48 protein-coding genes (1 of these 48 running past the window's edge) are annotated in these 57,671 nt (G+C 32.2%); 39 read left to right on the forward strand and 9 right to left on the reverse strand.

All coding sequences use genetic code 11. The features are described 5' to 3' along the window. The 4 genes from ACVC3Y_RS13050 to ACVC3Y_RS13065 form a co-directional block, all read right to left on the reverse strand. On the reverse strand, positions 1 to 6,591 hold a 6,591-nt coding region (locus ACVC3Y_RS13050), incomplete at its 3' end, for an Ig-like domain-containing protein (RefSeq protein ID WP_452227137.1). A 334-nt stretch (positions 6,592 to 6,925) separates the two neighbouring features. Further along, positions 6,926 to 9,016, reverse strand: coding sequence for a M13 family metallopeptidase (locus tag ACVC3Y_RS13055; RefSeq protein ID WP_452227138.1), 2,091 nt, complete (start codon positions 9,014 to 9,016; stop codon positions 6,926 to 6,928). Between the two features lie 91 nt (positions 9,017 to 9,107). Further along, positions 9,108 to 9,638, reverse strand: a complete 531-nt coding sequence (locus ACVC3Y_RS13060; protein ID WP_452227139.1) for a nuclear transport factor 2 family protein — start codon at positions 9,636 to 9,638, stop codon at positions 9,108 to 9,110. A gap of 1 nt (position 9,639) precedes the next feature. Further along, a complete protein-coding gene (locus tag ACVC3Y_RS13065; protein ID WP_303421798.1) occupies positions 9,640 to 10,155 on the reverse strand; it encodes a hypothetical protein in 516 nt (171 codons plus the stop codon). Between the two features lie 140 nt (positions 10,156 to 10,295). On the opposite strand from ACVC3Y_RS13065, the gene ACVC3Y_RS13070 reads away from it, so the two are divergent. The 4 genes from ACVC3Y_RS13070 (at position 10,296) to ACVC3Y_RS13085 (ending at position 15,483) form a co-directional block, all read left to right on the forward strand. Continuing rightward, positions 10,296 to 11,246, forward strand: coding sequence for an NAD-dependent epimerase/dehydratase family protein (locus tag ACVC3Y_RS13070; RefSeq protein ID WP_303421796.1), 951 nt, complete (start codon positions 10,296 to 10,298; stop codon positions 11,244 to 11,246). 53 nt (positions 11,247 to 11,299) lie between these two features. Then, positions 11,300 to 11,905 (forward strand): hypothetical protein, encoded by a 606-nt coding sequence (locus ACVC3Y_RS13075; protein WP_303421794.1) that lies wholly within the window; start codon positions 11,300 to 11,302, stop codon positions 11,903 to 11,905. Between the two features lie 166 nt (positions 11,906 to 12,071). Then, entirely contained in the window at positions 12,072 to 13,766 is a 1,695-nt protein-coding gene (locus ACVC3Y_RS13080) for a hypothetical protein (protein ID WP_303421792.1), read from the forward strand. A gap of 97 nt (positions 13,767 to 13,863) precedes the next feature. After that, complete coding sequence (locus tag ACVC3Y_RS13085) at positions 13,864 to 15,483, forward strand: hypothetical protein (RefSeq protein WP_452227140.1); 1,620 nt, start codon at positions 13,864 to 13,866, stop codon at positions 15,481 to 15,483. A gap of 35 nt (positions 15,484 to 15,518) precedes the next feature. On the opposite strand, the gene ACVC3Y_RS13090 is transcribed toward ACVC3Y_RS13085, so the two are convergent. Then, a complete protein-coding gene (locus ACVC3Y_RS13090; RefSeq protein ID WP_452227141.1) occupies positions 15,519 to 16,769 on the reverse strand; it encodes an NAD(P)/FAD-dependent oxidoreductase in 1,251 nt (416 codons plus the stop codon). Positions 16,770 to 16,880: 111 nt separating this feature from the next. Between ACVC3Y_RS13090 and ACVC3Y_RS13095 the strand changes: the two genes are divergently transcribed. The 32 genes from ACVC3Y_RS13095 (at position 16,881) to ACVC3Y_RS13250 (ending at position 48,015) form a co-directional block, all read left to right on the forward strand. Continuing rightward, on the forward strand, positions 16,881 to 18,410 hold the full coding sequence (locus ACVC3Y_RS13095; RefSeq protein ID WP_303421788.1) for an HAL/PAL/TAL family ammonia-lyase: 1,530 nt from the start codon (positions 16,881 to 16,883) through the stop codon (positions 18,408 to 18,410). Positions 18,411 to 18,471: 61 nt separating this feature from the next. Further along, positions 18,472 to 19,602 (forward strand): WG repeat-containing protein, encoded by a 1,131-nt coding sequence (locus ACVC3Y_RS13100; protein ID WP_303421787.1) that lies wholly within the window; start codon positions 18,472 to 18,474, stop codon positions 19,600 to 19,602. Between the two features lie 68 nt (positions 19,603 to 19,670). Next, positions 19,671 to 20,402, forward strand: a complete 732-nt coding sequence (gene fabG / locus ACVC3Y_RS13105) for a 3-oxoacyl-ACP reductase FabG (protein WP_303421785.1) — start codon at positions 19,671 to 19,673, stop codon at positions 20,400 to 20,402. 18 nt (positions 20,403 to 20,420) lie between these two features. Beyond that, complete coding sequence (locus ACVC3Y_RS13110) at positions 20,421 to 21,638, forward strand: beta-ketoacyl-[acyl-carrier-protein] synthase family protein (protein ID WP_452227142.1); 1,218 nt, start codon at positions 20,421 to 20,423, stop codon at positions 21,636 to 21,638. A gap of 6 nt (positions 21,639 to 21,644) precedes the next feature. Further along, positions 21,645 to 21,887: a phosphopantetheine-binding protein gene (locus tag ACVC3Y_RS13115; RefSeq protein ID WP_303421781.1), complete on the forward strand. Its 243-nt coding sequence runs from the start codon at positions 21,645 to 21,647 to the stop codon at positions 21,885 to 21,887. A gap of 21 nt (positions 21,888 to 21,908) precedes the next feature. Next, the gene (locus ACVC3Y_RS13120; protein WP_452227143.1) at positions 21,909 to 22,799 is read left to right on the forward strand and encodes an LpxL/LpxP family acyltransferase; all 891 of its coding nucleotides are present in this window, start codon (positions 21,909 to 21,911) and stop codon (positions 22,797 to 22,799) included. A 113-nt stretch (positions 22,800 to 22,912) separates the two neighbouring features. Next, entirely contained in the window at positions 22,913 to 23,836 is a 924-nt protein-coding gene (locus ACVC3Y_RS13125; RefSeq protein ID WP_303421777.1) for a flavodoxin, read from the forward strand. A gap of 8 nt (positions 23,837 to 23,844) precedes the next feature. Then, positions 23,845 to 24,978 (forward strand): beta-ketoacyl-ACP synthase III, encoded by a 1,134-nt coding sequence (locus tag ACVC3Y_RS13130; protein ID WP_303421775.1) that lies wholly within the window; start codon positions 23,845 to 23,847, stop codon positions 24,976 to 24,978. Continuing rightward, positions 24,979 to 25,401, forward strand: a complete 423-nt coding sequence (locus ACVC3Y_RS13135) for a hypothetical protein (RefSeq protein ID WP_452227144.1) — start codon at positions 24,979 to 24,981, stop codon at positions 25,399 to 25,401. It begins immediately after the preceding gene. Then, on the forward strand, positions 25,401 to 25,865 hold the full coding sequence (locus tag ACVC3Y_RS13140) for an ABC transporter permease (protein ID WP_303421771.1): 465 nt from the start codon (positions 25,401 to 25,403) through the stop codon (positions 25,863 to 25,865). The genes ACVC3Y_RS13135 and ACVC3Y_RS13140 overlap by 1 nt, the downstream gene beginning before the upstream one ends. Before the next feature lie 5 nt (positions 25,866 to 25,870). Further along, entirely contained in the window at positions 25,871 to 26,278 is a 408-nt protein-coding gene (locus tag ACVC3Y_RS13145; RefSeq protein ID WP_303421769.1) for a hypothetical protein, read from the forward strand. Further along, on the forward strand, positions 26,268 to 27,263 hold the full coding sequence (locus tag ACVC3Y_RS13150) for a BtrH N-terminal domain-containing protein (protein ID WP_303421767.1): 996 nt from the start codon (positions 26,268 to 26,270) through the stop codon (positions 27,261 to 27,263). Before ACVC3Y_RS13145 ends, ACVC3Y_RS13150 begins: the two co-directional genes overlap by 11 nt. 1 nt (position 27,264) lies before the next feature. Continuing rightward, on the forward strand, positions 27,265 to 28,008 hold the full coding sequence (locus ACVC3Y_RS13155; RefSeq protein ID WP_303421765.1) for an ABC transporter ATP-binding protein: 744 nt from the start codon (positions 27,265 to 27,267) through the stop codon (positions 28,006 to 28,008). Further along, the gene (locus ACVC3Y_RS13160) at positions 28,001 to 29,266 is read left to right on the forward strand and encodes an ABC transporter permease (protein WP_452227145.1); all 1,266 of its coding nucleotides are present in this window, start codon (positions 28,001 to 28,003) and stop codon (positions 29,264 to 29,266) included. Before ACVC3Y_RS13155 ends, ACVC3Y_RS13160 begins: the two co-directional genes overlap by 8 nt. Continuing rightward, on the forward strand, positions 29,244 to 29,696 hold the full coding sequence (locus ACVC3Y_RS13165; protein WP_452227146.1) for an acyl-CoA thioesterase: 453 nt from the start codon (positions 29,244 to 29,246) through the stop codon (positions 29,694 to 29,696). Before ACVC3Y_RS13160 ends, ACVC3Y_RS13165 begins: the two co-directional genes overlap by 23 nt. After that, positions 29,689 to 30,834 (forward strand): beta-ketoacyl-[acyl-carrier-protein] synthase family protein, encoded by a 1,146-nt coding sequence (locus ACVC3Y_RS13170; RefSeq protein WP_452227147.1) that lies wholly within the window; start codon positions 29,689 to 29,691, stop codon positions 30,832 to 30,834. Before ACVC3Y_RS13165 ends, ACVC3Y_RS13170 begins: the two co-directional genes overlap by 8 nt. A 2-nt stretch (positions 30,835 to 30,836) precedes the next feature. Further along, positions 30,837 to 31,898 (forward strand): methyltransferase, encoded by a 1,062-nt coding sequence (locus ACVC3Y_RS13175; protein ID WP_303421758.1) that lies wholly within the window; start codon positions 30,837 to 30,839, stop codon positions 31,896 to 31,898. A gap of 3 nt (positions 31,899 to 31,901) precedes the next feature. Further along, positions 31,902 to 32,522 carry a 3-oxoacyl-ACP synthase gene (locus ACVC3Y_RS13180; RefSeq protein ID WP_303421756.1) on the forward strand — a complete coding sequence of 207 codons (621 nt, stop codon included), beginning with the start codon at positions 31,902 to 31,904 and terminating at the stop codon, positions 32,520 to 32,522. A 1-nt stretch (position 32,523) separates the two neighbouring features. Continuing rightward, the gene (locus ACVC3Y_RS13185; protein ID WP_303421754.1) at positions 32,524 to 32,781 is read left to right on the forward strand and encodes a phosphopantetheine-binding protein; all 258 of its coding nucleotides are present in this window, start codon (positions 32,524 to 32,526) and stop codon (positions 32,779 to 32,781) included. Positions 32,782 to 32,864: 83 nt separating this feature from the next. Further along, on the forward strand, positions 32,865 to 34,067 hold the full coding sequence (locus ACVC3Y_RS13190) for a beta-ketoacyl-[acyl-carrier-protein] synthase family protein (RefSeq protein WP_452227148.1): 1,203 nt from the start codon (positions 32,865 to 32,867) through the stop codon (positions 34,065 to 34,067). Between the two features lie 2 nt (positions 34,068 to 34,069). Then, the gene (locus ACVC3Y_RS13195) at positions 34,070 to 35,131 is read left to right on the forward strand and encodes a beta-ketoacyl synthase N-terminal-like domain-containing protein (protein WP_452227149.1); all 1,062 of its coding nucleotides are present in this window, start codon (positions 34,070 to 34,072) and stop codon (positions 35,129 to 35,131) included. Further along, a complete protein-coding gene (locus ACVC3Y_RS13200) occupies positions 35,125 to 35,901 on the forward strand; it encodes a polysaccharide deacetylase family protein (RefSeq protein ID WP_303421748.1) in 777 nt (258 codons plus the stop codon). The genes ACVC3Y_RS13195 and ACVC3Y_RS13200 overlap by 7 nt, the downstream gene beginning before the upstream one ends. Then, positions 35,894 to 36,511, forward strand: coding sequence for a LolA family protein (locus tag ACVC3Y_RS13205; protein ID WP_303421746.1), 618 nt, complete (start codon positions 35,894 to 35,896; stop codon positions 36,509 to 36,511). Before ACVC3Y_RS13200 ends, ACVC3Y_RS13205 begins: the two co-directional genes overlap by 8 nt. A 52-nt stretch (positions 36,512 to 36,563) precedes the next feature. Continuing rightward, the gene (locus tag ACVC3Y_RS13210) at positions 36,564 to 37,094 is read left to right on the forward strand and encodes a hypothetical protein (RefSeq protein ID WP_452227150.1); all 531 of its coding nucleotides are present in this window, start codon (positions 36,564 to 36,566) and stop codon (positions 37,092 to 37,094) included. A gap of 6 nt (positions 37,095 to 37,100) precedes the next feature. After that, the gene (locus tag ACVC3Y_RS13215) at positions 37,101 to 37,715 is read left to right on the forward strand and encodes a porin family protein (protein ID WP_303421742.1); all 615 of its coding nucleotides are present in this window, start codon (positions 37,101 to 37,103) and stop codon (positions 37,713 to 37,715) included. A gap of 7 nt (positions 37,716 to 37,722) precedes the next feature. Further along, positions 37,723 to 38,088, forward strand: coding sequence for a 3-hydroxyacyl-ACP dehydratase (locus ACVC3Y_RS13220; RefSeq protein ID WP_452227151.1), 366 nt, complete (start codon positions 37,723 to 37,725; stop codon positions 38,086 to 38,088). Positions 38,089 to 38,132: 44 nt separating this feature from the next. Beyond that, positions 38,133 to 38,630: a hypothetical protein gene (locus ACVC3Y_RS13225; RefSeq protein ID WP_303421738.1), complete on the forward strand. Its 498-nt coding sequence runs from the start codon at positions 38,133 to 38,135 to the stop codon at positions 38,628 to 38,630. A gap of 20 nt (positions 38,631 to 38,650) precedes the next feature. After that, positions 38,651 to 39,847 carry a DUF2062 domain-containing protein gene (locus tag ACVC3Y_RS13230; RefSeq protein WP_303421736.1) on the forward strand — a complete coding sequence of 399 codons (1,197 nt, stop codon included), beginning with the start codon at positions 38,651 to 38,653 and terminating at the stop codon, positions 39,845 to 39,847. After that, positions 39,840 to 43,517 carry an MMPL family transporter gene (locus ACVC3Y_RS13235; protein ID WP_452227152.1) on the forward strand — a complete coding sequence of 1,226 codons (3,678 nt, stop codon included), beginning with the start codon at positions 39,840 to 39,842 and terminating at the stop codon, positions 43,515 to 43,517. Before ACVC3Y_RS13230 ends, ACVC3Y_RS13235 begins: the two co-directional genes overlap by 8 nt. 4 nt (positions 43,518 to 43,521) lie before the next feature. Next, positions 43,522 to 45,060 (forward strand): phytoene desaturase family protein, encoded by a 1,539-nt coding sequence (locus ACVC3Y_RS13240; RefSeq protein WP_303421732.1) that lies wholly within the window; start codon positions 43,522 to 43,524, stop codon positions 45,058 to 45,060. After that, on the forward strand, positions 45,050 to 46,729 hold the full coding sequence (locus tag ACVC3Y_RS13245; protein ID WP_452227153.1) for a C45 family autoproteolytic acyltransferase/hydolase: 1,680 nt from the start codon (positions 45,050 to 45,052) through the stop codon (positions 46,727 to 46,729). The genes ACVC3Y_RS13240 and ACVC3Y_RS13245 overlap by 11 nt, the downstream gene beginning before the upstream one ends. Continuing rightward, a complete protein-coding gene (locus ACVC3Y_RS13250) occupies positions 46,726 to 48,015 on the forward strand; it encodes a phenylacetate--CoA ligase family protein (RefSeq protein WP_452227154.1) in 1,290 nt (429 codons plus the stop codon). The genes ACVC3Y_RS13245 and ACVC3Y_RS13250 overlap by 4 nt, the downstream gene beginning before the upstream one ends. Before the next feature lie 4 nt (positions 48,016 to 48,019). Here ACVC3Y_RS13250 and ACVC3Y_RS13255 read toward each other — a convergent pair whose 3' ends face one another. From ACVC3Y_RS13255 to ACVC3Y_RS13265, 3 genes are read right to left on the reverse strand one after another with little or no spacing between them, the layout of a single operon-like run. Then, positions 48,020 to 49,021 (reverse strand): type I phosphomannose isomerase catalytic subunit, encoded by a 1,002-nt coding sequence (locus ACVC3Y_RS13255; protein WP_452227155.1) that lies wholly within the window; start codon positions 49,019 to 49,021, stop codon positions 48,020 to 48,022. A gap of 11 nt (positions 49,022 to 49,032) precedes the next feature. Continuing rightward, positions 49,033 to 49,527, reverse strand: coding sequence for a glycosyltransferase family protein (locus ACVC3Y_RS13260; protein WP_303421724.1), 495 nt, complete (start codon positions 49,525 to 49,527; stop codon positions 49,033 to 49,035). Positions 49,528 to 49,553: 26 nt separating this feature from the next. Continuing rightward, a complete protein-coding gene (locus tag ACVC3Y_RS13265) occupies positions 49,554 to 50,738 on the reverse strand; it encodes a response regulator (protein WP_303421722.1) in 1,185 nt (394 codons plus the stop codon). Positions 50,739 to 50,916: 178 nt separating this feature from the next. On the opposite strand from ACVC3Y_RS13265, the gene ACVC3Y_RS13270 reads away from it, so the two are divergent. From ACVC3Y_RS13270 to ACVC3Y_RS13280, 3 genes are read left to right on the forward strand one after another with little or no spacing between them, the layout of a single operon-like run. Further along, positions 50,917 to 54,006, forward strand: coding sequence for a hypothetical protein (locus ACVC3Y_RS13270; RefSeq protein WP_452227156.1), 3,090 nt, complete (start codon positions 50,917 to 50,919; stop codon positions 54,004 to 54,006). Further along, the gene (locus ACVC3Y_RS13275; RefSeq protein ID WP_452227157.1) at positions 54,006 to 55,223 is read left to right on the forward strand and encodes a hypothetical protein; all 1,218 of its coding nucleotides are present in this window, start codon (positions 54,006 to 54,008) and stop codon (positions 55,221 to 55,223) included. The genes ACVC3Y_RS13270 and ACVC3Y_RS13275 overlap by 1 nt, the downstream gene beginning before the upstream one ends. Then, positions 55,217 to 56,731: a glycoside hydrolase family 2 TIM barrel-domain containing protein gene (locus ACVC3Y_RS13280; RefSeq protein ID WP_452227158.1), complete on the forward strand. Its 1,515-nt coding sequence runs from the start codon at positions 55,217 to 55,219 to the stop codon at positions 56,729 to 56,731. The genes ACVC3Y_RS13275 and ACVC3Y_RS13280 overlap by 7 nt, the downstream gene beginning before the upstream one ends. A gap of 149 nt (positions 56,732 to 56,880) precedes the next feature. Here ACVC3Y_RS13280 and ACVC3Y_RS13285 read toward each other — a convergent pair whose 3' ends face one another. Then, positions 56,881 to 57,671: the 3' portion of a glycosyltransferase gene (locus ACVC3Y_RS13285; protein WP_303421714.1), read on the reverse strand. 430 nt of this gene lie beyond the right edge of the window; the window shows 791 of its 1,221 coding nt (coding positions 431-1,221); its start codon lies off the right edge, out of view; its stop codon occupies positions 56,881 to 56,883.

Raw genomic sequence — 57,671 nt, forward strand, 5'->3', positions numbered from 1 at the left:
ATCAGGTCCTGCGGTACCATCCATATCTGGATCTACCTCTGTTCCGTTGATTACTCCATCTCCATCACAATCGGATGTATACCAATCACTAGTTGTATCTAATAAATCTACATTTACTACATCGCCACCTACACATGGATCTAATGGATCTGGATCGGTTGCGTTTGGTTCGCCGTCTCCGTCACAATCTGCATCTGCCCATACTGGGTTACTTGCATCTCCTACACTGCCTGCTGTGAATACACATGGATCTAGTGGTTCTGGATCGGTTCCGTTGGAATCCCCATCGCCATCACAATCTGCGGTTAACCAATCTCCAGTTTGTGTTACTGTTATATCTGCTACGTTGTAATCACATGGATCGGTTGGATCTGTTCCATCAGGTCCTGCAGTACCATCCATATCTGGATCTACTTCTGTTCCGTTGATTACTCCATCTCCATCACAATCGGATGTATACCAATCTGTATTATTATCTGTAAAATCTACATTAGCAATATTTCCACCTACACATGGGTCATATGGTGCTGGATCAACAGCATTTGTTTCGCCATCGCCATCACAATCCGCTGCTTGCCATATTGCATTAGACGTATCTGCTACACTTCCTGCTGTAAACACACATGGATCTTGTGGATCTGGATCGGTTCCGTTGGAATCCCCATCACCATCACAATCCGCTGCTTGCCAGATGGCATTAGACGTATCTGCTACACTTCCTGCGGTAAATACACATGGATCTTGTGGATCTGGATCCGTTCCGTTGGAATCCCCATCGCCATCACAATCTGCTGCTTGCCATATTGCATTAGATGTATCTGCTACACTTCCTGCGGTAAATACACATGGGTCTTGTGGGTCTGGATCGGTTCCGTTGGAATCCCCATCGCCATCACAATCCGCTGCTGCCCAAATATCATAAGCTGCTTGTTCTGAACTTCCTGGAGTTCCTGGATTTGTTGGGATTGTTGGATTTGTTACACTACATGGATCGAATGGTTCTGTACCATTCATTATTTCTTCTCCATTGGTCTCGCCATCGCCATCACAATCGGCTGCTGCCCAAACCGAATAGTTTGGATCACTTGGTGATGGAATTGTTTGAGTACCACTAACACTACATGGATCGGTTGGATCGGATCCATTATTATCTTCTGTTCCATTTGTTTCGCCATCGCCATCACAATCCGCTGCTTGCCAGATGGCATTAGACGTATCTGCTACACTTCCTGCTGTAAATACACATGGATCTTGTGGATCTGGATCGGTTCCGTTGGAATCCCCATCACCATCACAATCCGCTGCTGCCCAAATATCATAAGCTGTTTGTTCAGGTGTACCTGGTGCTACAGGATCTGTAGGAGATGTTGTTCCTGATGAAAACACACATGGATCGATTGGGTCTGGATCACTTCCATTTGGATCACCATCTCCATCACAATCTGCTAATATCCAAGCTCCTGTTTGTGTTTCTGTAACTAATAAAGGTTCATATTCACATGGGTCATCTGGATCGGTTCCATTTCCATCATCTATACCATTTCCATCCGGATCAATTTCATTTGCATTAGTTACACCATCACCATCACAATCTGTATCTTGGAATTCTGTAGTTGTTATTGTATAATCTTGGTTAACCGGAAGATATTCACAAGAATTATAAGGATTTGTTAAATCAATAACTTCTTGACCATTTGTTACTCCATCACCATCACAATCGGCTAATGCCCATATATCATACGCTGCTTGTTCTGAAGAACCAGGAGTTCCTGGATTTGTAGGAGCAGGAGTTCCAACTGTAAATTCACATGGATCGGTTGGGTCTGGATCGGTTCCGTTTGGATCGCCATCACCATCACAATCTGCTGCTTGCCATATGGCATTTGATGTGTCTGCTACACTTCCTGCAGTAAATACGCATGGATCTGCTGGATCAGGATCTGTACTATCACAATCACCATCACCATCGGTATCAATACAACCATCAACAGTGATGCTTTCTATTAAATCATCTCCAGCCGTAGTTGGATCTACTTGATCTGGTGTTGTAGCTGCTGTTGTTGTATTTGTTATTGTATTACCATCTTCACCAAGGTTAACTGTTCCTTCAATGATAAGTGTTACAAACTGTCCACTACTTATAAAAGGAATAGTCCAATTTGGCGATAGATAAGTTGAAGGTTGATCACCACCTGTATTTCCATTATTAGCTGTAGCTGTCAATTCAACAGGAATAACATCAGACAATGAAACATTAGTTGCATCATCAGGGCCATTGTTAACTACTGAAATTGTATAAGTAACAGTATCTCCTTCTGCTGGTGTATTAGTTGCACTAGTAAGTACTTTCGTTGTTATTAAATCGGCTATTCCGGATGCTGTCCCTCCATTAGCAGCATCATCGTCAGTATCATTTACAGGATTATTATCTAATTCATCTGCACTCACAGAAGCATTGTTTGTAAATGCACCTGAACCATTAATTACTGCTGTTACTGTTATAGTTACATCATTTGCAGGGCTTCCAGGTGCAATACTTGAAATTGTACAAGGGAAACTTGTACAACCACCACCAAAAACACTTGAAATGGTTAAATTATTAGGAGCATCAGTAACAACAATATTATTTGCTATATCTGGACCAGCATTACTAACAACCAATGTATAAGTAACTGTATCACCACTTGTGTAAGGACCTACTGTATCTAAAGTCTTTGTAATACCTACATCTGCTACTCCAGAAGCTACACCACCATTTGCTGGATCTTCATCCATATTATTTGTTAAATCTGGATCCGTTTCATCTGCTAAAACAGAAATATCATTAGTGAATGCACCAACATCGTCGATGGTTCCCGTTACCAAAAGAGTTATATTTCCTCCTGATGGAATTGTACCAAGGTTACAATCAAAATCAACACAAACTGGACCACCACCCGACACACTTGTAAGAGTTAAGTTTGTTGGTGTATCAGTAACCATAACATTATTAGCAGGATCTGGACCGTCATTACTTACTACTATAGTATAAGAAATTGTATCACCTGAATTATAAGGAGCAGGAGTATCTAGAGTTTTAGTTACACTTATATCTGCAATTCCCGTGGCTATACCATCATTATTTCCGTCGCTACCATCATCTGTATCGTTAGTTACATCGACATCTACTTCATCTGCTGAAACAGAAGCTACATTTGTAAATGCTCCTGGTCCATCAATTGTACCAGTTACAACAATAGTAACATCACTTGCTGGAGAATTAGCCAAAACAGTACCCACATTACAAGGGAACGTTGTACAACCTCCTCCTAAAACATTTGTTATTGTCACATTTGTAGGAGTGTCTGTTACTATAACGTTATTAGCTGTATCAGTTCCATCATTACTTACAACAATATTCCATGAAACCGTATCCCCTGTTTCAAAAGGCCCACTTTCATTTAAAGTTTTTGTGATACCCATATCTGCTTCTGCAACACTACAAGAATCCGGAGCAGTTCCAGCGTTTTGCGTATCTGTACAACCGCTTGGGTTATCAAAAGTTCCAGTTAAGATTACATCTGCACCATCTGCAGAAAAAGTTAATCCGGAAAAAGTATGTTGTGTTGAACTAAATAATCCAGATACAGGAACAAATGTATTAATTCCAGCTCCTGTTAAATCAAGATTACCAGCTCCTGGTGGATTTGTAAACTCTACAACAACATCAGCTGTAAAAGTATCATCTGAACTATCACCTGTTGTACCATTTGAATCGCAAGCCCCAATATTGGTTAAAGAAATGACTGCTACTGTACAGGTATTTATAGTAATAAATATATTTGCTGTATCTTCATTACCTAGAGGATCTGCTACAGTATAAGGGAAAGAAATTGGTGTATTACTTCCTGGTGGAGGTGTGATTTCCAATTCACCTGCTACGTATTGAACAATTGTACCATCTGAAAGTAATACAGGAGCTCCACCTTCAGTAATAGGCATATTATCTACTTCAGTAATTATTATTGGGTCCGAATCTGGATCGGAATCATTATCCAAAGGATCAATTGTAATTAGGGTATCTACATTTGTATTATCCGTATTATCTTCAGCTTCTGGAGGGTTATTTATACTAACCGAATCAGTAACTGGTCCTACCACAGTTCCATTAGGATCGGTTGCTGTAAAAGTTGCTGTATTATCTCCGGTACAAGGTAATGTGATTTCAACATCTATAGTTAAAATCAACCTTTCACCAGGCGCGAATTGACCTGTATTATTTTCAAAAATATTATTTAGTCCTTGTCCTGTATAAAAAGCATTTAAAACCGGGTCTACCGTAGCAGTAGAGGTTATTATTTGCGGGGCACCTACACTTACAATATTACCAGGGCACATTGCTGAGATATCATCTACAACTTGTAGATTAAAAATATCAACAGGAGATGTTGGGTCATTTTCTATTTCTATTTGAAAGGTAATATCTCTATTGCCTAATGTACCCGCCGGGTCATTATTTATTATTGTTTTTGTAACAACTGGAATTGGAGCAAATAAAATTTGAACTGGAGTTTCTTCACAAAAACATTGCTCATCATCATGTTCTGCAGTCAAATTTCTTCTAGAAATATCTGAAACAGCCAGTCCATTTGAATCTTCACCAGAAATAACACCTTGCGTAGTTCTAATTGTTTGATTACCAGTTGGCCCTACATTTAAGTCGACTCTAAAGGAGGCACTTGTATTTGCTGCCATTGTTTGCCCAGGCACTAATAAATCTGTTGTGGTATCATTAGTACCAGAACCTCCATCAAAAAATGGTCTTAACATCAAACCATCATTAGCCAGTATTGTTCCAGTCAACTGTGTTACCGTTAAGGTATTAATTGGTATCCCATTACTAAATAGATGATCAAAAGAATCCACATATTGTATATTAGATGCTGCGCCAGAACCAGAATTTCTTATAGTTATGGTGTAGAAAAAATCTGATGTTCCATCGGTATTGACCACTGGTGTTGGGTCGTTTATTTCAAGACCAGCACTTAAAATTGAAAGATTTTCTTCAAAAAATTCTACATCTGTTGCACTTGTAATAAAAGGATCTCCGGTAACAGCGTCATTCGCTGTTGCGAAAACTTCATTAATGACTGTTGCCCCGTCCAACGCTGGGACTGCATCAACCTCTATACAAAAAGCATATTGAATTGATTCACCCGGATCTAATTCACTTAAGGTATCAATAATAATCACCTCTTCATTAGTAGTTCCATTAAAAGAACCATTTGGCGTCACACCTGTTGGCATTAGTGGTCCCGCAGAGCGAGATACAATATTTACAATATTTGCATCACCTAAAAATGGTGTTCCTAGATCATCTGTTATACTTATATTATATACTGGATTTGAACCCGTATTAGTTAATGTTCCTGAATAACGTATTCTATACCTATCATCAGTAGTATATCCCCAATCACAATGCGTTTTATTAATAACTAAGCCTCCATCTCCTACAGGAACACTACATTGTGACTGTGCAGTAAATGTATTTGGTAAATTAAATACACATGAAGTAAATGCGTCTGAAAAAGATGCAGTTAAGTCAACCGCTCCACCATCTGCACTAAATTGAACACCAACAAAAGTATGTGATGTTGCTGAATCTAAAGTACCAACTCCCTCGGCCGCGCTTCCATCACCTGTTAAGTCCAGAGTACCAGTAGCAGGTGCAAAATCGAAAGTAACTGTTATATCTGCTGTAAAAGTATCGTCTCCTTCATTTCCAGGACCTTGTGTTCCTCCATCGTTACATATTGAAATATTACTAGCAGTAATACCGTTTATTATACAATCTGGACTACAGGAAGCTGGAGCAGCTCCTGTAGAAACAGATAAAGTACAAGTAGATGCACCACCAGAAAAAGTTACGGTAGCATCTATAGGTCCACCATCTGCAGGCATGGATACATCTTGAAAAGTATATGATGTAGCACCTATACTACCAACAGCTTCGGTTCTAGTCCCATCCCCTGAAAGTATTATATTTCCACTAGAAGGTGGATTAGAATAAGTAACTGTAATATCTGCAGTATAAGTATCATCACTAGGGTCACCTTGGGTACCACCATCAGAACAAGCTGAAATATCACTAACGGCTATATTGGTTATCTCACAATCTGGACTACAGGAAGCTGGAGCTAAACCTGCAGAAGGCTCATTAAAAGTAGATGTACATGTTGCATCCCCAACAAAAGACGCAGTAATATCTATAGGTGTACCGTCTGCAGCCATATTAATTCCAGAGAATGTATAAGACATAACTCCTGGAGTAAATGTTGTAACATCGACGGTTTGTGCGCCACTATCTCCAGACAACACAAGGTTTCCTGTGGCAGGAGCTGCATCGAAGGTTACCGTTATGTCTGCTGTAAAAGTATCATCATTTGGATCTGGAGTTGTACCTCCATCACTACAAGCTGAAATCATTGATGTTGAAATAACTGTGATATCACACTGAGCAAAAGAGTTTACAGTTGACAATAAATAAATAAAAGCTCCTATTAAAATATAGGCCTTACTTGTTTTTGATGTAAATAAAGTAACTTTTTTCATAAGCAATTACATAAAATAAATCTAGTTGGGTATAACATATCGTAATTATAACAATATGTTTAATCTATAAAGTTTATAAAATTAAGAAAGCTTTAAGACTAAAAAAAAAAATAACACAAAAAAAATCGATTAAATGCTATTTTTTATGTTTAAATGCATTTTTATCGACAAAAAACAAGTCTAATTCTTGTTCATAATACACTTAATTGCTTTTTTATAAGATGAAGTGCAAGATTATTGTATCAATTTATAGCATTTTCTTTATGAGGTTCGCTTGTTTATATAAAAAAAGAGCAGCTAATATTAGCTGCTCTTTTTTTATATAAGTTTTTTACTACCAAATTCTTACCCTATCTTCTGGAGCGATGTACATTTTATCGCCTTCTTTAATATTAAATGCTTCATAAAAAGCATCTACATTTAAAAGTGGTTGTACAGCTCTATTCATTCCTGGAGAATGCGGATCTGTTTTTATTCTAGTACGTAATGCATCTTCACGCATTTTTATTCTCCATACTGTTGCCCAACTCATAAAGAAACGTTGTTCGGGTGTGTAACCATCGATATTTTCCGGTTTGTTTCCTTCAAAACTCATTTGCATAGCATCATAAGCTGCAAGAACACCACCTAAATCTCCTATGTTTTCACCTAGAGTAAATTCACCATTAATATTAGTTTCAGGTAAAACTTCAATAGCACTATATTGATCTGCTAATGCTTTCCCTAAGCCTTCAAACTGTTTTAAATCTTCGTCTGTCCACCAATTATTTAAGTTTCCATCTTTATCATAACGAGAACCTGAGTCATCAAAACTATGTGAAATCTCATGACCAATAACTGCGCCAATTCCCCCATAATTTACAGCGTCATCTGCAGTATAATTATAAAAAGGTGGTTGTAAAATAGCTGCAGGAAAAACGATCTCATTATAAGCAGGGTTAAAATAAGCATTTACCACTTGTGGTGCCATATACCATTCGCTTTTATCTACAGGTTTTCCTAATTTATCTAAGTCTTTTTGAAAATTCCATGCACTAGCATTTAAAGAGTTTTGAAGATAAGTACCTCCATCTTCAACACTATTAACAGCCAATGCAGAATAGTCTTTCCATTTGTCTGGATAAGCAATTTTCACTTTAGTTGCTCTTAGTTTTTCAATAGCTTTTTCTTTGGTTTCTGGACTCATCCATTCTAGCTTATTGATTCTATGCTCGAAAGCTAAAATAACATTCTTTATCATTTTTTCGGCATTCACTTTTGCTTCAGGCGGAAACTTTTTATCCACATATAATTTACCTAATGCTTCACCGATGGTTCTATTTAAGGATCCTAGGGCACGTTCGTCTCTTGGTCTTTGTGCTTTAGAGCCATTGAGTTCTTTTCCGTAAAACTCCCAATTAGCAGTTTCAATATCAGTACTTAACAATCCTGCAGCTCCATTAAAAGTATCCCACTTTAAATAGGTTTTCCAATCTTCTACATTACCATCAGCAAGAACTTCTTGTAATCGATTAAAGTATCCTAAATCTCCAATAATTACTGTGTCTAATTCTTTTACACCAATACCATTTAAAAAGTTTTTCCAATTAACAGCAGGAACCATTTCTTGAACTTCGGCAATAGAACGAGGGTTATAACGTTTACGAGCATCACGACGATCTACCTTATCCATTTTAGCTTCTTCTAATCTAGTTTCGAAAGCTAAAATTTGATTTGCTTGTGCATTCGCATCTGCTTCACTATCGCCTAAGTATTGAAACATTCTAGTAATATGTGCAACGTATTTCTTTCTTTTTTCTTTAGAATCTTCATCGTCTTTCACATAGTAATCTCTATCTGGTAATCCAGTACTTCCTCCTCCTAAATAAGCAACATTCCTGTTACTATCTTTAGGGTCGCTACCAACACCAAATCCGTATAAACCGCCACCACCTTTAGGTTCCATTTCTATCATGAAAGCTTGTAAGTCGTCAATATTTTTAATGGCTTCAATTTTTGCTAAAATTGGTTTAACAGGAGCTATACCAGCTTTATTTCTACTAATAGTATCCATTATAGTTTGGTAGTAGAATACTGCTTTTTCCTGGTCGGATCCTGGAAGGACTTGTATGTTTCCTAAATCTTTATTATCGGACATAGCAGATTTTAAAATAGCTAAAGCATCTGCATCTGTTTTTTTGCGGAGTTCTTGAAAGCTTCCCCAAGTTGCTTGATCGTCTGGTATTTCGTTATTTTCAAGCCATTTACCATTAACGTGTTTGAAAAAATCTTCGCTAGCAGGAACTGTAGTATCCATGTAATCTAAATTGATTCCAGGAGTGGTTTCTACTACAGCAATTTCTTTTTTAGCCTCTTCTTTACAAGATACAAGACCTAAAAAAACGACTGCACTAAGAAGTGATAAGTTTTTAAAGTTGGTTTTCATTTTGATTGGTGTTTAATTTTTGATTACAATTTAATACTAAATAGATGGTTATTTATAAATACTGTTACATCTTTAACAAAAAATTAATAAATTAATGTGAAGGTTTACTCAATAGTTTTTTGGTATATAAACTATCAAACTCTTTTTTGATAGTAATCACTTCATTAACTGTATTATTTGGAATTGTAATAGACAAAACATAATGTGCAATTTTCCAAGTATTATCTTCTAACCTTAAAACACCAGAACCTCTACAAATTTCCATTTGTGTATCAAGTAGCTCATCAAACCAAGCTATTTTTTTATCTTCAGAAATATAAATATTTCTTTCTAATGCAGTAAAACTCCAAGCTTTTCCTTTATCGAAATACGGTTTTGAAAATGTTCTAAAAGCTTCGTTTTGCCAATTTTCGGTAGCATCAGTACCTATAAAAACGCCATCTTTTGTCATTAAATTAAAGTAAGCATCAAATTTTGCATTTGCTGCAGCTTTATGCCAAGCATCTAAATTAGTATGAATTTCTTTTTTTATTTCTGAAATGGAAACCACTTTTTCCTCATCCACTTTTACACCACAAGATGCAACGAGTATAAGCAAAAAGAATATATATGAATACTTCATTTTAATATGGTTTTTGAATGTTTTGTGATTCTTTTTCAATCTTTTTATTTATTTGAAGATTAAGGTTTGAGAAGGCTGTTAAAAAATCTCTAACCACTAAAAGCACTTCTTCTTTTTTAGGTTGTGATAAATTTGCAACACCTTCTAGTTTTAACATTTGGGTCTCTAAAGCAATTAACCTGGCATTAATATGTGGTGTATCAACCTCTTCGGGTATGGTTTCTTTTAAATCTTTAACAAAGGCTATTAACACTTCATTATTCTCTTTAAAAAAAGACAAATCTGCTTGATTAACTTTAGATACGACCTCGTCTAGTTCCGCATATTTTTGCCAAAACTCGGACGAATTTTTAGTTCTAGAATCTAAAATAAATGCGGTATAATTTAACTTAGAAATATCTTCTTTCGTTATTTTTAAAGAAGTTTCATCTTTCACTTCTTCTACATTTTGTGTTACATCTGTTTTTTTACAAGAAAAAACACAAAAAAACAAGGTAATATATAGTAATGCTTTCATTTGTTATCAACTATTATTTTACAAATATATCGTATTCTTTACTTTTATTATTAAATACTTTATATAGTTATTATTTTGTGTTTTTTACATTTTCTTCTTTAAAATCTTGCTATTTTTGAGCACCTAAAACATATAATTTAATGACTTCAAAAATTTTAATTATTGGTGCTTGCGGGCAAATTGGTTCGGAGCTCACCTATAAACTAAGAGATATTTATGGTGTAGAAAATGTGATTGCAAGCGACATAAATACTAGAAAATTAGAGTTAGTCAATTCTGGTCCTTTTGTAATTTTAGATGCAAAGAATTTTAATGCTATTAAAGATTGTTGTATTAATCATAATGTAAAAACTGTATACTTAATGGCAGCTTTATTAAGTGCAACAGGAGAAAAATACCCAATGGAGGCTTGGGATTTAAACATGAACTCTCTTTTTCATGTATTAAATTTAGCAAAGGCAAAACAAATAGATCATGTTTTTTGGCCATCAAGCATAGCTGTTTTTGGGCCTACAACACCAAAGGAAAACACAGCACAACATACTATCATGGAACCTTCAACCGTATACGGAATCACAAAACAAGTTGGAGAACGTTGGTGCGAGTATTACCATGAAAAGTACGATGTAGATGTAAGAAGTATTCGTTATCCAGGAATTATTAGCTGGAAAACGTTGCCTGGAGGAGGAACCACAGATTATGCAGTAGAAATTTACCATGAAGCCATTAAAAACAAAAAATACGAGTGTTTTTTAAGTGAAAACACCAAACTACCAATGATGTTTATGGATGATGCTATTAAAGCAACAATAGATATCATGCAAGCTGATACAGACACGATTAAAATTAGATCTTCTTATAATTTATCTGCAATTAGTTTTACACCTAAAGAAATAGCTGCTGCTATTCAAGAACAAATTCCAGAATTTAAAATAACCTATAAACCAGACTTTAGACAAGCCATTGCAGATTCTTGGCCAAAAAGTATAGATGATGCTTCCGCAAGACAAGATTGGAACTGGAAACACGCTTTTTCTTTAAACGATATTACCAAAGAAATGCTTCTACATTTAGGTAAAAATAAAGACTAATTTTAATTTTGGCACAATATTCGTTATTTTAGCGGGAATCTAAATTTATAAAAATGAAAAAACAACTATCGCTTATTGTAGTTTTATTATGTACCTCTATGCTGTTTGCTCAAAAGGCAAAAGTTCAAGAAGGGGACTGGAAAAACTTAAAAGGTATCACCAAGTACACCCTTGAATTCGATTATTCTAATCTTGAAATTCCCAAATATGATAATGAAGAGGAATTTTTAAAAGATAAAATGGCTAAGCGTGATGAAAAAAACCCTGGCTCAGGAGAAAAGTTTAAAGCCTCTTGGTTTGCGGACAGAGAAAACAAATATGAACCAAAATTTATTGAATCTTTTAATAAAAGATGGGATGATGGTAAAATAAAAATTGGCAAAGATTATAACGAAGCAGAATATACTATTAAAGTACATACTACTTTTATGTATGCAGGGTATAATGTTGGTGTAGTAAGACAAAACTCTAAAATCGATGCTGTTTTAACAGTGTACAAAAACGATGCACCAGACAATGTTTTATTTCAAGTAAAATATACTAAAGCAGAAGGAAACAACTTTATGGGTGCAGATTATGATTCTGGGTATAGAATTTCGGAAGCTTATGCTAAACTAGCAAAGACTTTTGCAGCACATTTAAAGAAAAAAACAAAGTAAAACATATTACTTTACTCAAGTTAAAAGCGAACTTTATAAGTTCGCTTTTTTTATTTTAAACCATCTATTCAAAAAAAATAATCTTTTTATTTTAATTAAACTATTCGCTTTTAGAATATTATAGATATTTAGTTATGTTTGTAAGAATTAACCTTTAAACTTTACCATGAAAAAAATCTACCTATTACTTTGTATTTGCTTTTACTCTTTTACAATTAACGCGCAAAATGAAATTTCGCCAGATTATAATTTTAGTGTAAGTGAACCTTATCAAGTTTACGATGCTGCTAAAAAATATTATTTCAGTAAAAACAATGAAATTCTTACAGTTAAACCTTGGAAAAAGTATTTGGTAATTCAAAAATTTGGTGTAGACGATTTAAACCTAATTTCCGAAAAAGAATATAACGACTTACCAGATAATTATGTCGTAGAAGGCATGATAGAATTACAAGAAAAATACTACTTTTTTTACTCGTCATGGTCTGGTAAAAAGACAAAACAAGAACGTCTATACTACAGAGAAATTGACTTTAATACAGGAGCATTTATTGGAGAAGGGATAGAATTAATAAAAGTGAACGGAAAACTAGCTGGATCACCAATGGCAACATACACAACAGGTTCTGGCGTAGGATTTGGAGGTTTTGGCGGATTTGGAGGCTTTGGTATAACCGATAAATTTGATTTTTTAACCTCTAAAGATGAATCTAAATTATTAATACAATATAGAAAAAAACCAGAGGTAAAAAGAGATACAAAAAGTTACGACATGATTGGTGTTAATGTATATGACACGAACTTAAATCCTACTTGGTCTAAAGAGTATAAAATGCCATATACCGAAAGAAGAATGGATTTATTAGATTTTGCTGTCGATGCGAATGGTCATGGATATATTTTAACCAAAGTTTTTCATGATGACAGCAATAGAGATAAGAAAAAAAGAAAAGATAAAGATGCAAACTACCACATGGAACTATTTAGATTACTAGATGGTTCGGAAGGAATTGAAAAAAGCAAAATTGTTTTAAATGACAAGTTTATTAATGGTATTTCTTTATTTGAATCGGAAGATGGCTATATGATTTGTGCAGGATTTTACACCAATGGTTTAAATAATAATTTAGGTAACTCTGATGGTGTTTTCACATTTAAAATTACTAAAGAAGGAGAGCTAGTTGAAAAAACAGCACACGAAATTCCAGTAGAAGTTTTAAACCAATATGTAAGTAAAAGAACACAAAAAAAGAATGCAAAAAAAGATAAAGATGACAAAGCAGAGTTTGCTAATTTACAACTTCGTGATTTAGTAATACATAGCGATGGCAGTCTTGTTTTAATTGGTGAACAAACTTTTATTGTAGCGCATTATAGAAATAATGGCCAAGTATATTATACCTTTCATAACAATGATATGTTATTAACTAAAATAGATGCAGATGGTAATTTAGCTTGGATGAAAAAACTACCAAAAAGACAGTCTGGCGCTCCAAAAATAGGACAAGTATACGATACAAGTAAAACCTATAAAGGTGGCATGTCATACTCTTATTTTTTCACCAACAGCAACCACTATTTGGTGTATTTAGATAATGTGAAAAACATAGATTTAGAACTAGACCAAGTACCTGCTTTACACAGTGATGGTCATGGTGGTTACTTAACTGCTTACAAAATTAATGATGCTACAGGAGCTGTATCTAAAGACAATATTTTAGACACTAGAAATGTAACAGATAAATTAGCAGTACACCAATTTAGTAATAATAGAGTGGTTAAAACTGCCGAAAATCAATTTGTAATAGAGTTTTACAAAAAGAAAAAAGAAGATGTTTTAATTAAAGTAGAAATTAAATAAATCTATTTCATAAAAAAAGCGAACCCATTGTCGCTTTTTTTGTTTCTACTCTTTTTTTAATCAAAATTAGTTACGTTTATATTTAAATAATTCTTTTATGTTAAAACACCTTTCTTTTCTATTCTTGTTCGTATTGGGAAGTATTTGTTATGGGCAAGAAAATCAAAATTATTTGGTTAGCAAACCCTATAAAAATTTTGATATCGACAAACGTTATTATTTTAACAATGAAGATGAAATTCTTATGGTAAAAGCCTGGGATGAATCGGTTATAATTCAAAGATTTAATACTAAAAATTTAAATTTAATCTCAGAAAAAAGATATGATGAACCCGATTTAAATTATGACATTGAAAATGTAATTAAAGTTCAAAACAAAGTTTACTTTTTCTATTCTATGTGGACCGGTTATGAGTCGCAATTAGAACAACTATATTACCGGGAAATTAATATTAATACTGGCGAATTTATTACCGATTCAAAACTACTTATTGAAGTTAAAGGCAAAATCACAAAATCTCCAACATCTACGTATAGAGGTGTTCAAGAACATTTTAAAAACAGAAAAATGCCAAGTGTAAAATTTGACATATTAGTACCTACAAACGAAAATGAAATCTTTATTCTTTATAGAGAATATAGAAAAAACAAGAAAGATGTTAAAAGTTGGGACACGTTAGTTCTTAATTATTTTGACATTAATCTTAATAAGGTTTCTAATAAAAAGTTTAAAATGCCATATTCTGAACGTAGAATGAAAGCTTTAAACTACAATACGCACGATAATGGTAATCTATACATTTTAACTAAAGTATTTCTAGATGATAGTGGTGTTGAAAAAAAGAACAAGCGAGAAAGCGAAGCTAATTATTATTTAGAGCTCTTAACCTTAGCAAAAAAGGCTAACGATATACAAAAAACCAAAATCGAATTACCAAATAAATATATAAACTCTGCTAATCTATTTGAGTTGTCTAATGGTAGCCTATTGTGTTCTGGATATTATAGTAATGGTCTTAATAAAAACTTAAACCATTCTGATGGTATATTCATTTCTAAAATAGGAACAGATGGAACAATAATTTCTAATATTGATTATATTATTCCAACAACTATTATAGAACAAAATGCGAAACATAATGACAAAAGAGAATTCGAAGATATTATCCTCAAAGATATAAACGAAAATGACGATGGAAGCCTACTACTAATTGCAGAACAATCGCATAAGTGGGATCTACAAAATCAAGGAGGATATAATTTTAGATATAATGACATTTATTTAACTAAAATTGATTCAGAAAATCAATTATTATGGATGCGCAAGCTTCCTAAAGAACAAAAAGGGAACTCAAAACCTGGTCACTCTTATACGCATAAAGCGTTATTGGGAGATATGTCTTATAATTACTTTAACGTAAATAACGCTCATTATTTTTTGTTTCTAGATAATCTAAAAAACAAAAATCTATCACTAAAAGATAAGCCAAAACCGCACACTAATAATCATGGTGGCTATTTTACTTATTATAAAGTGAATGATGCTAATGGTGAAGTTTCAAAAAAAAACCTATTTAATACAGACGATGTAGATGGCAAGTATAACATCGAGGATTTTAGTAAAAAAAGACTTTTTAAAGTTTTTGAAAACGAATTTATAATGGAGGTAAACAAAAAAAGAAGAGAAGATGTTTTAATTAAAGTAGAAATTAAATAACCTCTCCTATATCTCAAAAAAGCAAAAAGCGAACCTTATTGGTTCGCTTTTTCTGCTTTATTCATATTTATAACATGTGCTAAATTCTTTACAAGTCTATCATGTTTTTTAACAAAAGGGTTTGTTTCATCCCAAACATAACCAGCAAGCACAGCACAAATTTGTTTTTTTATATCAGGATTTTCAGGTCTATGGAAAAATAAAGTCTGTAAGTTTCCTGTGTACCATTCTTTAACATAAGTTGCAAAAACGCGAACACCTTTCATAATATAACCAGTGTACTCTTCTTCCCAATCAACGGTTTCGCCATTCAACTCATTAGTAAAAAGTTTGGCTGCTTTTAAAGCCGACTCTGTAGCAAAAGTTACTCCAGACGAAAAAACAGGATCTAAAAACTCTGCACTATTTCCAGTTAAAGCATATCCTTTTCCGTAAAGCTGTGTTACAGATTTTGAAAAGTTTTTAATATTAATTGGATTAAATTTAAAATCTAATCCTTCAAAACGTTTATAATAATAGTCAGAAGTTTTAAGTAATTGTTGCATTCTTTCGGTGGTATCTCCTTCAAAAGAATCTAAATATTCGGTTAAACCTACAAAACCAATACTAGTATCTCCATTAGAAAAAGGAATTACCCAAAACCATGTATCTTTATCTAAAACATCAAAAGTAATCATGGTTCCTTCTACTCCTTCTGGTCTTTTTAAATCTTTTACATGTGCAAAAATGGAAGAATGTTCTGGGATAGACGATGGTTTATCTAGACCAAGAATTCTTGGTAAAACACGACCATAACCGCTAGAATCTATAATGTGTTTTGCATGTACTATATATAGTTCTCCATTTTCATCTTTAATACTAGTTTTCGAAGATCCATCTTCATCAAATACTACATCTACAACTTCATGATTAAAAGTAATATCTACTCCTCTATTCACTAATTCTGTCGCAAGAACATTATCGAAATCTGCGCGTGGTACTTGCCATGTCCAATCCCATCCTTCGGTATGTTTTTTACTAAAATCAAAATCACAAACAATATCACCACTTAAAAAACGAGCTCCATGTTTTTTTTCAAATCCAAAATCCTTCAAAACATCTAAAAGGCCAACTTCATCAAAATGATCCATACATCTTGGCAATAGACTTTCTCCTATTACAAACCTTGGAAAAGTACTTTTTTCAACAACTTTAAGCTGTTTCCCTTGGTTATGCAAGTAAGAAGCAGCCACACATCCTGAAGGTCCAGCTCCAATAATTAAAACATCCACATGTATTTCATTCATAATCATTATAGTATTTAATCTTAATTATATTAAATTAGCGCACACAAAAATAACTACTTTACTTGGAGTTATTAAAATAATTATTAAAAATAGTCAGAATAAAACATATAGATGCTAACATTTAACGGAAAACTAGGATTAAAAGATTTTTATAAAATTATAATAGAAAACAGTAAAATTAAAGTAGATGACACTGTTTTTGAAACTGTAGAAAAGAGTTTTAACTTTCTAAAAGAATTCTCAGAAAACAAAGTAATTTATGGTGTTAATACTGGTTTTGGCCCAATGGCACAATATAAAATTAAAGATTCTGAGCGTATTCAACTACAATATAATTTAATTCGTAGTCATGCCTCAGGAACAGGAAACCCAATTGCTCCTCAATATGTAAAAGCTGCTATGGTAGCTAGATTAAACACACTCTCTTTAGGTAATTCGGGTGTACACAAATCTGTTATTGAATTAATGACAGAACTTATAAATAAAAACATTACCCCTTTAATTTACGAGCATGGTGGTGTTGGAGCAAGTGGAGATTTAGTACAACTTGCACATTTAGCACTTGTATTAATTGGGGAAGGCGAAGTATTCTATAATGGAGAAAGATTAGCAACTGCAACAGTTTTTGAAAAAGAAAATCTTACTCCAATCTCTGTAGAACTTCGTGAAGGTTTAGCATTAATGAATGGTACTTCTGTTATGACAGGAATTGGTATTGTAAATACCATGTACACCAGACGCCTTTTAAACTGGATGATTTCTTGCTCTGCAGCAATTAATGAAATTGTCGAAGCCTATGACGATCATTTATCGGAAGAATTAAACAATTCAAAAAAACACAAAGGACAACAAGATATTGCTAAAAGCATGCGTGCACATTTAGTAGACAGTAAGCTTACCAGAAAAAGAGAACATCATTTATATGAAGCAAACAATGATGATGTTTCTGTTTTTCAAGATAAGGTACAAGAATACTATTCATTACGTTGTGTACCACAAATATTAGGCCCTGTTTTAGACACTCTAAATAGTGTGGAAAGTATTTTGATTGAAGAAGTAAATTCAGCAAACGACAATCCAATTGTAAATGTAGAAAAGAAACATGTGTATCATGGTGGAAACTTTCATGGAGACTATGTATCCCTAGAAATGGATAAGCTTAAAATAGTCGTTACTAAAATGAGTATGCTTGCAGAAAGACAGTTAAATTATTTATTAAATCCTAGCCTTAACAACATACTTCCTGCTTTTGTAAATCTTGGCCAATTAGGATTAAATTTTGGTATGCAAGGTGTACAATTCACTGCGACTTCTACAACTGCCGAGAACCAAACTTTATCGAACCCAATGTATGTACATTCTATTCCAAACAATAATGATAATCAAGATATTGTGAGCATGGGAACCAACGCTGCATTAATTACAAAAAAGGTTATTGAAAATGCTTTTGAAGTTATGGCAATAGAACTTATTACTGTAATTCAAGCTATTGAATATTTAAAAGCACAAGATAAAGTATCGTCAAAAACTAAAAAATTGTATGATGAGATACGAAAAATAGTTCCTATATTTACAGAAGACGTTACTATGTATCCTTATGTTAACCTTGTTAAAGATCATATTATTAACAATGAAGCATAAAAACAATTTTAAATATTTTTCTAACCAAGAAATATAACCTATTAGATAAAAACACAAACACATGAAAACAAAATCGCTATTAATCGTATTATTATTATTTTTAAGTACTATAGTTGGTGCTCAAGAACTTGCTCTTGCTAATGAAGACGGCAAATTTGGCTATATTAACAAATCAGGAGAATGGGTAATTCAACCAGAATTTAAAGTCGCAAAAAGCTTTTCTGAAGATTTAGCAGAAGCTATGAATGACAACAAAAAATGGGGTTTTATCAACCGAAAAGGAGAATGGGTAATTCAACCATCTTTCGATAAAACCAAAGGATTCAACTCTGGTATTGCCGTTGTATTAAGTAAAAAAGAATGGTTTTACATAAACAAAAAAGGAGAAAAGGTACTTACAGATGTTGCAACAGATAAAATTTATGATTTTGAAGATGGTCTTGCTCAAATAAGACAAGGTGACAATGTAGGCTTCATAAACACTTCTGGAACAGTAGTCGTTACCCCTAAATTTAATAAAGCTTTTGATTACGTTAATGGATATGCTAAAGTAAGAGAGGGTGAAAAATGGGGATTAATAGATAAAACTGGCAACTATTTTGTAGAAACCAAATATGATGGAGTTAGTAATATATACAATGGCAATATTGTAGCAACACTTGGCGAAAGTCATGGCCTAATTATTAATGGTGAATTTAAAAAAGTAGCTGGCGCTCAAAAGATTTGGGACTTTTCATTAAATGGAGACATTACCTACGCTAAGAAAAACGACAAAATTGGCTTCATCAATAAAAATGGAGAATGGACAATAGAACCAAGCTTCGATAAAGTTAGAGCTTTTGTAAATGGCCTTGCTCCTGTTTCAAGAGACAAAAAATGGGGGTATATTGATACTACAGGAAAAGTAGTTATATCCTTACAATACAGAGATGCAGAAATTTTTAGTAAAGACGGTTTAGCGCCTATTAAAATAGATAAGCTTTGGGGTTTCATTAATACATCTGGAGAAAAAGTAATTGACGACAAATACAATATTACAGCTGGAGGTTTTTCAATCTTTAAAAAGAATAATCAAAAAGGCTTTATTAATGGTATCGCTAGAGTAAAAGAAGAAAAAGTTTGGGGTTATATAAATACAAAAGGAGAAGTACTAAAAAACAAGTGGTACAGACAGTTAGAACTCTTTAAATAAACCTTAATAAATTAAACACTACTGCGCTTCCAAATCGAAGTAGACTTAATATCAAATAACAATACTACATGAAATGTGCCTTAATAACTGGCGGTTCTAGAGGAATTGGTAAAGCCATTTGCTCACAACTAGCTATAGATACAGACTATCACATATTAATAAATTATAACAGTAATGAAGCTGCTGCAAAAGAAACCCTAAAAGCTGTTGAAGCTGCTGGTAATACTGGAGAAATATTAGGCTTCAACGTAACAGATGCTGAACAAGTTAAATCTAAATTGGATACATGGCAAGAAGCAAATCCAGATGCATTAATAGAAGTAATAATTAATAATGCAGGAATTACAAAAGATGGTTTATTTATGTGGATGCCTCAAGAAGATTGGCAAAACGTAATAAACACATCATTAAATGGCTTTTTTAATGTTACCAATTATGGCATTCAAAAAATGCTTAGAAACCGTTTTGGCCGTATTGTAAATATAGCTTCGGTTTCAGGAGTAAAAGGAACTCCTGGTCAAACAAACTATTCTGCAGCAAAAGGAGCAATTATTGCAGCAACTAAAGCTTTATCTCAAGAAGTAGCAAAAAGAAATATCACGGTAAATGCTGTAGCTCCTGGCTTTATAAAATCGGATATGACCGCAGATTTAGACGAAAAAGAACTCAAAAAACTAATTCCAGCAAATCGTTTTGGTGACGCACAAGAAGTTGCAGATTTAGTTTCTTTTTTAGTTTCCAAAAAGTCTTCTTATATTACTGGTGAAGTAGTAAATATTAATGGAGGAATTTACTCTTAAAATAATTTTGTAGTACGTATGAAACGTGTTGTTATAACGGGAATGGGAATATATTCCTGCATAGGAAAAAACTTAGAAGAAGTAAAGGATTCACTATATAATGGAAAGTCTGGTATTGTCTACGACCAAGAACGAAAAGACTTTGGCTATCGCTCCCCTTTAACCGGAATGGTGGAAAAACCAAATCTTAAAAAACAGCTTTCCAGAAGAGAACGCATAAGTTTAGGAGACGAAGGTGCCTATGCCTATGTAGCAACTACAGAAGCATTAGAAAACGCAAAAATAGATATCGAATTTTTAGAAAATAATGAAGTTGGTATTTTATATGGAAATGATAGTACTGCAAAGGCTATTGTAGACTCCGTAGATAAAATTAGAGAGAAAAAAGACACCACACTTGTTGGTTCTGGAGCTATTTTTCAAGCTATGAACTCTACTGTAACCATGAATCTTTCTACGCTTTTTAAGCTTACAGGGGTGAATTTCACTATTAGCGCTGCATGTGCAAGCGGATCGCACGCTATTGGTATGGCTTACCAACTTATAAAAAGCGGCTTACAAGATTGTATTATCTGTGGAGGAGCTCAAGAAATAAACAAATATGCAATGGGAAGTTTTGATGGTCTTGGTGTTTTTGCCATGAACCTAGAAAACCCAGAAAAAGCATCTAGACCTTTCGATAAAAATAGAGACGGTTTAGTACCAAGTGGTGGAGCTGCAACCTTAGTTGTAGAAAGTTACGAATCTGCAATAAAACGTGGCGCACCAATTTTAGCCGAGATTATTGGCTATGGTTTTTCATCAAATGGGGAACATATTTCCACACCAAATGTAGACGGCCCGTCAAGAGCAATGTCTAAAGCCATTTCACAATCGAATTTAAAAGCGTCACAAATAGATTATGTAAATGCGCACGCAACATCTACTCCTGTAGGTGATGGTAATGAAGCCAAAGCAATAGTTAAAGTTTTTGGCGAAAACGGTCCTTATGTTAGCTCTACTAAATCTATGACTGGTCACGAGTGTTGGATGGCTGGAGCTAGCGAAGTTATTTATTCTATGCTAATGATGCAGCACAATTTCATAGCACCAAACATAAATTTAGAAGAACCAGATGAAGATGCAAAAAAATTAAATCTAGTAAGTAAAACGCTAGATAAAAAATTTGATGTATTTTTGTCCAATTCATTTGGATTTGGTGGAACAAATTCAGCATTAATAATAAAAAAATTATAATACAATATGACTAAAGAAGTTATTATTGAAAAGATAAACGACTTTCTTATAGATGAATTTGAAGTTGAAGCAGACGACATAGCTCCTGAAGCGAACTTAAAAGACACTCTAGAATTAGATAGCTTAGACTTTGTGGACCTTGTGGTAGCTGTAGAGTCTAACTTTGGCGTGAAGTTAGTTGGAGAAGACTTTGTAAATGTAGAATCGCTTCAAGACTTCTATGACTTAATAGAAAAAAAATTAAGCTAAACCATTTTACTTTAAATATTTATGGCTGCTGAATGGCAAGGAAAGTCCAGAGGAACCGTTTTTGGATACAAAATTTTTGTGTTTTGTATGAAAACTTTCGGAATTGGCTCTGCATACTTTATCCTCTATTTTGTTGCTTTTTACTTTTGCTTTTTTGCTGGAGATAGCACAAAAGCGAGTTACTATTATTTTCGTGAAAGGCGAAAAAACTCTAAACTAAAAAGCTTTTTAAACATTTATAAAAGCTACTATGTATTTGGACAAACGATTATAGACAAAATAGCTATATCTTCAGGTTTACGAGACAAATTTACTTATCATTTTGATGGTGTTGAGCTTATCAACGATGCTTTAAAACAAAAAAAAGGAGGTGTTTTAATTAGTGCACATGTTGGTAATTTTGAAATTGCAGAACACTTTTTTGGAGAGTTAGAAGAAAACACTTCTATAAGTATTTTAACCACAGATGCAGAACATTCTAATATTAAAGAATACCTAGAAAGTGTAACAGAAAAACCTAAAGTAAACCTTATTTTAATACAAGAAGATTTAGGTCATATATTTGAAATCAATGCCGCTCTGACAAGAAATGAGCTTGTTGTAATTACGGGAGACAGATACATTAAAGGCTCTAAACACTTAACGCAAGACTTATTAAACCAAGTAGCAAAATTCCCTGCAGGACCTTTTATGCTTGCATCGCGTTTAAAAGTCCCTGTTCTATTTGTATACGTAATGAAAGAAACCAACAAACATTACCATCTTTTTACAAGAAAAGCAGAAGCGAAACATAGAGATGCCCAAGCATTATTAAAAGAATACACAGAAAGTGTATCTTGGATGCTAAACAAGTACCCGCTACAATGGTTTAACTATTTTGATTTTTGGGAAACTTTCAATAAAAATAATTAAGAAAGCTATTATTTTTTTATACTTTTCGTAAAAGTTAATAAGTTCTATTATTTACAATGAGGGAAACTTCTATATCTAGACTTTTATTCCGAAATTACCAAAAATTATAACTTTTGAAAAACGTTTTAGTAATACATTATTCACAATCAGGTCAATTAACCGAAATTGTGAACAACATTGTTTCTCCTTTAACTAGTGATGCTATTCAAGTAGATTATCATGAAATAAAAATGGAACAACCTTTTCCTTTCCCTTGGAAAGAGAAGGATTTTTATGGTGCTTTTCCTGAAACTTACCAACAAATACCACAAAAAGTAAAACCAATTTCTTTAGACATACTTAATAAAAAATATGATCTCATAATTTTAGGTTATCAAATTTGGTACTTAACACCTTCTATTCCTATAAATTCATTTTTAAATACAACAGATGCCAAAAAAATACTCAAAAATACGCCAGTAATTACTGTTATTGGCTGTAGGAATATGTGGATTATGGCACAAGAGAAAATGAAGAAAAAATTACTAGACCTAGAAGCTAATTTAGTTGGCAATATTGCTTTAGTAGATAGACATATAAACCACATAAGCGTTATTACTATTGCAAAATGGATGATGACAGGAAAAAAAGAACGCTATCTTGGCATTTTCCCTAAACCAGGAGTTTCACAAAAAGACATTGACGAAGCCGGTAAGTTTGGCAGTATCCTACTAAAACACTTAAAAGAGAACAATTTCAACAATTTACAAGACGCTTTTTTACATGCAAATGCGGTAAAAATTAAACCTTTTTTGGTATTAACTGATAAGCGTGCAAACATCCTTTTTTCTAAATGGGCAAATTTAATTCAATCTAAAGGCAATAAAAACAGTAAAAAACGTGCTTTTTGGGTTAAATTTTTTAGTTATTACTTATTATTTGCCATTTGGATTATTGCACCTATTGTTTTTATCTTATTTTTGTTGACTTATGTGTTTTCAATACATAAAATAAAAAAAGACAGAGTATACTATTCTTCTGTAAAATATATAGAGTAAGGCATAAAATGAAAGACGTTTACATAAACAAAGTTTCAAAATTTCTACCAAATCGTCCAATTTCAAACGACGAAATGGAGGAAAAATTAGGTATAATAAACGGTAAAACTTCTAAAGGAAGACGAATTGTTTTAAGAAACAATCAAATAAAAACGAGATACTATGCTATTGATGATAATGGCAACATAACACATAACAATGCGCAATTAACCAAAGAAGCCGTTGTTGCTTTATGTGACCAAGATTTTAAAGCAAAAGACATAGAGTTGCTTTCTTGCGGTACATCTAGTCCGGATCAAATTTTACCTTCACATGCTGCAATGGTTCATGGATTTCTTAAAAACGGAAACCTTGAAATAAACTCTCCATCTGGAGCTTGCGTTTCTGGTATGAATGCACTTAAATATGGCTACATGTCTGTAAAGTCTGGTGAAACCAAAAATGCAGTATGTACTGGATCTGAGCGTACATCTTCTTGGATGATGTCGGATACTTTTGAAGAGGAATTAAAACACCTAGAAACATTAGAAGATAATCCTATATTAGCCTTTAATAAAGATTTTTTACGTTGGATGCTATCCGATGGGGCTGGTGCTTTTTTATTAGAAAGTGAGCCAAAAGGAAACCAACCATTAAAAATAGAATGGATGGAAGGCTACTCCTATGCGCATGAAGTAGAAGCATGTATGTATGCTGGAGGTGATAAACTAAAAGACGGATTTTTAAAACCTTGGAGCGAATATCCTTCAGACCAATGGAGTAAAAAATCATTATTCGCAATGAAACAAGATGTAAAACTTCTTGGCGAAAATATTTTAGTAAAAGGTGTTGATAGTTTAAAAAAAGCTATCGCAAAACACAATATGAAGCCAGAAGACATTAATTATTATTTACCCCATGTTTCTTCTTATTATTTTAAAGAAAGTTTATATAAAGAAATGGTAGCACAAGGCGTTGAAATCCCTTGGGAAAATTGGTTCATGAATTTAAGTAAAGTCGGTAATGTTGGAGCAGGTTCAATCTACATTATGTTAGAAGAACTTGTACATTCAGGAAAACTTAAAAAAGGAGAAAAAATATTACTCTCTGTTCCGGAAAGCGCTCGATTTGCCTATGCTTATGCACTTTTAACTGTTTGCTAAATGAGTTTACCAATAACAGACATATCACATTTAATTCCGCAGAAAACACCATTTGTAATGGTAGACACTTTATTAGATTTTTCTGCCGATAAAATTGTGTCCAGCTTCACTATTTTAGACACCAATCTTTTTGTAAAAGACAACTTTTTTTTAGAACCTGGAATCATTGAAAACCTAGCACAAACAGTTGCTCTACATACTGGTTACGATTTTTTTTTAAAAGGAGAACAAGCACCAACTGGCTATATAGGATCTATTAAAAAAGTAGATGTAAACAAACTTCCAAAATTAAATGAAACCATTACAACAGAAGCAACTATACTTCATGAATTTATGGGGGTAACCATGGTAGAAGTTAAAGCTTTTAACCAGGAAAAAGAAGAAATTGCTTTTGCTCAAATGAAAACAGTTATTGCTAACTAATGAATAATTTTCAGTCACTAGATATCACAAAATTTTTACCACATCGTGCGCCATTTTTAATGGTAGACCATGTAATATCTATTGATGATGAACACGTAACCACTTCCTTTAAAATAAAAGAAGACTGTATTTTTACAGATGAAAACAACGTATTTAACGAAGTTGGTTTAATTGAAAATGCAGCGCAAACCTGCTCTTCTATTGTTGGTAAAAGTTATTTTGAAGAAGATGATTTAGAAGGTGAAGGCACAAAATTAATAGGCTTTATTTCAGCAATAAAAAAAGTAACTCTTTTTGCTTCTCCAAAAATTGGAGAAACCATAATATCTAAAGCAAATTTAAAATCTAGATTTGACGCAGATCATTATAGCATTTGTACTTTAGAATGCAGTATTTCATCCTCAAATAAAGAATTATTATCTTGTGAAATGAATTTGTTTATTCAAGAAATGCCTAAAAGTTAAAGGTGATGAAAAAAAGCGAAGTACCTCAAGATAAAAGTAACCTAGAGTCAGCAAATTTTAGAGAATTATGCTATGCTGTAGACGAAAATGGCGAATATACAACAGCACACACAACTGGTTGGGACCCTAAAACTATTGCACTAGATAATGCAATCGAAGACATTAATCAACGTGTTGCAGACGCAAAAAAAAGAGTAAAAAACAACATAACTAGTCCAATAGAATATTATATGGAACTACATAAAATGGATCTTCCTATTTTAGCAAGTTATGTTGGTATTTGGCAATGGCGAGTAAAACGTCATTTTAAACCAAAAGTATTCCATAAACTATCTAATAAAACCCTTCAAAAATATGCAGAGGTTTTTGAAATTACTATAGACCAACTAAAAAACCTAGACCATGCAAATTAACTTTACTCACCATCAATCTGCGCATTGCGAAAATGGTGTGGTTTCTAATTTAATGAAACACCATGGCTTTAATGTAAGTGAGCCAATGGTATTTGGTATTGGATCTGGACTACTATTTTGTTATATTCCGTTTTTAAAAGTTAATCACGCTCCAGCTATTACATACAGAGCAATGCCTGGATTTATTTTTAAACGTTTTGCAAAACGTGTTGGTATAAAAATAGAACGAGAAAAATTTAAAGATCCTAAAAAAGCTAAAGCTAGATTAGACGAAAATTTAATCAATAATAACCCTGTTGGTTTACAAGTTGGTGTTTACAACCTAACGTATTTTCCGGATGAGTATCGCTTTCATTTTAATGCGCACAACTTAGTCGTTTATGGCAAAGAAAAAGACACATATTTAATTAGCGATCCTGTAATGGAAACTGTAACTACTTTAACTGCAAAAGAACTCGAAAAAGTAAGGTTTGCTAAAGGCGCATTACCTCCAAAAGGACATATATATTACCCAACAAACTTCCCTAAAGAATTGAATTTAGAAAAAGCAATTCTAAAAGGAATAAAACATACCTGCAGAGATATGTTAGCTCCAATGCCTATTATTGGCGTAAAAGGAATTCGTTTTACTGCAAAACAAATTAGAAAATGGCCTAAAAAATTAGGGACTAAAAAAGCAAATCATTACTTAGGACAAATTGTAAGAATGCAAGAAGAAATAGGAACTGGAGGTGGAGGTTTTCGCTATATTTTTGCTGCCTTTTTACAAGAATCAAGCAAAATTTTAAACAATCCTAAGCTTACTGAACTTGCAAAAGAAATGACAAAAATCGGTGATTTATGGCGTGATTTTGCTGTAGATGCATCTCGTATTTATAAAAATAGAGGAGCAAAAACAGATGGTTATAATGAAGTAGCAACGCAGTTAGAAGCTATTGCAGACAAAGAAGAAGTGTTTTTTAAAGCTTTAAAAAAAGCTATTTAATATGATTAATATTGAACAGGTTTCTAAAAAATATAAAACTGCCGAAAATTTTTCGGTAGTAGATTTTGATTTGTTCATTGAGGAAAAAGAAATTTTTGGGCTTCTTGGTCCAAATGGAGCAGGAAAAACCACATTAATTTCCATATTGTGCTCGTTAATAAAACCAACATCTGGTTCTTTTACCATAAACGGTTTAACGTATCAAACGCATAAAAATGAACTCAAACAACTTATTGGTATAGTACCACAAGAGTATGCACTCTATCCTACTCTAACTGCTTTCGAAAATCTAAAATATTTTGGAAGTATGTATGGATTACATGGGAAAAAATTAAGCAACAAAATTAACGAATACTTACAAACACTAGGATTGTCACAATTTTCAAATAAGAAAATAGAAACATTTTCTGGTGGAATGAAACGTAGAATTAACCTAATTGCTAGCATTTTACACGAACCAAAAGTTTTATTTTTAGATGAACCTACCGTTGGTGTAGATGTACAATCTAAAAATGTAATTATCGAGTTTCTTCAAAATCTAAACAAAAAAGGGACTACTATAATTTATACTTCGCACCATTTAAATGAAGCTGAAACTTTTTGCTCTAGAATTGCAATAATAGATCATGGTAAATTAATAACTACAGGTCGACCAGCAGCTCTTATAAATAAGTATGAAGGAGCACACAATCTAGAAGATGTGTTTTTACGTTTAACAGGAAAAGCCTTAAGAGATCATGCGTAAACTTTGGGCTTCAGCATACAAAGAGTACTTACTCCTAATTAAAGATTTTGGAGGTCTTGTGGTATTATTTATTATGCCATTAGTACTTATTATTACCATAACTATTATTCAAGATAGTACGTTTAAAACCATTAGCGATACTAAAATCCCCATTTTAATTGTCGATAATGATAAAGGTACCGTTTCGCAAACCATTCAAGATGGATTAGCAAACTCGAATACGTTTGAAATTATTGTAAAAGAAACAGAAACGGAAGCCAAAGATCTGGTTTTTTCAGGAAAGAACCAGCTAGCTATTATTATTCCTGAGCACTTATCTTCCGATTTAGAAAAAAAAGTAACCCAGAATGTAGAAGGTATTATTTCTAAATTTGGTTTAGAAGAAGAAAATGAAACAGAAGCAATTGTTATTCCTAAAAAAGAAGTAAAACTTTATTTTGACCCTGCAACACAGCTTACTTTTAAGTCTTCGGTAAAAAACGGAATCGACAAAATGATTTCAAAAATTGAAACACAATCCATCTATAAAGCGTTTCAAGAACAAATAACAGACGATCCCGCTGAAGTTATTTTTGAAACCGATAGTTTTATTAGTTTTAAAGAAATTCTTCCTATAAAAAATGACGAAGAAATATTACCTAACTCCGTTCAGCACAACGTTCCAGCATGGACATTATTTGCTATTTTCTTTATAATAGTACCTTTATCTATTAATATAGTTAAAGAAAAAAGTCAAGGAACTTTTGTGCGTTTACGTACAAATCCAGTTTCTTACGCTACAGTTTTGGGAGGAAAAACACTAGTATACCTTTGTGTTTGCATTATCCAATTTATTCTAATGTTAGCTATTGGCGTATATCTTTTTCCTGCAATGGGACTTCCTACTCTAGACGTTTCAGGGCGTTTACCGCTACTTTTTATTGTTGCTATATTTTCTGGTTTAGCTGCAATTGGCTTGGGATTATTACTTGGTACCATTGCAAAAACACAAGAACAATCTGCTCCTTTTGGTGCAACATTTGTTGTTATTTTAGCAGCTCTTGGTGGTGTTTGGGTACCCGTTTTTATTATGCCTAAGTTTATGCAAACTTTATCTAATATTTCTCCAATGAATTGGGGTTTAAATGCTTTTTACGATGTATTTTTACGAAATACTGGGCTTTCAAAAATACTACCAGAAATAGGTTTACTATTTTTATTTTTTATAGTAACCACATTAATTGCTATTGTTTATAATGAAAAGAAAAATGCAGTCTAACAAAAAATTAGTAGAACATACCAATCAAGTGCGTGTGCGCTTTGTAGAAACAGACCCTCTAGGTATAGTTTGGCATGGAAATTATATTCAATATTTTGAAGATGGTCGCGAGTCCTTTGGTAGAAAACATGGTATTTCGTATCTAGACCAAAAAGAGCATGGCTATGCAACACCAATTGTAAAATCAAGTACAGACCACAAACTTCCTTTACGTTATGGAGACATAGCTACCATAAAAACAATTTATCTAGATAGTCCTGCCGCTAAAATGGTTTTTCGTTATGAAATTTATAACCAAAAAGAGCAATTAGTTTGTACAGGAGAAACCGTTCAGGTATTTGTAGATAAAATTGGTGAAGGAGATTTATCATTAACCATTCCAGAGTTTTTTATGGAATGGAAAAAAAACGTAGGCTTATTAAATGAGTAAAGTGTACGTTTCACATAATAATATTATTTCTTCATTAGGCTTTACCAGTGAAGCTGTTGTTGCTAAAATTAATAACGAGGTTTCTGGTTTACAACGTATAGACGACAAAGCAATATTACCTGAACCTTTTTATACTTCATTAATTCCAACAGAAAAACTACAAGAAAACTTTAAAAAACTACAACCAAAAGGAAATTATACACGTTTAGAACAAATGATGATTTCTTCTTTAAACAATGTTATTAAAGCTTCAAATATTGAAATTAATGAACGTGTAGGATTAATTATTTCTACTACAAAAGGAAATGTAGATGCTTTAGATGAAAATAATCCTTTTCATAAAAACAGAGCATATTTAGGAGAACTCGGTAACCAAGTTAAAGATTTTTTTGGTTTTAAAAACCAAGCAATTGTAGTTTCTAACGCATGTGTTTCTGGAATTTTAGCAGTTGCAATTGCCAAAAGATATATACAACAAGGCGTTTACGATCATATATTTATAACTAGTGGAGATGTAATTACAGAATTTATTTTATCTGGCTTTAATTCTTTTCAGGCTTTAAGTAGTGCTCCTTGTAAACCTTATGACGCAAACAGAACAGGAATAAATATAGGAGAAGTAGCAGCGAGTGTTTTAGTAACCAACGACAACACCGTTTTAGCAAAAGAAGCAGTTACTATTATTGGCGAAGGCTCTTGTAACGATGCCAATCATATTTCTGGCCCTTCAAGAACAGGAGAAGGATTATATAGAAGTATGCAATCTGCATTTGCTCAAGCAAATATTACTGCTCAAGATGTAGATTTTATTTCGGCACACGGAACAGCAACCATGTTTAATGATGAAATGGAAGCCATCGCTTTTAACAGAATGAATTTAAGCACAGTACCACTAAACAGTTTAAAAGGCTATTTTGGCCATACATTAGGAGCTTCAGGATTAGTAGAAACTATTGTTGGTATGCATGCCTTAAAAAACAACACACTTTATAGATCGTTAGGTTTTGAAACCTTAGGAGTAACTAAACCAATAAACGTAATAACTAAAACAACAGAAAAAAACAGTAATAGATTCTTAAAAACAGCTTCCGGATTTGGAGGTTGTAATACAGCAATCTTATTTCAAAAAACCAATTAAATATGTCAAACCAATCTATAAAAGCTATAGACGCAATTCAAGAAGCACAAAAAATTGCTTTCGCTCCATTTGTATTTCAAGCAACAGTTTCATTAAGAAAACTTGGTGTTTTCGACCTGATTTTTGAAAAAAGAAAAAAAGGAGGGATAACTTTAGAAGCAATTGCTGAAGAATTAAAACTTAGTACATATGGTGTTGGTGTATTATTAGAGATTGCAGAAAGTTCTAATATTGTTTCAAAAAATGAAACAGCTCATTTTGAATTAACAACTATTGGTTACTTTTTAGCATATAACGAAACGGTTAACGTAAATATTAATTTTACAAATGAAGTATGCTATAAAGGCCTATTTCATTTAGACGAAGCAATAAAAACAGGAGAACCTTCCGGATTAAAAGAATTAGGTAATTGGAGCACAGTTTACGAAGGCTTATCGCAACTTACACCTTTACAACAAAAATCTTGGTTTGAGTTTGACCATCATTATTCAGATGACATTTTTGCTGAAGCTTTAGGGATTTTATTCAAAAAGGATCGTAAAAAAATATTTGATATTGGTGCAAACACAGGGAAATTTACAGTAAAATGTTGCACCTACAATAGCGATGTTAATATTACTATGATTGATCTTCCTGGACAACTAAACAAAGCAAAAGCAAATGTGGAAAAAGCCGGTTTTAAAGATAGAGTTAAAGGCCATGAAATAGATTGGCTTTCCGATAACCCAACAATACCTAGTGATGCCGAAACCATTTGGATGAGTCAATTTTTAGATTGTTTCTCGAAAAAAGAAATTCTAAAAGTGCTAAAAACGTGTGTAAACTCTATGGACGAAAAATCCGAATTAATTATAATAGAGACCTTTACCGACAGACAAAAATTTGATAACGCAAAATTCATTTTAGAAGCGACCTCGCTTTACTTTACTGTAATTGCCAATGGTAACTCTAAAATGTATAAAGCAACAGAATTTAAAGAAATAGCTAAAGAAGCTGGATTACAACTTAATGAGGATATAGAAATTGGAGAATATCATACCATGTTTACCTTTAGTAAAGCATAACAAATGAACACCAAGCACCACATAAAATCCTATTGCAGTATAAAGAACAATCAAGTTTCTTTAAACGGATCTGTGGTATATAAAGACGAAGAAAATTCTTTTTTAACATTCATAAAAGCAGCCTATAAAAACCAAAACACGAAATATCCAAAATTTTTTAAAATGGATAATTTAAGTAAATTGGCTTTTTTAGCTGCTGATGTTTTATTAAAAAATGAAAACTTATCTTTAGAAGAGGAAAACAATATTGCAATTGTATTCTCTAACAAAGCCTCTAGTTTAGACACAGACAGAAAACATCAAATATCTATTCAAAATAAAGAAAGCTACTTTCCAAGTCCTGCTGTTTTTGTTTATACACTACCAAATATTTGTATTGGTGAGATAAGTATAAAATATAAGCTGTATTCTGAAAATAGTTTTTTTATCTTTGAAAACTTAAATGCGGAACATTTGTTAACCTACACAAATAGTTTATTATCAAGCAACAAAGCAGATCAAGTACTTTGTGGTTGGGTAGAATTTGATGGAGAAGAAAATTACGAAGCATTTTTATATTTAGTAGCTAACACAGGTACTACAAAACACAGTAAACAAGACATAATAAAATTATATAACACCTAATATGGACGCATTAAAACAAGAATTAAAAGAGAATTTAATCGAGCAATTAAATCTAGAAGACATGACTACAGAAGACATAGCAAACGATGATATGCTTTTTGGTGATGGTTTAGGTTTAGACTCCATTGATGCATTAGAGCTAATTGTAATGTTAGATAAAAGTTATGGTATTAAATTAACAGACCCAAAAGAAGGACGTTCTATTTTCGAGTCTATTAATACAATGGCAGCCTATATTACAGAACATAGATCTAAGTAATAAATTCAAAAAATAGACCTTTCAAGTTTTAAATCCTGAAAGGTCTAAAACCAAAAAAAGACCCTGTTTTACAGGAAGTTTATATGAGTAAAGGAGTTGCTATTACAGGAATGGGAATAATTTCTGCCATTGGAAACAATGTTGTAGAAAATTACCAATCCCTAATACATGGTAAAAAAGGAATCTCTCGTGTTTCTAAAATTAAAACCAATCATGTAAATGATATTATGGTTGGAGAAATTGATTTTACAAATGAAGCATTAGAGCAACAACTAGGTTTAACTTCAGATAATAATTATTCTAGAACAGCACTACTTGGTGCAATAGCAGCAAAACAAGCTATAAAAGATTCAGGTATTACCAATATAAACGCTTACAAAACTGGTTTAATTTCGGCTACAAGTGTTGGCGGAATGGACATGACAGAACGTTATTATTATGATTATCTAACCAACAAAGCCACACATAAATATATTGAAGGACATCATGCTGGCGATTCTACTCAAAAAATTGCAGCGCAATTAGGTATAGAAAAAAGCTTAGTAACAACCATAAGTACTGCTTGTTCTTCTGCTGCAAATGCTATCATGCTTGGAGCTCGTTTAATAAAATCTGGTCAATTAGATCGTGTAGTAGTTGGTGGTACAGACTGCTTATCTAAATTTACCATCAACGGTTTTAAAACTTTAATGATTTTATCAGACACTTACAATACACCTTTTGATGAGAATAGGAAAGGATTAAACCTTGGTGAAGCTGCAGCATTTTTAGTTTTAGAATCCGATAAAGTAGTACAAGAAGAAAACAAAAAAGTGCTCGCATACGTAAAAGGATATGGGAATGCTAATGATGCATATCACCAAACGGCTTCTTCAGAAAATGGAGATGGTGCAACTCTTGCTATGCAAAAAGCTTTAGAAGTTGCAGGCTATAAACCAGAAAATATAGACTATGTAAATGCGCATGGTACTGCAACAGGAAACAATGATTTATCTGAAGGAAGAGCAATTATAAGAATATTTGGAGATAACGTTCCAGATTTTAGCTCTACCAAAGCATATACAGGACATACACTTGCTGCTGCTGGTGCCATTGAAGCAATATATTCGATTTTAGCACTACAAAACAATATTATTTACCCAAATCTGAATTTTAAAACGCAAATGAAGGAATTTAATATTACACCACAGCTAGAATTAAAAGAAAAACCACTACAATCCGTAATGTCAAACTCTTTTGGTTTTGGAGGAAATTGTTCTACCGTAATATATTCAAAAGAGCAATAATTATGAATAAGGTTTATATAAATAGCATCGCTTCTATATCTGCTCAAAAAACGTTTGACAATTCGTTATTTCTAACCGAAATTGAAAACTACCAAGCAAATGTAATTCCCGTTATCAATCCTAATTACAAAGATTACATTCCACCAGCTGCTGCAAGACGCATGGCAAAAGGAATTAAAATGGGAGTTGTAGCTTCAAAAATTGCATTGCAAGAATCTGGATTAGACACTATAGATGCCATCATTACAGGTACAGGAATGGGTTGTGTACGTGATTCCGAAAAATTTGTAAGTGCTATTATAGATAATGACGAGCAATACCTTACTCCTACTTCATTTATCCAATCTACACACAATACCGTTGGTGGACAGATTGCTTTAGAGTTACAATGCAAAGGCTATAATTTCACTTATGTACATGCTAGTAATTCTTTTGAATCTGCTCTTTTAGATGCAAAATTACAACTAGAATTAGACGAAGAAAAAAACATACTAATTGGTGGTGTGGATGAGATTGGAGAGCATACTACCAAAATTCATAAACTAGTTAATCATGTAAAAGCGGAAGCTATTAAAACTTCCGATGTTATAAACGCGCAAACTCCTGGTGCCGTTTTTGGAGAAGGCGCTAATTTCTTTGTGCTTTCTAATGAAAAACAAGCTTCTACCTATGCAGAAATCACTGCACTAAAAACATACAATACATTACCAGAAACAGAAGTTTTACATGAAGCTTCTAACTTCTTAAAAGAAAACAATATAAATATTGAAGATATCGATCTTTTAGTTCTTGGTAATAATGGTGATGTAGATTTTGACACTTTTTACACTAAGCTTACTGAAGGGTTTATAAACACACAACAAGCATATTACAAACATTTATGTGGTGAGTTTAATACTGCATCTTCTTTTGGGTTTTGGTTAGCTTCTAAAGTATTAAAAACACAAACACTTCCTGAGGCTGTAAAACTTAATAATAAAGACACAGCTTCATTTAAAAACATCTTATTATACAATCAGTATCGTGGAGAAAATCATAGTTTCACGCTACTAAAACAATGCTAAATTTTAAAACTGTAAATATTATCTCAAGTCTTCTTTTAGTTGGTTTGTTAGTTGCTTACAGCTATTATAGTTTTTCTATTTGGTTCATTATTTTATTCCTATTTGCTTGGTTTTTAATTACAGTTGCTGGATCTTCTTTCGTTGGATGGAATTATCACTTTACTTCTTTAAATTCCAATCCAGAAATAAACAAAAATCAAATTGCTATCACTTTTGACGATGGTCCTAACCTTGAATTTACACCAAAAGTATTAGCGCTTCTTAAAAAATATAATGCAAAAGCAACTTTTTTTTGTATTGGTAAAAATATAGAAATGCATCCTGAAGTTTTTAAAAGCATTATAAAAGAAGGGCATACAATTGGAAACCACACCTATACTCATAGCACTAATTTTGGTTTTTTTTCAGTAGAAAAAATGGTAGAAGAATTAAAAAAAACAAACAAAATAATTAATCGCCAAATTTGTAAAGACGCTCTATTATATAGACCTACTTTTGGTGTAACAAACCCACGAATTAAAAGAGCTTTACAAATTATAAAACTCCACTCTATAGGATGGAACAAACGCTCTTTAGATACCCGAAATTTAAGTGAGCAAACCATTTTAAAAAGAGTAACAAAAAACCTTAAAAAAGGGGATGTAATTCTATTGCATGACACTAGCGAGAAAACCATTAGTGTTTTGGAACAGTTATTGATATTTTTACAACAACAAAAAATCGAATCTGTAACAATTGATTCTTTATTTAACATTAAAGCATATGCATAAGCTCATATATATATTATTTTTTATCGTTTTTGCAGCAAAAGCGCAAACACCAATGAACAACACTGAAGCTACTGCTTTAAAAACAAAAGTAAAAGCTTTGGCAAATACAACCAATACTATTTCTAGTGATTTTATACAATACAAACATTTAGATTTTTTAGATAATGATATTAAAACTTCTGGAAAATTAGCTTTTAAGGCGCCAGATTTAGTAAAATGGGAATATATTGACCCTTTTAAATATTCGATTCTATTTAAAGATGAAACCCTTTTTATTAATGACGAGGGCAACAAAAGCAACGTAGATATTGGTAGTAACAAAATGTTTAAACAACTTAACAAACTTATTATTAGTAGTGTTAAAGGCGACATGTTTGATGATGCAGAATTTAATATAGAGTACTTCAAAAAAGACACAAATAGCTTGGTTTATTTTAGTCCGAAAGACAAAAAATTTGCTAAATATATTCAAGCATTTCATATTACATTCAATACAAAAGGAGATGTAATTGAAGTAAAAATGATAGAACCTTCACAAGATTATACCAAAATAATATTCCTAAACAAAGTACTAAACCAAACATTAGATAATGCGATATTTACTAATTAGTATATGCTTTATCTTTATTGGCTGTGCATCGTTTCCTAAAAAAAACAATTTTATGGATGTTGCTGTAACAAGCAATGTTTTCAATCCCTATTTTTCTAATCTAAATCAAGATTACATTTACAAAGCCAACATAGAAGTCTACGACAATACTTTTGGAGGCCTTTTTATAGTTAAAAAAATTGCAGAACAACACCATAGAATTGTTTTTACCACAGAAATGGGAAATAAGCTTTTTGACTTTACTTTTAATAACGAAGATTTTAAAGTAAATTATATTCTAGAGGATCTCGATAAAAAAATACTCATTAATATTTTGAAGAAAGACTTTAGAGTCTTGATCACAGAGAATCTTAAAACAACAAAAGCGTACGCTTTAACTAAGGAAACCATAAAAAAAACCTCCTTAAATAACAAAGACTATTATTATTTTGAAAACCCAGAAATTAGTAAAGTGATTAGGGTTAATAATGGCAAAGAAAAAGTTAGGTTTTTGTTTTCAGAAATAAATGATAATATTGCACAAAAGATAGTAATATTACATAGTAATATTAAATTAAAAATAAACCTCAAATCCATAAATTAAAACAGAATGAAAAAAATTATTTTAAGCTTAGCCTTAATTATTGCTAGTACAACAGTGTTTTCGCAAGTAACAGTTAGTCCAGGAATAAAAGCAGGATTCAATCTAGCAAACCTTTCTAATGTAGATGAATCTACTGCAAAGTTAGGTCTTCAAGGTGGTTTATATGTAAATCTTCATCTGGCACGCTTTTACGAATTACAAATTGAGACTACCTATTCTAATCAAGGAACTACATTTGAATACTCTGATTTTGATTCTACTTATGAAGAAGATTTAGACCTAGAATATGTAAGTTTAAACTTAGCAAACAAATTTTTTCCTGTTCCAGATATTGGTCTTAATTTAATTATTGGACCTAGTTTAGATATATTGGTTAACTCTGCTTATTACAACGATGCAACACCAATAGATATTTCTTTTTTTGGAGGTATTGGTTATGAGTTTCCTTTTGGTTTAGGTTTAGAAGTTCGTTACAAACAAGGAATAATTGATGTTCGTGATGATTATTATAACGACTATTACTATGATGATTACGACGACAATTACTACGATAATGATAGTGCATTAAACGGTGTTATTCAATTTGGAGTAACCTATAAGTTCGACTTTAGCAAAATGTAAATAAAACATGCAATTAAAAGACTTTTACACAGTAAATAATGTAGCCGTTGCCGAGAATTTGGCAACGGCTAACATTACCATAAACAAAGATCACGAAATCTTTAAAGGACATTTTCCTGGAAACCCTGTAACTCCAGGAGTTTGTATGATGCAAATTATTAAAGAGTTAACCGAAGATGTAGTTGGTAAAAAATTAAGGATGCAATCTTCTAGCAACATTAAATTTATGGCAATAATAAATCCCGAGAAAACACCAGATTTAGTATTAAAATTAGACATTAGTGAAACCGAAGAAGGGTATAAAGTAAAAAATAGTACTTCATTTGGAGACACTGTGGCATTAAAATTGACAAGTAACTTTATAGAAAAGTAATCTACTTGGTTTTAAAGACCTTGTAGGTTTATAAAAACTAAAAAATGAAATTAATTGTTTTATTAATAACTGCATTAAGCTTAAACATACAGTCTTTAAATTTAGATTCTGTTAGAGATGCTTATAAAATTGCTGCAAAAGACAAGACCAAAACCGAAGCCTTTAATCAGTCTTTAGCACATATAACCAAAAAAGATAAAGTAGAATTTATTGCATACAAAGGCGCTGCAATAGCATTAGTTGCAAAACACGCAAAAACTTTAAAAGAAAAAAAAGAAGGTTTTGTAGAAGGTGTAACATTAGTAGAATATGCAATCACCAAAGCACCTAACAATATCGAACTACGTTTTATACGTTTAGGTATTCAAGAAAATACACCAAAGCTTTTAAAATACAAAAGCAACATAGACGAAGACAGACTCACAATCTTAAAACAATTTAATAGTATAAAATCTTCCACATTAAAAAAACACATAAAAGACTATATTTTACAGTCTAAAGTCTTTACAGATGAAGAAAAATCATTAATTTTAGACTCGTAAAAAGAAAACACTTTCTTTAAGTGACTAACGAGCTATTAATTAATAAAATAAACAATCTGAAAATCTGTGTGTTAATTCCAACATACAACAACGAGCGTACATTAAAACGTGTTATCGATGGTGTTTTGCAATACACAAAAAACATCATTATTATTAATGATGGAGCTACAGATAGCACTGCGCAAATTCTAGAAAACTATTCGCAAGTACAACATATTTTTATTCCTAAAAATCAAGGAAAGGGAAATGCATTACGCCAAGGTTTTATTAAAGCAACAACTTTAGGCTACCATTATGCTATTACTATTGATTCGGATGGGCAACATTTTCCAGAAGATATTCAAGCATTTGTAGCAGCTTTAGAACAATCCAAAAACAAAAATCTTTTACTTATTGGAGCTCGTAATATGAGTCATGAAACCGTTCCTGGGAAAAGTAGTTTTGGAAATAAATTCTCTAACTTTTGGTTTTGGTTTGAAACAGGAATTAAACTAACAGATACGCAATCTGGTTTTAGAATGTATCCTCTAAAAGCTTTAGAAAAACTAAAGTTTTATACAAAGAAATTCGAATTTGAAATAGAAGTAATTGTAAAAGCAGCGTGGAATGATGTAGAAGTAAAAAACATTCCTATAAAGGTGTTATATGATGAAACCGAACGCGTTTCTCATTTTAGACCTTTTAAAGATTTTACAAGAATTAGCATTTTAAACACTTGCTTAATATTAATATTAGCATTTTACATAAAGCCGAGAAATTTATTCCGAAAATTAAAAAAAAAAGGAATTAAACGATTCTTTATCGAAGACTTTTTAGGGCATCAAGACACACCAACAAAAAAAGCATTATCTGTGGCACTTGGAGTATTTATTGGTTTATCTCCTTTTTGGGGTTTTCATACCCTATTAGTAATTTCATTAGCGGTACTATTTCGATTAAACAAAGCAATTTCTTTTGGTTTTTCTAATGTAAGCTTACCCCCTTTTATTCCTTTTGTGTTATACGCAAGTTCAAAAATTGGACAAACTATTTTAGGTGTAGACTACAACTATACTTTAGATATGTTTAAAAATGGTTTCGAAATAACAGATCACCTAAAAACCTACTTAGTTGGTAGTTTTACATTGGCTATATTATCTGCAATGGTATTAGGTATACTAAGTTTTGTACTGTTTACTATTTTTAATAAAAAAAACATAACATTACAAAATGGATAAGCTGTTTTATAAAATACACCAACGTATTGCCTCTCAAAAACCTTTAAGCATTGGTATTTTGTTAGCACTTTTTGTTGGTTTATTTTTTCTAGCTTCAAATATTAAATTCGAAGAAGATATTACCAAACTTATTCCGCAAAGCGAAAAATCTTCCGAAGCACAAAAAGTACTTAAACAAGTTAATTTTGCCGATAAGATTATTGTAAATATTCAACGAAAAGAAAACGGAAATACAGATGATTTAACCAACTATGCATCGCAGTTTATTGATAGTATTTCTAATTCTTCAGAAGCATATATAAAAGACATTCAAGGGCAAGTTGCAGATAAGGATGTAATGAATACCTTAGACTTTGTATACAACAATTTACCTTTGTTTTTAAATAAAGAAGATTACCAAACCATACAACAAAAACTAGATAAAGATAGTATTCAAAAAACCACGAATGCTAATTATAAAACCTTAGTTTCCCCTTCTGGTTTTGTGGCTAAAGAAACCATTTTAAAAGATCCATTAGGCTTATCTTTTATTGCTTTAAAAAAACTACAAGAATTAAGTTTTGGTGATGACTTCACGCTATATAACGGATTTATAATTAGTAAAGACAAAAACAATGTACTGCTTTTTATTACACCAACATTTGCATCTAGCGAAACAGCAGAAAACGCAACTTTTGCAGATAATTTATATGCACTACAAGATCAACTGAATATAACATTTAAAAATAAAGTAGAAGCTGAATATTTTGGAGGAGCGCTTATAGCTGTTGCAAATGCTAAGCAAATAAAAAGAGACATTCAACTTACTGTTGGTATTGCTGTAACCGTTTTATTACTTATTCTTATTCTTTTTTACAAAAAATTAAGCATACCAATTATTCTATTTACACCTACCATTTTAGGTGCACTTTTGGCGGTAAGCTTATTATATCTTATACGCGGTAAAATATCTGCAATTTCACTGGGTATTGGTTCAGTACTTCTTGGTGTAACTCTAGATTATGCGCTACATATTCTTACACATATTCGCAGTAACAACAATGCAAAACAGTTATATAAAGAAATTACTAAACCTATCTTAATCAGTAGTTTAACAACAGCTTTAGCCTTTTTATGTTTATTGTTTATTGAGTCGCAAGCATTACAAGATTTAGGCATTTTTGCAGCAATTAGTGTTTTAGGCGCTTCGGTTTTTGCGCTACTTTTTATTCCGCAAGTATATAATACCAAAACAGAAACGGCTACTAAAAAAAATGTTATAGATCGCGTAGCTTCTTATCCTTTGCACCAAAACAAATGGGTTTTAATTGCTTTAGCAATTCTTATAGGTATTAGTGCTTTTACCTATAACAAAGTGACTTTTAATAACGACTTAGCAAAACTAAATTTTGAACCTAAATCGTTAATGGATGCGCAACAAAGGTTAGATGCACTTACTAATATTTCATCAAAATCGGTGTATTTAGCCACATACGGAAACACAGAAAACGAAGCACTACAAGCTAATGATGTTATTTTCCCAATGCTTAAAAAGCTTCAAAAGGATGATAAAATAATTCAGTTTAGTTCTATTGGTTCTTTAATTCAATCTGAAGAAATTCAAAATCAGAAAATTAATACTTGGAAGCAGTTTTGGACTATAGAAAACATTCAAAACACAAAAAACAATTTAGTGGAAAGCGGAAAAACTTTAGGTTTTAAACCAACCACCTTCCACAAATTTTATGCGCTATTAGAGAATACTTTTAATCCGCTAACGGTTACCGACTTTAAAGCTTTAAAAAATATTTCTACCGAAGATTATATTTCTTCCAAAAACGATTTCTCTACCGTAACTACTTTAGTTAAAGTACAAGATAAAAACACACAAAGCCTAGTAGAAACTTTTGAAAACCAAGAAAAAACAGTCGTTGTAGATAGAAAACACATGAACGAAACTTTTTTAGGCAATCTAAAAACCGACTTTAATCGTCTAGTTTTATACTCTTCTATCGTTGTTTTATTATTATTATTACTTTTTTACAGAAGTATTTCTTTAACCTTAGTTACAGCAATTCCAATTGCACTTACTTGGCTGTTAACCATTGGTACAATGGGATTTTTTGGTATACAGTTTAATATATTTAATATCATAATTTCCACCTTTATTTTTGGTTTAGGTATAGACTATTGTATTTTTATTACTAATGGTTTACTGCACGAATATAAAACAGGAGAAATAGCTTTACCAACACATAAAACCTCTATTATACTTTCGGTTATAACCACTATTTTAGGCGTTGGTGTTTTAATTTTTGCTAAGCATCCTGCTTTACATTCCATCTCGCTAGTTTCGATTATTGGTATTTTATCTGCTTTATTAATTTCGTTTAGTATACAACCTTTACTTTTTAAGTTATTTATTGGAAGTAAAACCAAAAGACCAATAACTTTGCATTTATTATTACATGCTCTTTTTTCTTTTGGGTATTATGGTATTGGTGGATTTGTATTGGGATTAATAGCAGCTATTGTTTTCCCTCTCATTCCGCTTTCTAAAAAAGTAAAAATGCCTTGGTTTCATCAAGTGCTCTCTAAATTTATGAGATCTGTATTTTTTACTAATCCATTTGTTAAGGTAAAAACTCTAAATCTAAATAACGAAACCTTTAAAAAACAAGCTATCATTATTGCAAACCACACCTCTTTTTTAGATATTCTAGCAATTGGTATGCAATCTCCAAAAATTATTTTCTTGGTAAACGATTGGGTATACAACTCTCCTGTTTTTGGAAGAACTGTAAAAATGGCTGGTTTTTATCCAGTTTCTAATGGTATTGATGGTGGTGTTTCACATTTAAAAAACAAATTAGATCAAGGCTATTCTTTAATGGCCTTTCCAGAAGGAACTAGATCTTATACAAACAAGATAAAACGTTTTCATAAAGGTGCTTTTTTCTTAGCCGAAGAATTAAATCTAGATATTCTGCCTATACTAATTCATGGTAATTCTGAAGTCCTACCAAAAGGAAGCTTTATAATAAAAAGAGAACATCTTACCATAAAAATATTAGATAGAATTACAACCGAAGATCAAAGTTTTGGTTCTACATCTAGAGAAAAAACGAAAGCAATAAGTGCTCATTTTAAGAAAGAATTTAATCTACTTCGTGATGAGTTAGAAAACGAAACATACTTTCATCGTATTGTTTTAGAAGATTACAGATATAAAGGAGATGCACTTTATAAAAAGGTTAAAACAGATTTAAAGACCAACGCAATAAATTATAGAGCAATTCTAGATACTATTGGCGAAAAAGATGTTATTACACATTTTTCTAAAGATTCTGGACAACTAGACTTACTATTGGCTTTAGATCATCCAGACAGGAAAATACATACGTTTATTAAAGACAAAATTGAAAGTGCAATAGTTAAAAATAGCTACATTACAAATACACATTATAAAATTTCGGTGTATAATTCTATAGAAAAACTAATACAAAACAACACTAATACTGCTATACTTAATCTTAAAGGGATTCCTGAAAATGAAATTAAAAATATAGCAAATACTGCAAATGTTTTTGTATTATTAAAAGAATGTCGAAATTTATATATTGACCTTTTAAAATCTTTAGATTTTAAAGTTGAAAAAGAAAACGAAACACTTATTATCTTAAAAAAATAAAATATTGAAGTACAAAGAATATTATGATGTTGTAATCGTTGGAAGTGGTCTCGCTGGATTGGTTTCTGCAATTATTCTTGCCAAAGAAGGAAAGAGTGTTTGCGTTTTAGAAAAAAACAATCAATATGGTGGAAACCTGCAAACCTTTGTTCGTAACAAAACTATTTTTGATACAGGAGTACATTATATTGGTGGCTTAAGCGAAGGACAAAACTTACATCAATACTTTAAATATATTGATATTTTAGACGGCATACAGCTTCATAAAATGGATGAAGATGGTTTTGATGTCATCTCTTTTGATGAAGACCCTAAAGAGTATAAACATGCACAAGGCTACGATAATTTTATAAAAAACTTATTAGTAGATTTCCCTGATGAAGAAGAAGGTATCAAAATGTATTGCCAAAAGCTACAAGAAACCTGTCTTAAATTCCCGTTATACTCCCTTAAAAAAGGAAAGCCTTATTACGATGATGCTGAAATTTTTCAACTACCAGCAAAAGAATACATAAATTCATTTACAACAAATAAAAAACTGCAAGCGGTTTTAGCTGGTTCTAATTATTTGTATGCAGGAGATCAAAACAAAACACCATTTTTTGTACATGCATTATCTACAAACTCCTATATACAAAGTTCCTATCGTTGTGTCAATGGTGGAAGCCAAATTACCAAAGTGCTAATTAAAAGACTAAAAGCCGAAGGTGGAGAAGTGTATAAACATCACGAAGTTTCAAAATTCGGATTTGAAGATGGTTTAATCACTTCAGCAACTACAACCAAAGGAGTAGAGGTTAAAGGTGGTTTATTTATTTCTAATATAGAACCGAAACTTACTGTAAAAATGGTAGGGGAAGATAAATTTAGAAAATCATACACCAACCGAATTGAAAAAATTGAAAGTACCATTGCTGCTTTCACTTTATACCTTGTTTTAAAACCGAACACGTTTAAATATCAAAATAAAAACTTCTACCATTTTAAAGATGCTACGAAAGTTTGGGATTCCCACAACTACACACAAGAAAGTTGGCCAGAAGGATATATGATGTCTATGGGAATTAAGAAAAATTCTAACGGATTTGGTGATAGTATTGCGGTAATGACCTATATGAATTATGACGAAGTAAAACCTTGGGAAGACACACACAATACCGTTGCAAATAAAAACGACAGAGGGCAAACCTACGAGCAATTTAAAACCGAAAAAGCAGAAACACTTATTGATGAGTTAGTAAAAAAATTCCCTAATATTAGAGATTGTATCGAAGCTTATTACACCTCAACACCTTTGTCTTATAGAGATTATATTGGTAGTAATCGTGGTTCTATGTACGCCTATGTTAAAGATGTAAACAAACCTTTACACTCACATTTATCGCCAAAAACTAAAATAAAAAACTTGTTTTTTACCGGTCAGAGTTTAAATATGCACGGAATTTTAGGAGTAACGATAAGCGCTATTATTACCTGTTCCGAAATTCTTGGTAAAGATTATTTATTAGATAAGATTTTAGAATCTAACAGCCATGAAGATTAAAAATTTTAATTGCTACACTTCGTTTTTAGTTGTCATACTTTTTGCGGCACTCACTTCATGTGGTATCTCAAAATCTATACATGACATTCCAGATGTAAGTGGTTATGATGCAACAATTTCAGAAAAAATTACAATTAACGATTCTACGTTTGCTTCAGGAAATAATAGTTTTGCAAAAAACGAATATGGTTCTTATGAATTGTTTGTAGAAGGAAACGCTTACCAAATTGGTTTAAATACGGGTTTATTAACCGAAGATTTATTTAAAACCCAAGAGCATGCTTTTTTAAGTAAAGTAGACGAATTGGTTCCCTCTAAATTCAAGCAATATCTACTACGAAAAGTTTTAGCTTTCTACAATCGAAAGATGTATTTACATATTCCAGAAGCTTACAAAGCAGAGATTTTAGGGCTATCCAAATATGCATCCAACGACTATAATCATATTGCCGAAGAATATTTAAGAGTGTTGTATCTTCACGGCGCGCATGATATTGGTCACGCCATGCAAGATTTAATGTTGATTGGTTGTTCTTCTTTTGCTGCTTGGGGGAATAAAACCGAAGACGGACAATTATTAATAGGTAGAAACCTAGATTTCTATGCTGGTGATGACTTCGCAAAAAATAAAATAGTAGCTTTTGTAAACCCAACAGAAGGTTACAAATTTATGTCGGTAACTTGGCCCGGAATGATTGGTATAGTTTCTGGTATGAATGAACACGGACTTACAGTGACTATAAATGCTGGGAAATCTAAAATTCCTTGGATTGCCAAAACACCAATTTCTATTTTAAATCGTGAAATTTTACAATATGCATCAACTATTGATGAAGCCATAGCCATTGCCAAAAAACGTCAGGTTTTTGTATCCGAATCCATTTTTGTTGGTAGTGCAAAAGACAAAAAAGCCATTACTATTGAGGTTTCACCTAAGAATTTTGGTGTGTATCAAGTAGAAAACACCAACCAATTAATATGTACCAATCACTTTCAAAGTGACGCTTATGCAGAAGATAAAAATAACATAAAAGCAATAGCCGAAAGTCATTCAGCATATCGTTACGAACGTATGGAAGAACTTTTAGCTGCTACCGAAAAGTTAAATGTACAAGACGCTGTAGCTATTCTACGAAACAAAGAAGGTTTACATGATAAAGCCATTGGTTATGGCAATGAGAAAGCCTTAAACCAACTTTTAGCACACCACGGTATTGTTTTTAAACCCGAAGAGCGACAGGTTTGGGTTTCATCCAATCCGTATCAATTAGGTGCATTTGTAGCTTACGATTTAGATGAGGTTTTTGCAGATGCTTCCGCTTCCCATCTAAACCTTTCTATACCAGAATTAACCATTGAAGCAGATGCGTTTCAGTTTACCGAAGCATATAAAAATTATGAAGCCTACAGAATAGCTAGTAAAGCATTACAACATGCTATTAGTAATGAAACAAAAATTTCTTCAGAAAAGCTTACAGAAACCATTCAACTAAACCCAGAGTATTGGGAAGTATATTATCTTGTTGGAAAATATTATTACGAAAAAGGATTTTATACAGCAGCTTTACATGCTTTTGAAACTGCAAATACCAAAGAAATTACTACCGTTCCAGATCAAGAGGAATTAGATAAATATATTAAAAAGATTAAAAGGAAATTAAATTTATGATTCCTAAAATAGAACAAGCATCAACCAAAGAAATTAAAGCTTTTCAAGAAAATAAATTAGCAGAATTGTTAACGTATTTAAATGAAAACTCAGCATACTACAAACGTGTTTTTAAAGAAAACAATATTGCAATTGATGCTATTCAAACTATTGAAGATTTATCTAAAATTCCAGTTACAACCAAAGACCAATTACAACAAAATAATGATGCTTTTTTATGTGTACCAAAAAGTAAAATAATCGATTATGTTACTACTTCTGGTACTTTAGGAGACCCTGTAACTTTTGCTTTAACCGATAATGACTTAGAGCGTTTAGCATATAACGAAGCTATTTCTTTTGCTTGTGCAGGAGTTGGCAAGGAAGATATTGTGCAACTCATGACAACCATAGACAGGCGTTTTATGGCAGGATTAGCATACTTTCTTGGTGTACGTAAACTTGGTGCTGGAATCATTCGTGTAGGCGCAGGAATACCAGAATTACAATGGGATTCCATTTTAAAATTTAAACCAACCTATTTGATAGCTGTTCCTTCGTTTTTATTAAAACTTATGGAGTATGCCGAACGAAATGAAATAGATATAAATGCATCTGGAGTTAAAGGTGCCATATGCATAGGCGAACCGTTGCGCGAACAAGATTTTAGTTTAAATACCTTGTCGCAAAAAATAAAAGCCAAGTGGGATATTGAATTGTTTTCTACCTATGCTTCTACCGAAATGAATACTGCGTTTACCGAATGTGAACACCAACAAGGAGGGCATCAGCACCCAGAATTAATTATTGTTGAAATTTTAGACGATAAAGATCATGTTGTTCCTGAAGGTGAAGTTGGCGAATTAACCATCACAACTTTAGGTATAGAGGGTATGCCTCTATTGCGTTTTAAAACTGGTGATATGGTAAAGGCACATAAAGAAACTTGTGCTTGTGGTAGAAACACCATGCGTTTAGGACCAGTTGTTGGTAGAAAAAAACAAATGATAAAATATAAAGGCACCACTTTGTATCCTCCTGCAATGGATAATATTTTAAACGATTTTAATGCAGTAGAAAGTTATATTATCGAGATTTCTCATAATGATATTGGTACCGATGAAATTCTAATAAAAATTGCTGCAACCGATCCTTCCGAAAAATTATTACAAAGTATTAAAGATCACTTTAGAGCGAAACTTCGTGTTGCGCCAAGAATAGCATTTCATGATAAAAAAGAAATTCAAAAACTACAGTTTCCTGCAATGAGCAGAAAACCTATTTTGGTAATTGATAAGCGATCCTAATGTATTATGACGCTTGTTGCATGTTTTGCACTAAACCTTTATCTACATAAACTTCTAAAAGTTTTGCTGTATTAGAACTAAATACTACCTCCTCTGTATTTGCAGGAATTAAAATCGTTTCTCCCATCTTTACCGTTTCGGTATGTAAACCAGCTGTTATTTCAACTTGCCCTTCTACACACATAAAAATTACAAACGAATCTAAGTGACTATAATTCTTTACTTGGTGGTTGGTAATATCTAAAATGTTAGTTGTAAAATATTCACAGTCTACTAAACTTGCGCTTGTATTTGGTTTTAAATCGTAGCTTGCTTTACCATTAGTATCAAACTCTTTAGTTGCTTGTTCTGCCAATTGCGTGTGTAATTCTCTTTTTTGTCCAGAATCATCGGTTCTATCCCAATCGTAAACACGGTAAGTAATATCGCTTGTTTGTTGAATTTCTGCTGCAAGAACTCCAGCTCCAATAGCATGAATTTTTCCTGCAGGAATAAAAAAACTATCTCCTTTTTTTACTTGTTCTCTATTAAAAATAGTATCTACATTAGTTGCATTAATATGATTTAAAACTTTTGGGTTTGTAGTTTTATCTTTTAAACCTAAAACAATATCTGCTTTTTCATCGCTATCCATAATGTACCACATTTCTGTTTTACCAAAAGAATCATGATGTTTTTTAGCCATTGTATTATCTGGGTGTACTTGCACAGATAAATCTGTTTTCGCATCTAAAAATTTAATTAATAGCGGAAAATTATATCCAAAGTTTGCAAAATTCTCTGCTCCTAAAAGCGTTGCTTCATGATCTTCAATTAGTGTTTTTAAACTAGCTCCTTTATAAGCTCCATTACTAACTTCTGAAATATTTCCATTTACATCAGAAATCTCCCAACTTTCACCTACATTATTTTTGTTTGTATCTTTTCCTAAAAGGGTACCTAGTTTGTTACCTCCCCAGATTTTTTCTTTTAATATTGGATTGAATTTTATTGGATAAACTTTCATAATTTTTTCTTTTAAAGGTTTCTTTGATATTGTAATTGAATAAACGGGTTATTCGTTTGTATTTTTTTTAAATAATCTATTACTGAAAATAAACTCTGAAATAATGTTTGCTTGATTTCATAGGTTTTTATTTTCTTAATATTATAGTTTAAAATCACTTCTTGATTTTCTATTATTACCCGAATCAAGCCATTTAAACCATAATATTTAATGTTTAACATATTTATAGAAACGTAACCTAAATGTTTTAAGTTAAACGCATTAAACATAAATCTTGCCCCTGCTTTTACTGCTGCAATATCTGACTTGAATTTTTTAATGTTTACTACAGAAACGTTGTTACATGCTTCTTTTATTTCATTTAACAAACTGTAAGTACAATCTTTACTATCATTATTTACTAAACACAATTCGATATTTGGAGTCTTTTTAATTTGCTCTATAAAGAAGGAAGTGTCAATTTCATTTTCATTATTATGAAAGATGATGATAATACCTATTTTCATGACTTAGTTACATTTTATTGTTATTATTAGGCTACTTTTAAATCTGTTGAACTGACAGCTTTTAAGTATTGTTTTTTACTTCTGTATACCCAAGCTATTTGTCCTAATTGCCCAACAATTTTTACAGAATCCTTCATAGATAACTTAGAACCATCTGCATGTATCCATCTTTTTAATGGTTGCTCGCAAAGCATTGTTTTCGCCTCTTTTAATCCGAAATGAATACTCATTCTTTTAAAGATTTCTACATCAAAAATCCATTGGGTTACAAACTTTTTACCAAAAGCAATTTCAATTACATCTTTACGGAAAATTTTAGCGCCACATTGTGTATCTTTAAAATCCATTTTTAAAATCTTTCTGATAATAAAATTGATGGTTAAACTGATTATTTTTCTAGCGGATTCTTTAGTGATATTCGCTCCCATTCTTGAGATACGAGAACCACTTACAATTTTAAATTCTGAAGTTTCAATTGTCTTTACTAAATCGTCAAAATCTGCTAAGTCTGTTGATAAATCTGCATCTAAAAACCCGATATAATCTAAATCTTCTTTTTTAGACATGTGTAACATTCCTAAACGAACAGCTTCTGCTTTTCCACCGTTTTTCTCACAATCGTAAACGGTAATAAAATCTTCTCTTCCTTTTTGTAGTTCTTTTAAAACTTCTAATGTTTTATCTTTACTTCCATCATTTACGAAACATAAATGATAACCAGAATTTTTATCGATATAGCTTATAAATTCATCACTTAATAAACGTTCTTCTTCGTTATAACATGGTATTACAACACCAACGCAACGCTCTTGTATCATTACATTACTATTCGTCACCACATTTTGCAATGTTGGAACTCCAATTAATCGTTTTACACGAGCACTTATCTCGTTTAAACTTAATGGCTTTTTCATATAATCGTTAATTCCTAATTCAAAACCTTCCGTAATCGTTTCATCTTTTGTATCACCAGATAAAACCATAATTGGTGTTTGCGAGTTTTTAGTAATTCTTATATGTTTTACAACCTCTAACCCAGAAACAAATGGCATATTAATATCTACAATCACTAAATCTGGCTTAAAGGATTCATATAATTCTAACCCTTTTTTAGCGTCTGTTTCTACTTGCACTTCGTATCCTAATGCTACTAATCGCTTTTGTAAAGGAAGTAATACTAATTGTTGGTCATCTATTGCTAAAACTTTCATAATTCGTTTTTTTTTTGTTTTGATACTACAAATGTACAGGAGAAGACAACCTTAAAATTGTTATTTAGTTTAACCTATAGGTAAGTATCGACGAATGGTAAGTTGCTGTAGATAATTAAAAATGGAAGCACTGTTATATTTAATTATCTTTACCATATTATTGTAGCTTAGGCTTTAAATGAAGGAAACCTCAAATAAATACTTAATCACAGCCATTCTTTTAGGATTGGCTTTTCATGGCAGTTCCATATTTTTCACTTTGGAAACTACTTATGATGCGTTAATACACCTATTTTTTGCAGATCATTATGCAAATAGTTGGTTTGAGCCATGGAACTACGAATGGTATACTGGTTTTACTGTACAAAGTTATCCTCCTTTAGTGCATCAAACCATTGGATTATTGTCTATGATTGGTGGTTTAAAGTTTGGGATGTTTAGTGTAGCCTTAATTGCAATTATCCTTTTTATTACTGGAGCTTATCGATTTTCTTTAATGATGACTGCCAACAAAACAGTTGCTGGTTATGCTGCTATTTTAGCAGTCTTTAGTTCTTCTTTTGTAGAAACGCTTCATATTTTTGGTCAATTACCAAGTATTGTTGGCGTTTCTGTTTTAATGCATGCCCTACCCGAAATTTATTTGTGGTTAAAAACAGGTAAGAAATGGTATTTAGCTACATCCTTATCTTTAATAGCCGTAACCGTCACTTCACATCATGTGACGCCCATTTTTGGAATGATCTTTTTTATTTTTCCTTTAATAGGAATGGTTATTATGGATGTTTCTAGAGAGCAGGTCAGCTCGATGAAAGAAGTGACCTTTAAAATATTTTTGAATAGTTTTTTTAAGTTGTTTAAACGTATTGTAAGCTTTGGGATGCTATCCTTAGTTTTAATTATAGGTTGTATTTTTCCATATTGGTTAAACTCGAAAGCGAACCCAATTACACAAGTGCCAATTCCGCATGGTTCTCGTGATAATTTCTTAGAAATCACCTCCTCTGGATTAGTGTTTTTTTTAATTCCTTGGGGAATTTTACTTGTTCTTTTACCATATATATTTTATAGATATTATAGCAAACGATATCTGTTTTTTGGGTTATCTGTAACCATTTGCACCATTTTAGGAACAGGAGGAACAACTCCTATACCTTTAAAAATGTTAGGAGAAACCGCTTTTAATATTTTAACCCTAGATAGATTTACACTTTGGGCTTCCATTTTATCTATACCATTAATGGGAGAGTTTGCATATCGTTTTGTAGAAGGTGATTTAAAAGAATTAATTCAATCTAAATTTGGAGCTGTTTACCACAGAATTATTGGCGGCATATTAGCTTGTTTAATGGTGTTTATGGTCGTGTTTACTATGAGTTTAAATTATTTTAGACCATCACAACCTCAAAAAATAAAAATGCTTCCTATTGTGAATTTCTTAAATCAAGACGATCATGATAAATGGCGCTTTTTAACTTTAGGTTTTGGGGACCAAATGGCTTGGCTAAGTGCACAAACCAATGCCATGACTGTAGATGGAAACTACCACTCTGCAAGACGACTGCCAGAATTAACCACACGACCAATCGAGCGTTTAGAAAACTCTAAGTTTAAAGGCGTTGCCGGTATTGGATCGTTACAGCAATTTTTAACCACACCAGAAAAATACAATCTCAAATACATCTTTTCTAACGATAAGTTTTACGATCCCATACTATACTTTTGTGGTTGGCAACGCTTGCGTCAATTAGAAAATGGCATTATGGTATGGGAACGACTAAACATCCCTCCTGTTTCCTCTATTTTACCAAAAGAGGATGTTGCTAAATGGGTGAAAATAATGTGGGGAATTATTCCATTTTTAACCGTTTTAATAGCCTTTGTTTTAAACATACAAATGCTTTGGGTAATCGCACTTAAAACTAGAATTAAACCTATTCCCGATTTTTTAAAGTTTCCAACGACGTATAATAAATTCTCACGAATTGTTTTACGAATTACGCATATTTGGTCTTTCATATTAGCTATTACAGTATTTTATGGTATCTATTTATTCTATCTAAAAAACGATTCGCAACGCAGTCCAGAAAATGCTATTATCGCATATTACGATGCTTTAGATTTTAAAGAATTTGAAAAAGCGCATGGTTTAATCGATCCAGAAAACCAGTTACCAATTGCACAATACATGTTAGAGATCTCAGTAACTGATGGTTTACTAAGTAGTTATGCAAAAATGGATGCTATTGATACAGAAATTACAAAACATAACGACAGTACCGTTTCGGCAAAAGTGACTAGCCAATGGATTACTCCTTTAGAAAAAATAGAAAAAGTAGATTATAAATCCTTATCCAAACGAAAAGGAAAGTGGTATTTACAACCAGATGATTTAAACAACGATTTACCGCCAGATCAACTTTATTCTGCAAATGCAACCAAGTATTTTAATCAAGGAAGACGTCGTATCACTACTCAACAAACACATCATGAAGACATTTTAAAACAACCTGTTTTAGAAGTCGTTTCTGCTAAACTAGTGCAGTATGATGGTAGTTATGCCATTATTGGTGAAGTACAGAATATAGATAATGTACCTGCTGATGTTATTTTAAAAGGAACCTTATACAATAATGATAACAAACAACTAGCAACCTACAATGCAAAGTATCACGTTAAACATAAATTAATGCCAAAAGAATCGAGTAGTTTCCGCATTAATTTTGAAGGCATTGCCTGGTCTAGAACGCAGGATTCTATTCCAGACACATTTAACCCAGATGAATTTACACCTGTCGAATTTGAAGAACAACCCACAAAATTCAACTTACAAATCGCTGGAAATGTATCTGGATCCGATTTATATAAGAATGTGGTATTAAGTGCCATTACTATTAAAGAGAAAACTATAAACGGAAACTTATTTAATAGTGGCATCCAAGAAATTACAATACCTCAGCTATTGGTTAGTTATTATGATGCCAATAAAAATATGGTTTGGGTTGATCATTTATTTGTAAAAGAAGGTGTGAGACAACAACGCAAACAAGATTTTGAATACGAAATTTTAAAAAATAGTAAAGTAAAAATCATAAATACAAACATGCAAAACATTTTTGTAAATGGTTTACCAAATGCTGCCATTGCAGCAAAAATAGTACCTAACAGAATAGAAAATCATAGTGATGCCCAATTACAAAAAATCGATCATCCAGATTTTAGTTATATTAAAATAGAAATTAACACATATATAGGAAACCCGAATTAATGCAATGTAAACGTACATACATATTCCTTTTAGGATTGATTTTATTATCTTCCTTTGCTTTTGTGCAAGACAACGAAGCTACTAATCCGGTTCAGTTACTAAGCACACAAATAGAATATGAAGTTGGAAATGCTGTTATTTTAAAATTTACAGCTTCCGAAGATGAAAAACCACTACTCTATTGCTCGAATAGTTATGGTTCTACTTTGGTTACAGCTATAGTAAAAGACAATGCATTTCAATATGAAATTCCGCAAAACATCACAAAAAAAATGGGGGTTGTAAACTGGAAATTATTAAAGGGCAACAAATCTATTTCTGGTCAATTCTATATGAATTCAAAAGCAGAAGTCGCCACTATGGAAACCTATATTGGCCCGCCAAGTATTGAAGCTGGAGAAACAGATTACACCATGTTGGTTGTAATTCCTACAGATTCTTTAGATAATCCTGTACCTACAAATACGAAGGTAAATGCAAAGTTTCAGTTTTTAGCTTCCGAAGAAAACAATGCTATTTTTACCAAGAATTTAATTACTTATCGAAACATTTATTCTAAAAGAGAAAGTGGACGTATGTTAGTATCTTCGGAAAGTTTAGGCGTCAATTCTAAAGAATTCACTATTCATGTTTGGGCTGCAATTCCTACAGATTTTACCATTTCAGCAAAACGACCACATAATTATGCAGACGGAAATCAGATTACAACCTTTTCAACTTCTGTACTAAAAGACAAGCAAGATAATGTGGTTAGCGATGGTACATTTGTTACCTTTTATATTACAAATGCGAATGGAAATATTTTAAAAACGACAGGAACTACTATAGAAGGAGTGGCACATTCTAAAATAATTCATCCCGATTTTAAAGACAACTGGAGCATTAAAGCTTATGTAGATGGTATGGCAGCAAGTAATACGATTACCTTAAAATATCAAAGTGTTCTAGACGATTTTAACGTTGCCTTTACTAACAAAAATCGCGAAATATTAGTTGGTCCATTACAAAGTTTTATGGAGCAAATGATTCCGGATGGATTACACGTAAAACTATTAATTTATAAAGACAATACACTTGTAGACACTATTACTAAAACGTCTTTTAATGGCTATGCTACCTTTTTCTTGAAGCCAGCTGTGTATGAAAGTGACACTTATAATTTTCGTATAGAAACCGCAGGAATTAACAAAACATTTAAGAACAAAAAACTATGGTAGGTCTTAATAAAAACATACTACGTACCATATTAATAATCTCATATATTATGATTGTAGCATTGATTATTTCTGGTATTAGCGCGATTTTTAGCTATCTAAATACTGGGGCAGATAGAAGTACCATGCTACATACCGAAATACAAAAAGTAGAACAATATGCTCCAAAATTAATTTGGGAACCTTTAAATAATGAAGGACGGCCAATAGATAACGAAAACCTCAATGCCTTACAGAATGATTATTTAGATGCTTGGTATGTAAAACAAGTGGCTTACAAAACGAATAAAACTGCCGGAATAAAAGATTATTACACCGATAGTGCTAGAGAAAATTTATATGCTTTTATTCATTTAAACAAATCCGAAAACACCACCATTGAAGCTACTACATTAAACCACAATCCAACTTTAGAGTTTTTTAGTGAAGATGGACAATTGGCTGTTATTACAGATAGAAATGTTATAGAGTACAAGCGAATTTTTAAAGCTGAAAAACTAGTTTTAGAAACTACAGAAACATCTACTTACAAAATGGTATTTTTATTAGAGGATGGCTTTTGGCGTATTAGACATTTGGTAAAAGAAAGTAGTAATCCTTTTGAAGCTAAAACACCAAAAATTGAAACCGATAGTTTAACTATTAAAGGTATTAATTACTACCCGAAAGCAACTCCTTGGAATATGTTTGGTGACGATTTTTCGAAAGACATTATTACTAACGACTTTAAAATTATAAAAGATGCTGGTTTAAATTCGGTAAGAATTTTCGTTCAATATGACGATTTTGGAAAAGCAGATGTAAAACCGGGAAAGCTAGAAAAACTAAAACAAACTTTAGATGCTGCGCAAGAAAACAACCTCAAAGTCGTGCTGACCTTGTTTGATTTTTATGGTGATTATTCGGTAATGAATTGGACCTTGAACCAACGTCACGCAGAAACCATAGTAGCTACTTTTAAAAACCATAACGCTATTATTGCTTGGGATATTAAAAACGAACCAAATCTTGATTTTGAATCTAGAGGAAAAGAAAATGTAATCGCTTGGTTAGATAATATGATAGACTTAGTAAAATCTGTAGATACAACACACCCAGTAACTATTGGTTGGTCTAATACACAAAGTGCTTCTATATTAAAAGATAAAGTAGACATTGTATCCTTTCATTATTATGAAGATTTAGAAGAACTGGATGCTGCTATAAAAAAGATGCAAAAAGAGATACCTAACAAACCTTTGGTTTTACAGGAATTTGGAATATCTTCTTATAGCGGTTTCTGGAAACCTCTTGGTTCTTCAGTAGAAGACCAGGAGAATTATCACAAGAAAATCCAAGAAATAATTGCTGCTAATAAATTGCAATTTATGTCTTGGACTTTATATGATTTTGTAGATGTACCAAAAGCGGTCGTAGGTAGTAGACCTTGGCGTCGAAATACTCAAAAACATTTTGGATTTATCGATAAAAATGGGGCAAAAAAGGCATCGTTTAAATACATTACGAACTAGTATTTTTGTTCGTTTGCTATTTAGAGTACAGCAAGAAGAATCTTAAATCAAATAGCTTAATTATTAGATTCTTCCTGTATACTTACTTCTAAATAACTATAGGTTTTTTAATTGTTTTGGGACAAAAAAAGGTGGCGATTCATTATATTCTATGCATTAGTAGGTTTTAATGCGTTTCTACTTTTTGGTGTTTTTCTTGTAATAATTCTATCAAAATTCGATAAGTACATATCTGCAATTTTCTCCATTGGATAGGCTGTTGCAGCTTCATAGTTTGCTTTTCCTAAAGCAATTCTGTGTGCTTCATTGGTTACAATTGCTTCAATTGCATTTGCTAAACTTTCTACAGAAGTTGGCTCAAAAAACTCTCCTTTATACCCTTCATCTTTTACTAATAAAGCAAGGTCTCCTAAGTCTGGCATCACTACTGCTTTTCCATAACTTCCTGCTTGGTGTAAAACACCCGAGCTTCCTGTTGTCGACGTGTATGGAAATACAACCACAGCACTTTCTTTAAATAAGGTTGGCACTTCATATTCTTCTACATAACCAGTAAAACGAACTTGAGGTATATGCTTGTAATCTTCTTGAACTTTTGCCAAATAACCAGGTACATTTGGATTGTCTGTTCCTGCAATTACAACTTCTAAATCTAATCCTGTAGATACTCTTACTTTTTCTACGGCTTCAATCATACCTTCTACTTTTTTGTAAGTTCCAAATTTACCAAAAGTCATCACTTGTAAAGGTCCTTGTGGCAAGCTGTATTCTGGTTTTTCTTCAGAAATTTCAAATGTTCCATGTGGAATTAAAGTCACATTTGAAGCATTATATTTTTCTTCTAAAATATCCACATATTTTTGCATGGTTACTGCAACAGTATCTGCTTGCAATATTAACCTTGTTAAGCTAGTTCCTATAAAGCCATATACTTTTTGCA

It is taken from the genome of Lacinutrix cladophorae, assembly GCF_053604645.1.

Excerpts from the sequence above, each read along its gene's own strand:
- ACVC3Y_RS13205 (WP_303421746.1), top strand. The coding sequence starts at position 35,894 with ATGCATAAGCTCATATATATATTATTTTTTATCGTTTTTGCAGCAAAA.
- ACVC3Y_RS13215 (WP_303421742.1), top strand. The coding sequence starts at position 37,101 with ATGAAAAAAATTATTTTAAGCTTAGCCTTAATTATTGCTAGTACAACA.
- ACVC3Y_RS13150 (WP_303421767.1), top strand. The coding sequence starts at position 26,268 with ATGCAAATTAACTTTACTCACCATCAATCTGCGCATTGCGAAAATGGT.
- ACVC3Y_RS13265 (WP_303421722.1), bottom strand. The coding sequence starts at position 50,738 with ATGAAAGTTTTAGCAATAGATGACCAACAATTAGTATTACTTCCTTTA.
- ACVC3Y_RS13225 (WP_303421738.1), top strand. The coding sequence starts at position 38,133 with ATGAAATTAATTGTTTTATTAATAACTGCATTAAGCTTAAACATACAG.
- ACVC3Y_RS13275 (WP_452227157.1), top strand. The coding sequence starts at position 54,006 with ATGCAATGTAAACGTACATACATATTCCTTTTAGGATTGATTTTATTA.
- ACVC3Y_RS13055 (WP_452227138.1), bottom strand. The coding sequence starts at position 9,016 with ATGAAAACCAACTTTAAAAACTTATCACTTCTTAGTGCAGTCGTTTTT.
- ACVC3Y_RS13060 (WP_452227139.1), bottom strand. The coding sequence starts at position 9,638 with ATGAAGTATTCATATATATTCTTTTTGCTTATACTCGTTGCATCTTGT.
- ACVC3Y_RS13190 (WP_452227148.1), top strand. The coding sequence starts at position 32,865 with ATGAGTAAAGGAGTTGCTATTACAGGAATGGGAATAATTTCTGCCATT.
- ACVC3Y_RS13220 (WP_452227151.1), top strand. The coding sequence starts at position 37,723 with ATGCAATTAAAAGACTTTTACACAGTAAATAATGTAGCCGTTGCCGAG.
- ACVC3Y_RS13095 (WP_303421788.1), top strand. The coding sequence starts at position 16,881 with ATGCTAACATTTAACGGAAAACTAGGATTAAAAGATTTTTATAAAATT.
- ACVC3Y_RS13130 (WP_303421775.1), top strand. The coding sequence starts at position 23,845 with ATGAAAGACGTTTACATAAACAAAGTTTCAAAATTTCTACCAAATCGT.
- ACVC3Y_RS13080 (WP_303421792.1), top strand. The coding sequence starts at position 12,072 with ATGAAAAAAATCTACCTATTACTTTGTATTTGCTTTTACTCTTTTACA.
- ACVC3Y_RS13280 (WP_452227158.1), top strand. The coding sequence starts at position 55,217 with ATGGTAGGTCTTAATAAAAACATACTACGTACCATATTAATAATCTCA.
- ACVC3Y_RS13145 (WP_303421769.1), top strand. The coding sequence starts at position 25,871 with ATGAAAAAAAGCGAAGTACCTCAAGATAAAAGTAACCTAGAGTCAGCA.
- ACVC3Y_RS13135 (WP_452227144.1), top strand. The coding sequence starts at position 24,979 with ATGAGTTTACCAATAACAGACATATCACATTTAATTCCGCAGAAAACA.
- ACVC3Y_RS13065 (WP_303421798.1), bottom strand. The coding sequence starts at position 10,155 with ATGAAAGCATTACTATATATTACCTTGTTTTTTTGTGTTTTTTCTTGT.
- ACVC3Y_RS13120 (WP_452227143.1), top strand. The coding sequence starts at position 21,909 with ATGGCTGCTGAATGGCAAGGAAAGTCCAGAGGAACCGTTTTTGGATAC.
- ACVC3Y_RS13090 (WP_452227141.1), bottom strand. The coding sequence starts at position 16,769 with ATGAATGAAATACATGTGGATGTTTTAATTATTGGAGCTGGACCTTCA.
- ACVC3Y_RS13170 (WP_452227147.1), top strand. The coding sequence starts at position 29,689 with ATGAGTAAAGTGTACGTTTCACATAATAATATTATTTCTTCATTAGGC.
- ACVC3Y_RS13085 (WP_452227140.1), top strand. The coding sequence starts at position 13,864 with ATGTTAAAACACCTTTCTTTTCTATTCTTGTTCGTATTGGGAAGTATT.
- ACVC3Y_RS13260 (WP_303421724.1), bottom strand. The coding sequence starts at position 49,527 with ATGAAAATAGGTATTATCATCATCTTTCATAATAATGAAAATGAAATT.
- ACVC3Y_RS13115 (WP_303421781.1), top strand. The coding sequence starts at position 21,645 with ATGACTAAAGAAGTTATTATTGAAAAGATAAACGACTTTCTTATAGAT.
- ACVC3Y_RS13210 (WP_452227150.1), top strand. The coding sequence starts at position 36,564 with ATGGATGTTGCTGTAACAAGCAATGTTTTCAATCCCTATTTTTCTAAT.
- ACVC3Y_RS13250 (WP_452227154.1), top strand. The coding sequence starts at position 46,726 with ATGATTCCTAAAATAGAACAAGCATCAACCAAAGAAATTAAAGCTTTT.
- ACVC3Y_RS13195 (WP_452227149.1), top strand. The coding sequence starts at position 34,070 with ATGAATAAGGTTTATATAAATAGCATCGCTTCTATATCTGCTCAAAAA.
- ACVC3Y_RS13160 (WP_452227145.1), top strand. The coding sequence starts at position 28,001 with ATGCGTAAACTTTGGGCTTCAGCATACAAAGAGTACTTACTCCTAATT.
- ACVC3Y_RS13175 (WP_303421758.1), top strand. The coding sequence starts at position 30,837 with ATGTCAAACCAATCTATAAAAGCTATAGACGCAATTCAAGAAGCACAA.
- ACVC3Y_RS13165 (WP_452227146.1), top strand. The coding sequence starts at position 29,244 with ATGAAAAGAAAAATGCAGTCTAACAAAAAATTAGTAGAACATACCAAT.
- ACVC3Y_RS13270 (WP_452227156.1), top strand. The coding sequence starts at position 50,917 with ATGAAGGAAACCTCAAATAAATACTTAATCACAGCCATTCTTTTAGGA.
- ACVC3Y_RS13110 (WP_452227142.1), top strand. The coding sequence starts at position 20,421 with ATGAAACGTGTTGTTATAACGGGAATGGGAATATATTCCTGCATAGGA.
- ACVC3Y_RS13140 (WP_303421771.1), top strand. The coding sequence starts at position 25,401 with ATGAATAATTTTCAGTCACTAGATATCACAAAATTTTTACCACATCGT.
- ACVC3Y_RS13255 (WP_452227155.1), bottom strand. The coding sequence starts at position 49,021 with ATGAAAGTTTATCCAATAAAATTCAATCCAATATTAAAAGAAAAAATC.
- ACVC3Y_RS13200 (WP_303421748.1), top strand. The coding sequence starts at position 35,125 with ATGCTAAATTTTAAAACTGTAAATATTATCTCAAGTCTTCTTTTAGTT.
- ACVC3Y_RS13070 (WP_303421796.1), top strand. The coding sequence starts at position 10,296 with ATGACTTCAAAAATTTTAATTATTGGTGCTTGCGGGCAAATTGGTTCG.
- ACVC3Y_RS13245 (WP_452227153.1), top strand. The coding sequence starts at position 45,050 with ATGAAGATTAAAAATTTTAATTGCTACACTTCGTTTTTAGTTGTCATA.
- ACVC3Y_RS13235 (WP_452227152.1), top strand. The coding sequence starts at position 39,840 with ATGGATAAGCTGTTTTATAAAATACACCAACGTATTGCCTCTCAAAAA.
- fabG (WP_303421785.1), top strand. The coding sequence starts at position 19,671 with ATGAAATGTGCCTTAATAACTGGCGGTTCTAGAGGAATTGGTAAAGCC.
- ACVC3Y_RS13185 (WP_303421754.1), top strand. The coding sequence starts at position 32,524 with ATGGACGCATTAAAACAAGAATTAAAAGAGAATTTAATCGAGCAATTA.
- ACVC3Y_RS13100 (WP_303421787.1), top strand. The coding sequence starts at position 18,472 with ATGAAAACAAAATCGCTATTAATCGTATTATTATTATTTTTAAGTACT.
- ACVC3Y_RS13155 (WP_303421765.1), top strand. The coding sequence starts at position 27,265 with ATGATTAATATTGAACAGGTTTCTAAAAAATATAAAACTGCCGAAAAT.
- ACVC3Y_RS13075 (WP_303421794.1), top strand. The coding sequence starts at position 11,300 with ATGAAAAAACAACTATCGCTTATTGTAGTTTTATTATGTACCTCTATG.
- ACVC3Y_RS13180 (WP_303421756.1), top strand. The coding sequence starts at position 31,902 with ATGAACACCAAGCACCACATAAAATCCTATTGCAGTATAAAGAACAAT.